The sequence below is a fragment of the Sulfidibacter corallicola genome, from assembly GCF_017498545.1.
Classification (GTDB): Bacteria; Acidobacteriota; Holophagae; order Acanthopleuribacterales; family Acanthopleuribacteraceae; genus Sulfidibacter; species Sulfidibacter corallicola.
The window spans coordinates 634,387-692,057 of sequence record NZ_CP071793.1; the positions used below are offsets into that span (position 1 = coordinate 634,387).

The 57,671-nt window shown below is 60.4% G+C and carries 9 protein-coding genes (1 of these 9 running past the window's edge); 1 reads left to right on the forward strand and 8 read right to left on the reverse strand.

Going from position 1 to position 57,671, the window contains the following annotated elements; genetic code table 11:
• From J3U87_RS01920 to J3U87_RS01945, 6 genes are all read right to left on the reverse strand, one after another.
• Positions 1-31,337, reverse strand: partial view of an SDR family NAD(P)-dependent oxidoreductase gene (locus tag J3U87_RS01920; RefSeq protein WP_237381333.1) — the 5' portion only. It extends 4,030 nt beyond the left edge of the window; only the first 31,337 of its 35,367 coding nucleotides appear in the window; its start codon is at positions 31,335-31,337; its stop codon lies beyond the left edge, outside the window.
• Entirely contained in the window at positions 31,334-41,764 is a 10,431-nt protein-coding gene (locus J3U87_RS01925) for an SDR family NAD(P)-dependent oxidoreductase (protein WP_237381334.1), read from the reverse strand. The genes J3U87_RS01920 and J3U87_RS01925 overlap by 4 nt, the downstream gene beginning before the upstream one ends.
• A gap of 585 nt (positions 41,765-42,349) precedes the next feature.
• The gene (locus tag J3U87_RS01930; RefSeq protein WP_237381335.1) at positions 42,350-43,168 is read right to left on the reverse strand and encodes a class I SAM-dependent methyltransferase; all 819 of its coding nucleotides are present in this window, start codon (positions 43,166-43,168) and stop codon (positions 42,350-42,352) included.
• 318 nt (positions 43,169-43,486) lie between these two features.
• A complete protein-coding gene (locus J3U87_RS01935) occupies positions 43,487-45,142 on the reverse strand; it encodes a carboxylesterase/lipase family protein (protein ID WP_237381336.1) in 1,656 nt (551 codons plus the stop codon).
• A gap of 583 nt (positions 45,143-45,725) precedes the next feature.
• Entirely contained in the window at positions 45,726-46,295 is a 570-nt protein-coding gene (locus J3U87_RS01940) for a protein-S-isoprenylcysteine O-methyltransferase (protein WP_237381337.1), read from the reverse strand.
• Between the two features lie 935 nt (positions 46,296-47,230).
• Positions 47,231-50,428 carry an immunoglobulin domain-containing protein gene (locus J3U87_RS01945; RefSeq protein WP_237381338.1) on the reverse strand — a complete coding sequence of 1,066 codons (3,198 nt, stop codon included), beginning with the start codon at positions 50,426-50,428 and terminating at the stop codon, positions 47,231-47,233.
• 1,497 nt (positions 50,429-51,925) lie between these two features.
• Here J3U87_RS01945 and J3U87_RS01950 point away from each other — a divergent pair.
• Entirely contained in the window at positions 51,926-53,044 is a 1,119-nt protein-coding gene (locus J3U87_RS01950) for a serine/threonine-protein kinase (protein ID WP_237381339.1), read from the forward strand.
• A 147-nt stretch (positions 53,045-53,191) separates the two neighbouring features.
• Here J3U87_RS01950 and J3U87_RS01955 read toward each other — a convergent pair whose 3' ends face one another.
• Positions 53,192-54,400, reverse strand: a complete 1,209-nt coding sequence (locus J3U87_RS01955) for an alpha/beta hydrolase (RefSeq protein ID WP_237381340.1) — start codon at positions 54,398-54,400, stop codon at positions 53,192-53,194.
• A 668-nt stretch (positions 54,401-55,068) separates the two neighbouring features.
• Positions 55,069-57,231: a PA14 domain-containing protein gene (locus J3U87_RS01960; RefSeq protein WP_237381341.1), complete on the reverse strand. Its 2,163-nt coding sequence runs from the start codon at positions 57,229-57,231 to the stop codon at positions 55,069-55,071.
• Positions 57,232-57,671 lie beyond the last annotated feature (440 nt).

Sequence of the window (57,671 nt, forward strand, 5' to 3'; positions counted from 1 at the left end):
TGCTTGGCATCGGCAAGCACGGTTGTGGGTGCGGCCTGGCCGGACGCGCTCGCGGCACCGGCGACCGCGCCTAGATCGCACTTTTTTTCGGAGACCGGGACGGCCGGCGATTCGGTGTGGGCTTGTCCAGTCAACGCGCATCCCAATCGCTCCCGGAGCGCCGATGCGTGGTGTTCCAGGAAGAAAGCCGTCAGCGCGTCGATGGTGTCGTGCTCGAACAGAACATTCGCGGGTAGGCGTACGAGTTCGCGGTCGAAGGCTTTGACAATATCGAGACTGACCAAGGAATCGACGCCGTAGCGTTCCAGCGCCGTCGCATCGTCCAGATGGCGCTCGGGCACTTTGAGGACGCCGGAGATCACCTGGCGAACGCGTCGACGCAGCGCCGCTGCCAGGCCGGCCTCGGTTGCTTGCGCGGGCTCCGGACTTGGGGCGGTGCGGGTGGTCGCACTTTGAAGAGGCGGCGCCGCGGCGGCGGGCGCAGGTGCTTGGCGCATCGGATGGGACGGTGCGCTGCCGCGACGTGCAATCAAAATGCTTTGCGGCGCGGCTTCATCGGCGAGCGGACGCCAGCCCGGTCCATGGACGACACAGTCGGTGAAGCCGGCTTCCGCTAACAGGGCGCGCCATTGGCGAACGTCCAACAGGGGTGAAAACGGCAAACGCCTTGCGCCGTCTTCGTAGAGCCACCAACCGTCAGTCAGGCCGTAGGTGAGTGTGGCGAAATCGGCTTGGGCGGTCAGCTCGTTGATAAACAGCAAGCCGTCGCTTTTGAGCAATTGAGCCAAATGATCGGCGGTGGATCCCATGTTCGCCGTGGCGTGCAGGACGTTGGTCGCCAAAACCATGTCGAACGAGGCCGGTTCATAACCTTGTTCGAATGGGTTGCGGCTAATGTCCAGCTTTGAAAAGCGGACGAAACGATAATCATTACCGAAGCGCGCCGCCGCGGCCCGCGTGAAGCCGGGCGAAAGATCGCTGTAAACGTATTCGATGCGGTCGGCATGGGGTGCCAACGCCGCCAGGACAAAAACACTGGTGCCGCCGGTGCCGGCGCCTACTTCCAGAATTCGCAGCGGTCGTGGCGATCGATGGGCAACGGCGGCGGCAATGCCGCGCGCCATGGTCGCGTTGAAAAAGTCGGCCTCGCGGTTGCCTCGATAAATCGCTTCCACCAAGTGACTCGAGCCGTCCGGGAAGAGGACGTCCACTGCATCGCGTTCGCCGCGCAAAACCGCCGGATAGGCGCACAGGCATTGCCACAACAGTGCCAGATGGGGTTCGATCATCGGATGGCGTCGTTCCAGTGCTTGTTTGCGCTGTGCCTGGTGCATCAAGGGTAACGCCGGCGGCATTTCGGCCACCAGCCAACCTTCGCCGCATTGCTGCAGGGTTCCGGCCCGTTGCAACATATCGAGCAAGGCATCGCCCAGCCGTTCGAAATGGGGGATCAAGCCCAGTTCGGCAAAAATTTGGCGACGTTGCCACACCTGGCCGGATTTCAGAGTCCATCCCATTTCGGCCAAGACACTTCGCAGGCTGTCGACCGCAAATTGATTGAGGGCGTCGTTGACTGCGGTCAACTCGGACGGTGCCAGGGCCGGGGGTAAATCGGCGGCAACCGCTGCCGCAACTTGTGCCGGTTTGAGGTTGTCGCCGTCGTCTTCCGTTCCGCTGGTCAGCGGCCGCACGTGCAGCCCTTCGAAGTACACTAAGGGTTGCGCCTGGTCGTCGTGTAGGCTGACGTCAAAACAGAGCTCGCCCCGTAAACGGACCGAAGCCCAGGCGCGGGTCGGTAGCGGTTGCAGCCAGTGAACGGCGTCGATGGTATAGGGAACCAGGGTCACGGCCCGGCGGTTGCGACGTGGGGAGCGCAGGCCCATGACGGCTTGCAATGCGGCGTCGGCCAAGGCGATGAATTGGTAGGCCGTCGCGCATCGTGGGTCCTGCCCGGTTGCTTGCGTCGGGTCAAACACCAATCGCGCCAGGGCTTGTTCTTCATCGGGCCACAATTGTTGCAGTGCACTGTAAAGGGGACCGTACGCAACGCCGATGCTTGCGAAGTCGGCGCGGATCCGGTCGCCGTCGCAGGGGGGGGACGACATCGTTTCGACAGGTATCGGCGCCTTGATTGGCGGTTCCATACTGCTGTCGAGCACTGCTTGGCACAGGGGTCGTTCGGGATTGTCGGCGAAACAGAAGCTCAGGTTTTGTGTACCGTTCGCACCCGTCGAATTTCGCTGGATCAGGGTTGAACCGTGCTCGTCCACCCATGCCGGATTGAGGAAAACCACATCGCGCAAATGCAATGGACGCCAGGCTTTGGTTGTGGTGTTCACCTGCTTCGCCCAGGCGATATAGGCCACGGCGGGAAGCATCGGCCGACCACCGACGCGATGGTCGACCGCAACCGGGTCGCCGGCCGCGATAAACCATTGCGCGTCATCCGCCGTGGCAGCCGGGGATTGGGCCGCCGTACCGAAATCGACGTCAACCCAATAGTGTTGTTTGGCGAAGGGGTAGGTTGGCAGAGCGACACGGCGCAGGTCGGTTTCGTCGTGGACGGCGGACCAATCGAGTGGGTAACCCTTGACGTAGAGATCGGCCAAAACCGCCAAAGCTTTTTGGCGAAGGTCGTGTTGGTCGTTTGCCGCTTTCAGTTGGGCGAGGGTGATTTCGACCAGGGCCGCCTGCGCCGGTTCGGAACGGAACCGCGCCGGTTCATGCCGACCTTGGTATTGCTGTCCCACGCCATGAGCCAGGGCCGCTTTTAGCTCGGCCCTATCGCGTGCGCAAACCGCTAAACGGACCCCGAAATGATTGCGGCCGACTGCCAAAGTGTAGGCGACACAAGCCAATTCCAGTTGCTCGGTCGATTCGTCCAACCAAGCGGCATATTGTTGACGCAAACGTGCCAGTCCCTCGCGATCGGGGGCGGAGAAACAGAATAACCGCAGCCGCGAAGGTCGCATGTCGGTCGATTTTGATTCAGCCGCGCCGGTATTTACCGCCGCTTCACCTCGAGGTGCACGCAAAACCACGTGGGCGTTGGTTCCGCTAAAACCGAACGAGCTGACCGCCGCAAGATGGCCGCCGTGGCGGTTGGCGGGCCAAACACGGCATTCGGTGGGGACCGTGAAGGGACCCTTGTCGAAGGGAATCAAGGGGTTGAGCTCGTTGAGGTGCAGCGAAGGCACCAGGGTGCGGTGTTTCAAGCAGAGGATTGCTTTGAGGAAACCGGCGATGCCAGCCGCCGCCAAGGTATGACCGATATTGGTTTTGACCGAGCCCAGCGCGACCGATTGGGGCTGGGTGACACCGCTAAAGGCTTCGGTAAGCGCTTCAATCTCGATTGGATCTCCAAGCTTGGTACCGGTCCCGTGGGTTTCCACGAAACCGATGTCGACGGGATCGATGCCAGCTTGGCGATAGACACGACGCAGCAGCGCACTTTGGGCCGTCGCGCTTGGCGCGGTGATCCCGTTGGTTTTGCCGTCTTGGTTGACGCCGCCGGCGCAGATCACGGCATGGATCACGTTGCCGTCTCGTTGCGCCGCCTCGAGCGGCTTGAGCCACACCGCGCCGACGCCTTCACCGGGCACAAAACCATCGGCCGAAGCATCGAAGGTGCGGCAGCGGCCGTTGGGCGAGAGCATGCCGGCTTGGCTGGTTTCAACAAGGAACGAGGGGGTTGACATGACCGACACGCCGCCGGCCAGGGCCGTCTCACAGGTGCCCGACCACAAGCTTGCGCAAGCCTGGTGAATGGCCACCAGGCCGGCCGAGCAACCGGTGTTGATCGCCAAGCTTGGACCACGCAAATTGAGCCGGTAACTGATTCGCGCCGCCAGAATGGCTTCGCTGTTGCCGAGGAATCCGCCGGCGGCGAGTGGACGACCGCTGCGTTCGAGCAAACGGCGGTAGTCGGCGAAATTGAAACCGACAAATACGCCGCAGTTGGTGCCCGCCAACATGTCGGGTGCGTAGCCACCGTTTTCGAATGCGTGCCAGGCCTCTTCGAGGAACAGTCGTTGTTGCGGATCCATCAATTCCGCTTCTTTGGGCGCGATGTGGAAAAACAGGGGATCGAAACAAGCGACGTCGTCGATCAACGCCGCCCATTTGCTGTAGCTGCGATTCACCAGGGTGCGGTCGGGATGGTAATAGCTGTCTAACGGCCAGCGCCGGCAGACGCGCACCGCGTCGTGACCACTGACCAAATTGTGCCAAAACCGGTTGAGGTCCGGCGCATCGGGGAAGCGGCCGGCCATACCGATCACGGCAATGTCACGATCGGTTTTTGCCGGTGTGGGGATGGGCTCGGGGCGTGTCGTGGTGATGAGGGGCGTGGCGCCGCTCACCTGTCGTTCGGCCTTGGCAGCCCCGGCAAGGCCCTGAGGCGCCCTGGTTTGATGGGGAACGGCCTCACCAGAACGGGCGGCAGTGCTGGAACAGGTCTCATTTGCCGCTGGCGATGGCTGGCCGAATTGTGGGTGCCGGGCGAGGATATGGCGGCTCAGTTCGGCGACATCGCTGTAATTGAACAGATCCGTCGAGCTCAACGACAGTTGGAGTCGGCTGTTCAATTTGTCGATAATTTCGATCGTTAAAATCGAGTCGATACCAAAGTCGGCGAACGCGGTTGCCGTGTCCAACTCAGCGGCGGCGACTTCCAACACTTCGGCCAGTATCTGCAAAACCGCATCCTCCGTTTGATGAAGGTCGCGGGTTGCCTCTGCTTGCCGCATGGTGGCCGCCACGTGGGCGGGCGGCGTGGATTGGCTGGGCTGGGCCGGGTCCTGCACCGATCCCACGGCGGGGTTATCGCTTGTTTTTTCTGCCATCACGGGTGCGGTTTTGATCTCGTCGGCGGATGGGTTTGGTAACCACATCCAACCGTCGGAGGCCGAGATCATGACCGACTGGCGATTGGCGCCGGCCAAGTCTTCACGATGACCCAACTGCTGCATATCGCCGAAACCGGCTTCGTAGAGCAAGTCTTGCCAGCCCGAGACGTCCGTCAAGGGGCTGTTTTTGAGGCGAAGCTCGCGGTCTTTGAAGAGCCACCAGCCGTCGAACAAGCCGAACGTCAGGCTGAGGTATTCCAGCGCCGCCACCGCTTCGTTGACGATGAGCCATCCGCCGCGTTTGAGCAGCGTTTTGCAGTGGCGCAGCGTGGCGCGCAAGTCGGGGGTTGCGTGCAAAACGTTGGTGGCCGTCACCAGGTCACAGGAGCCGGGCGTGAAACCCTGTTCGGCCACCGGTTTTGAGATATCGAGCACGTCGCATGTCACAAAAGGGAAACGCGCGCTGAAGTGTCGTTGCCCGTGTCGTACGAATTTGGGCCCAATATCGGTGTAGTGGTAGCGAACGCGTTCGCCAAACGGTGCCAATGCCTCGAGAATCAATGCGCTGGTCCCGCCGGTGCCGGCCCCGATTTCAAGCAATACCAAAGGTTTGGCCGGGTTTTGCCTCTCCAGGGCGTCGGCGACGACGTTGCGAATCGACCAGGCGACCAGGCGGTTGTAAAAATGAGCCGCGTCACTGTCGCGGTAAACGCCTTCGACCAAGTGGGTCGAACCTTGGGGAAACAGGACTTCGGTAGCCTGGCGTTGTCCCGACCAGATGTCGAACAGGCCGGCAGCGGCGGCCGTCACCAAATCGAACCAGGCCGCGGCGCCGCTGTTCTTCTTTTGGGCGCGTTGCTTTTCCTCGTCGATTCGCTCGGCATGGTTCCAGATATCCAAGGTTTGCGTGTGTGGTGCGGCGCGTAAATGGTTTCCTTCGCTGTTGAGGTAACCGGCATCGCGCAAGAGCTGGATTGCAACTTCAAACGACGGACGGTGTTTGGCGGTAACCTGAAGTTGATCCGCAATCGTCGCGACGGTGCAATCCCCGTGACTCCCAGCAAAGAATCCGGCCTGGCGGAAACGCGACCACAGTAATTGCAACGAAAAATCGCGAATCAATTCGTGGGCGCGGGTGAAACGGGTCACATCGGCATCGTCGAGCCGGGGCCGGTCGAGGAACCTGTCGAGCTGGTCGGGCTGCGGGAGGACGCTCGCGATGGCCGGAAAGCCGCGATGTTGATCGCGACAGCCTAAAGTGGCCAGCAGTGCCGGCTCGGCGGCAAAGGCTATGATTTGACGCTGTGGTGTCGCCAGGGCGGCCTCGACGGCGGCTAAACCCTGCGCCGCGTTTAGCGGCCGAATGCCCCTTGCCAAGATATGTTCGTGGTAGCGGTTGTCGCGGGCCAATCCGATACCCGCCCAGTATCCCCAATTCAGCGTTTTCACGGGGAAGGGCAGCCGACTTGCCGCGGCGTCGGCGAGCGCGTCGGCGGCCACGCAGGCCGCGGCATAGTTACTGGAACCGATGCTGCCGCCAAAGGCTTGAGCCGAGGAGAAAAAAATAAGGAAATCGAGCTCGAGATCGCCGCAGGTTTCGATCAAGTGGCGCGTTCCGACCAGTTTGGGTTGCATGGCGTTTAGCCAGGGTTCAAGTTCGACCGAGGCCAGCAAACCACCGTGGAGGGCTGCCACTGAAACGAAGACACCGTTGAGCGGTCGGGCGGTCAAGGTTTGTCGCAGGGTTTCAAATTGGCCGGGGTCGGCAATATCGAGACGCTGGTAAACGGCCTCGCCGCCGAGTTCTTTCAGCTTGGTTTTGAGCTCTTGAATTTCTTCGTCTTCCGTGCGGCGGCCCACCAAGGTCAAGTGCGCGCGGTAGTGTTGTGCAAGGTGTTGTGCCACAATCGTTCCAATACCGCCGCAGCCGCCGATGAGCAGATAATGTCCACCTTGGCGCAAGCGCGACGAGCCTTGGACAGGAGTAATCGGAGCTAATTCGCGCCGATAGCGCCAGCGGCCACGCAGCGCGAGTAGGCTTTCACCCGCCGGTTCGGCCGCCGACCACAGCGTCGCTGGGTCGAGTGTCTCGGTCTGGGTTGGGTCGATATCGATGCAGCGCAATTGCCAGTTCGGGAACTCCTTGCGCAGCACATTCATCAAACCGTGAATACCGGCGGGCGAAGCGGTGCCGGGCTCACCAGGCAGTCGCAGGGCGCCGACGCTGATCGCCAGCACTTGCCACGATTGGTTTTCGCCCTGGTTTCGCGCGCGAGCGCGCAGGATGCGGGCCAGGTCGCCAAGACAGGTTTCATCGTGACAGGCCGATGGTTCATCGCTCGTCGCCAGGTAAACCAACCGCTCCGATTGGGCGATTCGTGCGTTCAACGTCGACGCGTCCAACTCGGTCGGGTTAACCACCTCGACCTGTGTTGGTCCAGCGACCCAATCGTCGAGCAATCGGTTGGCACCGCGATCACCTCGGAAGAGACAAAGCGTGCGCGGTGTCGTTGGCGTTGGCGTTGGAATCGGGACGGTTTGGCGGCGCCATTGGACGGTATAAAGGAGGTCTTCGCATGCCTGAACCTCGCTTGGCGAAGCTGCCCGGCTCGGTGGCGTGCCGGGGCGTGCCGTCACGCTGTCGCTGAACCAATAATCGTCGCCGGCGAATGGATAAAGCGGCAGTGGCACGCGGTGCGGCCGGTCGGGGTAAAGCGCGGCGGTTGGCAAATCGTAGCCGGCCACCCAGAATCGGGCTAACTTGGTCCACTCACCGGCGTCAATCCAACGGCGCACCAAATCGGCGCCGTCGAGACCTTCGAGCAACAAGGTCGTTAATGGGTCTGGTTCACCAACTTGACCGAAAATGGTGGCCACATCCTGCTCTCCCGCCAGGAAGGACCGCAGTCGATGCAACAGTTGATCCCAGCTATCGCAAACGACGGCCAATCGCATAGCCATGGGTTCGCGGCCTTGGTGGGCGGTGAATGCGGCCGCGCGAAGCGGTGGCCGTGCTGCAGGGTCAGCGAACGTACGGCACCATTCTTCGACCAGACGTCGTAGCGCCGTTCTGTCGCGTGACGACACCATCACCAAACAAGGACCCTTTGCTTCCCCATTTGCCGATCGTTGTGGTGGTTCCTCCAAAATCAGGTGGGCATTGGTGCCGCCGAAGCCGAACGAACTCACGCCGGCGCGGCGCGGCAGGCCGGCCCCAGGTGTTTGCCAGGGCGTATGTTCGGTCACAACGTAAAACGGATGATCCGTTTCCGTCAGGCCCAGATAGGGATTGGCTTGCTGGAAGTGCAGCGTCGCCGGTAGGGTGCGATGCTCGAGCGAAAGCAGGACTTTGACCACGCCGGCGACCCCGGAAGCGGCTTCGAGGTGACCGATGTAGGTTTTGACCGTGCTGAGTCCGCAATAACGTGCCCGAGGCTGATCGTCGGGCGACGACGCGGCAAAGGCGCGCTTGAGTCCGTTGACTTCGACCGGGTCGCCCAATTCGGTACCGGTACCATGGGTTTCCACATAACTCAGGCTGTGCGGTGAAATCCCGGCATCGGTGCAGGCGCGCCGAACCAGGTCGGCTTGTGCGGCAGCGTTGGGTGCCGTGAACGATTGGGCGCGTCCGCCGTGGTTGACGGCGCAGCCACGAATCACGGCGTGGATCGTATCGCCGTCGGTCATGGCCTGGTCCAACGGTTTGAGCAGTAAAAGGGCGACACCTTCGCCGCGCACATAACCGTTGGCGCGCTTATCGAAGGTTTTGCAGCGGCCGTCGGCCGACAGAATGCCCATCTGTCGGGTGGCCGTCATGCCCTGCGGCGCAAGAATCAGGGAGACACCGCCGCACAAGGCGGCCTCGCAATCACCGTTCTGGATTGCGCGCACCGCGGCGACCATCGCGACCGCGCTCGACGAGCATGCGGTGTTCATGGTTTGACTGGGTCCGTGCAGATTGAGTAAATAGGAAATGCGGTTTGCCAGAACGGCCGCGTGGTTGCCCGTACTGACTTGGGCGTTGCTGATACGGTCCTGAATCAGGCGCGAATAATCGTCCGATTCGCAGCCAATGAACACTCCGGTAGGGCTGCCGCTCAAAGCTTCAGCCCGGTAGCCGGCGTGTTCGATCGTGTGCCAGGCCGTCTCTAACAGGAGCCGTTGCTGCGGGTCCATGACTTTGACCTCACGCGGCGAGAGATTGAAAAACTTGGCATCGAAGCGGCGCGGGTTGTCGATAAAGCCGCCCCACTTAACGCCGGTTTCTTCCTGCCAGCGACCGCCGGGTACTTCGGTGATCAGGTCCTCACCGGCCATCATGCGCTGCCACAAGATTTTGGGATTGGCGGCACCGGGAAAGCGGCCATGGTAACCAACGATGGCGACGTGCCGCTTGGCTGCCGTTGCCGCCGCTGTAACCTGCGCCCCTGGCGAGGGCGTTGCACCGACTGATTGGCGTTCGGCGGGGCCGACGGGATTTTCGCTATCTCGGCTTCTGTCCGACTGGCGCGTCGCGACGGCGTTCGTGGTTGCGGCGGTCACCTGTGAATGGCTTGGAGCCGTGTGGGTTTGGAGTTGAGCGATGCCGCTTGGGTCGGGCGATGGTGGCCCTTGGTTGACGCGTTCGGCTCGTTCGGGCGGCTGCGTACCGTGAACCGCGGCGACCGACGCGTTATGAGCGGTCAGGAGATATTCGCCGAGGTCCTCGAGATTGGCATATTCAAAGAACAGCGTCGGTTCCAGCCGGAACCCGTAGGTTTGGCTGAGTGCCTGGCTGAGCTCCTTGAGGTTGATCGAATCGAAACCGAAATCGCCGAAGGGATCGCCGAGGTCGATCTGGCTCGCGTCGACCCGTGTGATTTCGGCGACGATGCGGCGCAGCGACTCGATGAGCGCGGCTTTGAGCCGGGCCTTGGCCGGATACGCCGTCGTGGGTTGTGCCCGTGACTCGGCTATCGGTGTACCGGCGACGGGGGTTGCCGGAGGCACGGTTGGTTTGGCGGGTGCGGTCTTGGATCCCAACAGTTGGGCGACGCGTTCGGCATCACCGACGGTAATCCAACGCTGGAAAGCTTGGTCGTTGGAAGGCATGCGGTTGGCCTCGCCGACGGCAGCTTCGAGGCAGACCAATCCTTGATTCGGCTCCAGGTAGTCGAGTCCGACAGCGGCCAGGTACTCGGATTCGCGGTCGTCGCCGACGTTCATGCCGCCACCGCGCCACAACGGCCAGTGCAACGCGATGGTGGCACCCTTGCAGAGACCTTGGCCACGCAACGACGCGCGGTTTTCAGCGAAGCTTTGCAGCAAGTGGTTGGCCACGGCGTAGTCGCCTTGACCGAAATCCCCCAACCACGCGGCCAACGACCCGTAGAGGACAAACTGATGGAGGTGATCGTCGCGGGTCAACTCATCGAGAATTTGGGCACCGCGAAGTTTCCCGAGCGCATGGTCGCAAAAATAGGCTGGATCTTTGTCGTCAAAGGGTTGGTCGTTGATGGTTCCGGCCAGGTGCAACACTCCGTCGAATGGCCCGAACGCCTCGCGGGCACTGGCGAGCACGGCGGCGCAGGCAGTGCGGTCGCAAACATCGACCGCGGCGTAGCGTGCATGACCCTCGCGTTGGTTGAGCGTGGTGAGGAAGCGGCGCCCCTCTTGGTCGAGCGCGCTTCTGCCCAACAGCACAACCGTCGCCCCGTAACGTTCGACCAAGTAGGTCGCGTGCAGGCGGCCGAGTGCGCCCATACCGCCGCTGATCAAATAGACGCCGCCCTTGCGGAAACCGTCGTTGGCTTGGGTATCGATGGGTTGCGCCACCAAGGTCGTTTCTGTCGGGATGGTTTGCGTCTTGTGCAAATGAAGCTGCCGGGCGGTAGGGTTTTGCGGCAACAGCTCGCGGGCAATCGCCGTCGTCGCGGCATGGCTCCTATCCCAGGTTTCGATGGCAATGTGGCTGTGTTGAAAACTCCCTCGAGCATTGTGCAGCGAGCGATACAGCGCGGCCAAGGCCGCCTGTGCGCCGTCGCTTCCCTTTCCAGGCGACCAGGCGTAAAGCGAACGCAGTGGGCGCGCCAACTTTTTCAACCAGGGTTGCAGCAGATGCGCCTGTTGTTCGAGCACCTGATGATCGTCTTCCGACGCGGCCGTTAGACCCTGGAGTTGCAGCAGATGCGTGGGTGCTTGGAGACCGGCGAGCCAGGCGATCAGGGCCTCGACCGCGACCCTGTCGTTCAGATCTACCCGAGCCTGCGCGGGGCCGAGGATTTCAAAACCGGCATGGGGCTGGATCTGGACGTTGGTCGTCGAAAGGAGGGCCGCCAACTGGCGACATGCCGCGATCACCGCCTCGGCATCGTGCGCATCGCGGTACAACACCAGCAGGTGGATGTTGCGCCGCTCGAAAACAGGGGCGGTCACCGGCGGGCTTTGTCGGCGGGCGAACCACTGCACGTTGGCCGCGCCCGCTTGCTCTGAAACTGCCATCGCTTCTGTCGTCGGGGTAACTGATGGCGGCGATGGCTGTTCCGGCTTTGGCGGCGTTGGTGGCGCGGCAATTTGGTCGGGGGATTCCAACCAAAAGGGCTGCAGGTCGAAGGGATAGGTTGGCAAGGGCACACGGCGGAACCCGCTTTCGCCGTAGAGGACGGTCCAATCGGGATTGAAGCCTTCGACATAGCGGGCGGCCAGCTCATCGAGGGCCGCGGCATAACCCTGCGCGTCGTCGCTCTCGCGGGCCAGCGTTGCAACCAACGCGCGGCCCGCGCGTTTTTCGGCAGCACTAAAGGCAACCTTGGAAATTTTTTGCTCGCCGACAAAGTCGGCGACCGCCGTGCCTTGGGATACCAAAAGTTGCAGTTTGCGCTGCAACTCCTGGTTGTTGGTGACGGTCAGCGCCAGACGCCATGCCAAATGAACGCGGCCTTCGCCCAGTACTCGGGCGATATCGCCGAGTTCCGTTTCGGGCTGTCGCTGAAGCCAACGGTTGAGGGCGGAGATTCGGTGGTTCAAGGCCTGCCTACTATTGGCGGAAATCGGGATCAGATATACAGGGCGCGTTTGACGCGGTTTGGCCGCGTTGGCCGGTGCTTGCTCCAGCACGACATGGGCATTGGTACCGCTAAATCCGAATGAGCTGACCGCGGCCCGCAAGGGAGACTGTTGGGCCGTCCAGGGTTGCGACTTGGTGTTGACGAAGAAAGGTGAGTCGTCGAACTCGATATGGCGGTTGGGGGTTTCGAAGTGGAGCGATGGGACCAAACGGCGATGGCGAAATCCCAAGAGTACCTTGATCACACCAGCGACGCCGGCTGCCGTGAGCGTGTGGCCGATATTGGTTTTGACGCTGCCCAGCGCGCAGAAGCCCCGGTCGTCGGTGAACTCGTGGAACGCGTCGGTCAAGGCAGCCACTTCGATGGGGTCGCCTAACTGGGTGCCGGTGCCGTGGGCCTCCACATAACTGATAGTGCGTGGATCAATGCCAAACTTGCGGTAGACCTCGATTTCGAGAGCGGTTTGCGAGGCGGCGCTGGGTGCGGTAATGCCGCTGCTGCGTCCATCTTGGTTGATGCCGCTGCCGCGAATGACACCGTGAATGTGATCGCCGTCGGCCTGCGCTTTTCGCAGCGGTTTAAGGATGAGCGCGCCGACACCTTCGCCGGCGACGAAGCCGGACGCGTTGTCGTCCCAAGTGCGACAGCGACCTTCCGGCGACAGCATGCCGGCGACGCCCGCCATCGTCATCAATTCGGGGGTGGCCATGATCATTACGCCGCCGGCCAAGGCCATGTCGCATGAACCTTCGCGCAGGCTCTGGCAGGCGAGGTGAAGGGCGACCAACGATGAAGAACAGGCGGTATCGACGGCCAGCGAGGGGCCTTTGAGATTGAGGTGATAGGCGATGCGGGCCGAGAGAATGGCGTTGGCGTTCCCCATGAAAGCGGCCGGTGGGGGTACCTCTCCGCGTTCGCTGCCGACGCGTGACTTGTAATCTCCGTTGGCGCAGCCGACGAAGACGCCGCAACGGCTGCCGCTGAGCCCGCTTTCGGCGTAACCCGCATCCTCGAAGGCGCGCCAGGACTCCATCAAGAACAATCGCTGTTGGGGATCGATGAACGGCATGTCGCGTGGCATGAGGTTGAAGAAGGACGGGTCGAATAGATGGGCGTTTTCGAGAAAGCCGCCCCAACGCGCAAAGTTGCGCACCTCCTCGTTGGGCAGCCGGTCCGGTATCCAGCGGTAAGGCGGTGGTTCGCCAATGAGGCTTGTGCCGCTTTCGAGGTGTTGCCAAAAGCGGTCGAGATCCGGCGCCTTGGGGAACTGTCCCGACATGCCGATAATCGCCACCGCGTCGTCGAGCGCGTGCCCGGATTCGTTGCCTGAATGGTTGGGTTTGTCACCTTGGTCGGCCGCCCCGCGCGTTTCTTTTTGCGTGTTCGCTTCGTCGGCTGCGGTGCGCGGTACTTCGAGGTTGTCGAACTCGGTCGCGGTTCGTTGCAAGAGATCGGCGGTGGTCGGTGTGCGTTTCTCGCCAAAGCGTTTGGCAATGTGTTCGCTCAATTCGGCGACGGTTGGGTAGTTATAAAGATCCGTTCCGCGCAATTTGATACCCAGCTCGCGGTTGATGCGGCCGGTGGTTTCAACGGAAAGCAACGAGTCGACCCCCACGTCTTCGAAGGATGAGGTTTCGTGCAATTGATTTGGGTCCCGATGAATCAGCTCGGCGACGATTCGAATTAACTGGTCGGTGATTTGATCGCGGTGTCGCTGGTCGTCCGCGCTGCCCTCACCTGCCGGTGGGTTCGCGTCCGCTTGAACCGCGCGTGCTTGCATGGCGATCGGCTGTGCCGCGTCTGGTATTTGTTGCGCGCTGCGATTTGAGACGGCGCGGGGGGGCGCGGGTTGGGCCGGTGATCCGATTTGGGCGCCGAGTTGGTGCAGCACGGCCTGGCTGCAGCGGATGGCCACGGTATGGGAATGATCGGCCGCGAGTAGGCGGGTCAGCAGGTCAAATCCCTCGTCGGTGTCGATGGCGAAAACGCCGTGTTTGGCGAGATAGGTTCGGTGTCGTGCATCGGCGGCGGCACCGACCTCGCCCCAGAAACCCCAATTGATCAGTTTGAGGGGCGCGCGGCAGCGGCCCGACGCGTTGCGGATCAGTGCGTCTTGCCAGGTGCTGGCGGCGGCGTAATTCGCTTGGCCCGGATTGGTGGAGTAAGATTGGGTGGATGAAAAGACCGTGATAAAGTCCAGCGGCAACCCGCCGAAATGTTCGAGCACATGCAACGTGCCGCGACCCTTGGGGGCGAGTGCGCTGGACAGGTCGTCTTCACTCATGCGGTTCAGGGCTCGGTCGCGCATGACCATGGCACAATGGAAGACGCCGTCGAGCGCGCCGAAACACGCTTGGCTGCGTTGTAGCAACTGTGCTGCTTGCTCGGCGTCGGCGATGTCGGCTTGCAAGTAGGCGCCCGAACCGCCCAGCTCGCTCAGGCTGACCTGAAGCGATGCCAACTCGCGATCCGGCGCGCGCCGGCCGGTCAACACCACTTGGGCGGCATAGGTTTTGGCCAAATGACGCGCTAAGGCTTGGCCAATGCCGCCGCTTCCGCCAATGATCAAGTAGCGACCGTTGCGGCGCAGCCCGGTGTGACTCGAGTCACCGATGGCAAGGGGCAGTAGACGGCGCTGAAAACGCTGTTGGGCACGCAGGGCAAGCGGTCGATCCACGTATTGATTGAGCGACCGTATCAGGTGTCGGCGCCAACTGGGTGAATCGATAGCGATGTCGTTGTTTGCCAAGTCGATATGACTGAATTGCCAGTGACCTACTTCGCGACAGACGGAACCGAGGAAACCGGGTAGGGCGGCGTCGGCTGCCGGCGCGAGCGATTGCGGCGACGGTGGTTGAGCGGGGATGTCCGCCCAATCGCGGCTAAGCAAAACCAGATGGCGCGGGCGGTCGGAGCATTCGGCCAACTGCTGCAGCCAGGCAAGACAATCGTAAATACGTCCTTCCTCGGTAAGCTCGCTTGGTCCGCACAACAGAATGAGGGTGGCGGGATCTCGAGCGATGAGGTTGTGCCGCCAATCCGCTTGCCCATCCTCGACCAACTGGACGGCGTGCGGAAGTTCGGCGGCAAGCGCGCGGCGCAAATCCGCGGCAGACTCGGGTCCAACCACCACCAGCGGTTCATGGAGCGGCTGATTGGCCGATGCCGCCGGTTCGGATGGAAGCCAGGTTTCCCGCAGCAGGTGAAGCGGCGGCGTCGTTTCGGTAGGGGGTGCACTACGATTTTTTCCGGTGGCGCCCTCGCGCACGCCGGTTCGCAATGGTTTGATGAATAAGTCGTGGAAGTGCAGGCAGGGTCGGCCGGCTCGATCGCTGAAGAGAATGTCGAATCGATTGGGGCGAACCTCCTCGATAGTCGCTTGACAGCGGTGCGGCAGTGGGCGGTAACGCGTCAATTCGCCCAACGAAAACGGCAGCCACAAGCTGTCCGTTTTGCCGGCCTGGCTGAGAATCATGTAACCGGCGGCTTGCAGCGCGCCGTCGAGCATTTGCGGCACCCATTGGTAACCGCGCTCTTCGTCGCCGGTGGCCTGGAGCTCGGCGGTGCCGCGATGGGTATCGAAGGCCAGTTGTTGCAGGGTGAGGAAACTCGGACCGTAATTTAATTTACCGGCGGTGAAGTGCGCGTAAAGTTCGTTTGCGCTCAGTGTTTGGTGGGTCGTCACGGATGGGTCGTGCGATGGGTCGTGTTCGGGTTCAGCGGTGTGCGCCATCGTTTGCAATTGACCGCGCGCATGGACGGCCGTCGTTTCATCGATTTGGGATGCGAAGGTGAACTGCCATTCGTCCTCGTCCGGTTGAACGGTGAGCTGCAGTTCGCCTTGTGCCCGCACCAGTTCGAAAGGCACCAGCCAGAGTACGTCGACGATCCGGAAAGGGCGACCTTCGAACAACTGGTCGGCCGCGGCACGCAGCATTTCCAAGTAACCGACGCCCGGAAAGATCAGACGACCGTTGAGGTTGTGATCGCGAATGATGGGATCGTCGACACTGAAGCGCTTGCGAAAGACGGCCGGCGCCGCCGGGGTTGTTATCTGTGCGCTGTCAATCAGCGGATGGTGGTCGCTCGATTCGTCAGACACCGGCCAATCGCAACCGTTGCTCACCTCGTCCAACCAATATCGGGTTTGGGATAGGGGCAAAGCGGGCAACGAGATGCGTTTACCACCGGTTGCCTGCGATGCCCAGTCGGTTGCTTCGCCGAGCGTCCAGCGTCGGGCCAACGCGTGCAATGGCCGATCGGATGTCGTGGCTCGCGGCGCCTCGGAGCCATTGTGGAAAAAAGCGATGTCCGTGGCGATCGGTGCGTCCTTGGCGAAGGCACGCAGTGCGTCACACAATTGGGTGTTATCGTGGCAAACGACCACCATGCGAACGGTCAGGTGCTCGCGGCCTTGTTGCAGTGTCGCGGCCACATCGGCCGGTGCCGGGCTGTATCGCTCGAGGTAATCGGCCATGGCCGTCGCGTGTCGACGCAAGCGGTTGCGGTCCGGTGCGGAAAAAGGAAAGGCAAAAGGGCCTTGATGGCGCGATTCGGGTCTCACGTCAATGTGCTCCTCGATGACTAAGTGGGCATTGGTGCCGCCGAAGCCGAATGAACTGAGACCGGCCAGACGCGGCTGCGCGTTGCCGTTGCGATCCTGGCGATGCGGCCACGGGCGGCGTTCGTTCTGCAGGACGAAAGGGGTGTCGGCCAGCTCCAGATAAGGATTGGCTTGGTGGTAGTGCAAATTTTTGGGAAGGGTTCCGTGGCGCATCGCCAACAGGATTTTGAACAAACCCGCCAAACCCGCCGCGGCCTCCAAATGCCCAATTTGGGTTTTCACCGAGCCGACGGAAATGGAGTGTTTTGCGGCCTGGGGAACCAAGTTTTTAAAGGCTTTTTTGAGGCCGGCGATTTCGATTGGATCACCCAATCGGGTACCGGTGCCGTGGGCCTCGATGTAATCGACGCGGGCGGGGTCGACCTGGGCGTGGCGCCAGGCTGCTTCGATCAGTTCGGCCTGGATATTGGGGTTGGGCGCGGTCAGCGATTTGGCATGGCCGCCGTGGTTGACACTCGCGCCGCGTAGCACGCCGTGGATCGGATCACCGTCCGCCAGTGCCTGTTGCAGCGGTTTGAGGATCAGCGCACCAGCGCCTTCACCGCGAACATAACCGTCGGCGGCGGCGTCGAACGTTTTGCAGCGCCCGTCCGCGGCCATCATTCCTGCCAGCGAAAAGGCCATAAATGGGCCGGGCGCGAAGCAAAGGTGAGCGGCACCGGCAACCGCCATGTCGCATTCACCGCTGCGCAAGAGCGACATGGCGCGATGGATGGCGACCAACGCACTGGAACAGGCGGTATCGATGGTTTCGCTCGGTCCGTGCCAGTCGAATAAATAACTGACGCGGTTGGCCAACAATGCGTGGGAGACGCCGGTCGCACTGAAGGTGCGAATCGTGCTCCGGTGGCGATGCAGCAACTCGAAGTAATCCATGCCGGACAAACCGGCCAACACGCCGACGCGGCGGCCGCGCAGTGGGGAGGGTGGCAGGCCCGCGTCTTCCAAGGCGCGCCAAACCATTTCGAGGAACAGTCGATGTTGCGGATCCATTTGCGCCGCCTCCACGGAAGACACGCCGAACTGCGCCGCATCGAAACGGTCGAATCCGTCGACAAAACCGCCCCAACGGGTGGAAATTCGGTTGGCATCCTGGTGAGGATCACCCGAAAAACGGCGCCAGTCCCAGCGCTCCGCCGGGACTTCGCGAATCAGATCATGGCCATGGTCGAGGTGCTGCCAGAATTGTTCGAGGTCGTCGCTTGCGGGCAATATGCCGGCCATACCGATAATGGCGATCGGCGCGTTGTCAGCCTGCTCGGCGTGGTTGTGTCGGTTATGCCAATGGGGATCTGCCAAATCGGCGCGGATCGAGCGCTCGGGCGTCAAGGGGTGGCCGGTACTTGGTTCCTGATTGGGGACGCCGCTGCGCTGCGAGGGCGGCAGAAGCGGACCGGCATGGGGGTCCCTTTCGGAGAAATTGACGGCTCCACTTGCAGCCCCACTGTTGGGGAGGAGTACTGCTGCCTGATCGCGGTTGGCCGCATGGCCGATGCGCTGGTCCAGCAGATCGGCCAATTCGGCGAGGGTTGTCACCTCGAAAAATGTGGCCGGCGTGATGGCGGCGTCGAAACGTTGATTGAGTAAATCGGCAAATTGGGTATAGCGGATGGAATCGAACCCATAGGCCCCCAGGTCTTCGTTTAAGTCGAGTTCCGAGACGTTGGTGTGCAACATATCGGCAAGGCAGTGAAGCAGTGCTTGGCGCTGGGCGCCGGCTGGTGCGGTGTGGTCCTCGTTCGATTCGTTCTGTGCGATGGCGGAACGGGGTGTGGGTTGGCTACTTACTTGAGTGGCGAGGTAGTCGCGCAGCTCGGCCAGGGTTTTGAATTCGAACAGCGTGGCCGGCGTGACGACAATTGCGAAATGCTGTTCCAGCCGTGCCGCGAATTGGGTGTAGTTGATGGAGTCGAAGCCATAATCGCCGAGATCAGTTTGCCACTCGATCTCCGCCTCATCGATTTGGAGCATGTCGGCTAAATTGGCCAGCAAGACGGGACCGATGCTTTCGCGCGCGGCGGTCGCCGGTTGTCGGTCTGTTTGGGCGGTCGTGCCCCGGCGTGAAGGCGGCACGGGCTGATTGAGACGCTCGCTCAGCGCACTCTGGTCGCCGACGGCGATCGTGATCCGTGGTTGGTCCAGGCGTAGCGCCGTTTCCATGGCGGCGAGGCCGTCCTTGGTGCCGAGTGGCAAGGCACCACTCATTCGAAACATGCGTTGAATCGCCGCATCGTCGAGATGCATGCCGCCGTCTTGCCAATACGGCCAATTGAGCGCACAGCTTCGACCGTTGCGGCGGCCCCGTACCACGTCGCGGCGGCGTTCGACCATGGCGTGTTCGAGCACATGATTGGCATAAGCATAATCGGTTTGACCGGGGTTGCCGGCGACTCCGGAAATCGAGGTAAAGGCGACGAAGAAATCGAGCGGTTCGGTTTCCGTGGCTCGATCGAGATTTTGGAAGCCGGTCACCTTGGCGGCAATCACCCCCGTTGCCGAGCCGACGACCTTGGTGTGCAGCAATTGGTCGGCGAGCACGCCGGCGGCATGGATGACACCGCGCAGGGGCCCAAACTGTTTGCGAGCGAGGACGACGGCGCGCATCGCTGTTTGCGGATCACTTATGTCGCCGCTCAGATAGGCGGCATCGTCGCCCCATTGTGACAAGGTAACTTGAACCTGGTGGTGCGGTCGTCGGCCGATCAGAACCACTTTGGCATCATAGCGCTCGCGCAGATATTGGGTTACCAGACGCCCCAGTCCGCCCAGTCCGCCGCTGATCAGGTACACGCCGCGCTTGCGGAAGACGACGGGTTCGGTTGCCGGCTTATCCGTTACCGGTTGCCACCAGGGTACGTAGCGGCGACCTTGCGAGAAGCGCACGGCCGCCGCCGCTGGTTGGGCGCGCAACTCGGCCAAAATCCGTTGTGGATCGATGGCTTCGTCTTCGAAGATCAGGAGGCCGGAGCGCTGGCTGGGGTGTTCCCAGGCCAAGCAGCGAGCGAAAGCGGAAAAACCGAGCAACGCCGGACCGGTGTCGCCGCCACTGCAAACCAGACGCGATTGAAATTCGGCGCGGGGATCGCGCTTGAGGACGGCTTGGTGAAGGAACATGGGCAAGGCGAGCACTTGTTGTTCGGCAAGATCGAGTGACACGGGATCGGTCACGAGGAACAGGGCAGCCTGCGGTGGGCTGTCGAGTTGTTGCACCAAGTGTTGCAACTGAGCCGGATCGCAGGGATCCAGTTGGACGTGCGCCGCATCGAACTGTTGGAAGCGCCGGCCGGATTCGATCCATAGGCAAGGTGTCGCGGCGGCAAAACGTTGCGCCAAGGCCGGCGCGTCGCAGAAGAGCAGCAATCGCGACTTGCGTGGCTCTGCTTCATCGGCATCGGTTGAAGGAAGCGGTTGCTCGCGCCGACTAGGCAGAAACAATCGGGTTGGGTGATCGGTGTCGGCGACGGCGGCCTGTGCAGTGAATCCGGTGATTGAGGCAAGTACCTGACCGTGATCGTCGAGCATTTGGAGATCGCAACGTCTCAGGTCGTTATTGCCGCCTGGATTTGCGCGACGCTCGGTCAGGACCCAAAGCTGTTTTGGCAGCGGCGCGTGGAGCTCGATCGAGGTGAGTTCGAACGGCAAAAAGGGACGGCGCTCGTCCCTGTCGGCGAAAAGAACGAAACTGGTTTGCAAAACACTGTCGAGCAGGGCTGGATCGAGACTGTCGGGCGTTGAACTGAAACGGGTTTGCGTGCTCAAGTCGACGCGGGCCAGGCTACCCTCGTCGTTGCACCACAGTTGCGCCAAACCTCGGTAACAGGGGCCGTGATCAATGCCGCGTTGCTGCATGCTTGCGTAAATACCGTCGATGTCAACGGGTCGGGAGAAGCGGGTTCGCAATTGCTCCAGGTCGAGCGGCGCCGGCCGCTTGCGCTGATCGAACCCGATCAAACCCGCAACTTTGGTGCGGTGTGACGCCGTCGGGTTGTGGTCCGAACGGTTGTGGCCGGAATCCTCGCTGGACGAACCACTCGGGTCAAATTCGCCTTCCTCGGCGCAGGTCAAACCGAAATGCAGTTGGTCGCCCTTACGAGAAAAGCGGATTTCCACCTGAGTACGTTCGATTACGGCGATGGGCGCTTGCCAAACGATGCGCTCCAGGCGGGTGACCCTGCGTTGCGCCGCGAAGGCGGCGGCGAAACGCGCCATTTCCAGCCCGGCGGTTGCCGGCAACAAAGGCCGACCGTTAATGCGATGTTGCGCCACCAATGGGAGACGGCTATCGAGCAAGCCGGCGAATCGAAGCGCATGCAATGTGCTCAAGTTTTCATGAACCAAAGGATGGTTCAGCCAGGAGTCCGTGGTAGGTAGCGGCTCGACGGGTCGTTTTTCCATCGTCGGCCAGTGGGCTACCGCTTCGAACGCATAGGTGGGCAAGGGAATACGTCGTGGCTGATAGGTAGTGTCGCCTTGTGGCCAAACGATGTCGGCGCCTTGACACCAGCGCCGAATGTTTTCGCAGGTGCGCGGATTCAGGGCGGCACCCAGTTCGCCGCTCGGGATCTCGTTGGTGTCGTTTGCCGTGATCCAACGAGGCTGGTGCTGTTCGCCGTTCGCTTCGGTCGCAAGGTAATCGGACAGGGCCGTTTGCAATTGGTTGAGATTGGTAGCGGGAAAAACGACGCGTTGGGCCATGGCCTCGCGTCCTTGTTGCAGGGTGAAGGCCACATCGGCGAGCTCGAGGGCGTCGTCCGCGTCCCGGTTAAGGAACTGTCGCAGGCGATCTACATTGCCACGAAGGCTCGATGGGTTGCGGGCTGAAAGGGGAACCCAATGGGGTTCCTGTTCGCCCGTTGCGCCGGGATGAACCTTGTCACGCGGTGTAGCTCCTGGCCGGGCCGGGTATTCTTCCACGATCAAGTGAACACAGGCGCCACCGATTGCGAACGAATTGATGCCCGCGCGGCGAGGCCGTTCATCCTTGCCGGTCCGGCGTCGGTGCCACGGGTTCGCCGCCGCCGAGATCGCCAGTGGCCCGCCGCTTAAATTGAGATCGGGATGCGGCTCCTGGAAATCGCGGTTATGGGGAAAGACGCCGTTGTGCATGCCCAGTAGGACGTGAAACAGTGCTGCGATGCCGGCGGCCGGTTCCAAGTTGCCCACGTGGGTTTTGACTGATGCCAGCGGCAGCGTCGCGGTTCGGTTTTCGGGTGTAAACGCCAGGCTGAGAGCGGTCAGCTCGACACTGTCGCCGACCGGTGTGCCGGTACCGTGCGCTTCGATGTAATCGAGGTCGTCGGCTGTCAGGTCCGCTTGGGCGAGAGCCGTTTCGATCAGCTTGGCGTTGGCGCGTCCGTTGGGCGCGGTCAGCGATTGGCTGCGACCACCGTGGCCGACGGCGGCGGCGCGAATCACGCCGTGAATGCTATCGCCATCGGCAATAGCGCGTTGGAGCGGTTTAAGCAGCACCAGCCCAACCCCTTCGCCGCGCACGAAACCGTCGGCGCGGGCATCGAAAGCACGGCAGGTCCCGCCGGCGCTGACGACACCCAAATCGGCCGCGGCCGCCATCGACCAGGGCGCGATGAGGGTATTGACACCACCGGCGAGGGCGGCTTCGACTTCGCCGCGCGCCACCCCACGGCAAGCCTGCACCAACGCCAACGTCGCCGAAATGCAATTGGCATCGACGACCGAACTTGGTCCCTTGAGGTCGAAGTAGAATGAGAGACGATTGGCCAAAAGCGCATTTTGGTTGCCGAGCCCGGTTTGGATGTCCCGAACGCCGCAATGACGCAGCAGCTCGCGATACTCACCTTGAATGGCGCCGATGTAAACGCCGGTTTGACTGCCTGCAAAAGCACCGGGTCGGTAGCCGGCATTTTCAAAGGTGGACCAGGCCGTTTGCAGCAGGAGCCGTTGGCGCGGATCCATCGCGCGCGCGTCCAGTGGCGAGAGGCGGAAGAGACGGTGGTCGAAATGCTCGATGTTGTCGAGGAACGCACCCAAATGCGCACCGGCGCGGCGGATGGGCGCATCGAGAATGGCCTCCAGATTGCCGGGAAACCGTTTGGCGGGGAACGGTTGCACGCGCTGAACCTGCTCCCGGCCGAACACTTGTCGTGCCAAGGTGCTTAGGTCGGGCGCACCCGCAAAGCCGCCACTCATGCCGACGATGGCGACATCGTAGCGGTCCGGGCGCTTAGGCTCCCTTGGTTGGGCGTGGACACCCGATGCGACTGCCGTTGGACGGGTGCGCGGCTGTTCGCTGGTTGGCGGGCCGTTGGGTTGCGATGCGTTTGGTCTTTCCGTCAGTGCGGCGCGAATGGCGGCACCGTGACGGTGCATCAGCTCTTGCCGCAGGCCCTTCAGCCCGGCTTCGCCGTAAAAGATGCCTTTGGCGAGCGGAACGCCCAACCGCTCACTCATTTTGCCGGCCCACTCGCCGAGAACGAGTGAGTCGACGCCGTAAGTGTCGAGCATGTCGTCCGCGCTGATTTCGTCAGGGTCCATTTTGAGTAACTCGGCGAGGCCGGCGCGCATGACCCGGTCCAACCGGGTTTGGATCAGTTCGTCTTCATCCGTGTCGTGCTTGTGGTCTGGCAGGAGAGTGGCGTCGCTGGATGGCGCGGATTGCGTCGTCGTGCTTTGACCCGTCGCCTCGCACCAATAGCGTTCGTTGGCGAATGGATAGGTTGGCAGCGGCACACGCCGTGCGGCTTCATGGTTGAACAGCGTGCACCAGTCGCCTTCCATACCGGCTACGTAATCTTGCGCGAGCGCTTCTAAGGCGGCGACAGTGAGATGTCGACCCTCGGTCAAAAGGTTTGCCGCCGCTGCCAGGCGCTGCTCGGCGGCTTCGATTTGCTGCGCGGTCGGTTCGCTGTTTTTGTCGCGGTTAAAGTAAAGCGCGGTGTTGGGTTGTCCCTTGCTGAAGTCGGTCAAACCGATGCGCAGGCTGTCGCAATCGGCCGCAACCGTTGCAAGGTGGTAGGCGAAGCGACTGCGGCCGATGAGGCAGGTCATGGCCACATCGTCGAGACGTGCCTGAGGTTGTTGTTCCAACCAGTGCGCCAAATCGCGGGCGCGGTCGCGTAACTGGCTGGGCGTGCGGGCCGAGAGCCCAATCAAATAGTGCGGTTGCCGCGGTTGCTCGCGCTCGGCGGCGGTGAAGGCGCGGACCACGGCGTGGGCGTTGGTGCCGCTAAAGCCAAAGGCGCTGGCGGCACCGATGCGTGGTCGGCCTTCGGGCCAAGGTCGGCTTTTGGTGGGAATGTAAAACGGGGTGCCCGACCAATCGACAAGCGGGTTGGCCTGGTCGAAACCGGCCATCGCGGGAATGCGCCCCCGTTCCACGGACAAAACGAGTTTGATAAAACCGGCAATGCCGGCAGCGGCCAAGGTGTGGCCGATGTTGCTTTTGACCGAACCGATGGCGCAGTATTGCCGCTGTTGGGTGAACTGCGACCAGGCTTCACTCAAGCCTTCGATTTCAATTGGATCGCCGATTCGGGTGCCGGTCCCATGAGCTTCGACCAAGCCGATTTGGTTCGGATCAATCGCCCGTTTGCGATAAAGATCGCTGATCAATTGGGCTTGGGCCGTGGCGCTGGGTGCCGTCATACCGTGCGTTTTTCCGTCTTGGTTGAGGGCCGTGCCCAGTACGACGGCGTGAATATGGTCGCGATCACGCAGCGCATCGGTCAGTCGTTTCAAAACCACGACGCCGACGCCTTCGCCGAGAACAATGCCGTCCGCCTTGTGGTCGAAGGCGCGGCACGCGCCGCTGGGTGAAAGCACGCCGGCACGGCCCAAAAGAATCAAGAACCGCGGTGTGTTCATGAGGGCGACGCCCCCGGCCAGTGCGGTGTCGCAGGTCCCGTCGCGTAGCGATTGGCACGCCAGATGGACCGCGACCAAGGAGGAAGAACAAGCGGTATTGACGGTCATGGTCGGCCCTTTCAAGTTGAGGTAGTAGCTCAAACGCGAGGGCAACATGGCCTCATAATTACCGGTCAGCCGCGCATGCTCGGCAACCAAGCCGTTGCGGTCGACGAGATCGGCGTAATCGGCGGCATTGAACCCGGCGAAGATGCCGGTTTTACTGCCGCGCATCGCGGGACCAGCGTGACCGGCGCGTTCCAAGGCACGCCAACACTCCTGCAAAAACATGCGCTGCTGCGGATCCATCAGTTCGGCGTCGTGCGGTGATATGTGGAAAAAGCGTGGATCGAAGCGGTCGAGGTCTTTTAGGAAAGCGGCCGATTTGACGGAGACGCGATCGCGCACCTCGGCATCGCTGTGGTAAAAATCGGACCGGGGCCAGCGGCTGATCTCGCCGACCGCACTTTTTTCGGCCAGCAGGTTTTGCCAGAACTGATCGAGGTTGGGTGCATCGGGGAAGCGGGCCGACATGCCGACGACGGCGATGGCGTGTTCGTCGTCGGCTGGTGTGGGGTGACCCTGATCGCTGCCGCATGGGTCGGCCTCGCGTATCCGTACGTGCCCTGTTTCGCGGGGGTCCCTCTTCGCCTGTGCCACCGTTGGTGTGCTCGATTGGATCGCGGCCGGTACCGACTCGCGTGCTGGTGTCGGCAAGGTGTCGGCGTGGTGATGGGCGATGTGTTCGGCCAAGGCTTCGATCGTGCCGAAATTGTAGAGGTCGGTGGCGCGCAGTTGAATCGCGAGGCGGTGGTTGAGTTGTTCGATGACCTCGAGGCTCAGAATCGAATCGACCCCCAACTCGCCATAAGTCGCATCGGCGCTGAGCGCCTCGCCTGGCATGGCCAGGACCTCGGCCAACACGCTGCGAATGACGTGGCGCACTTGTGCTTTTGCCACATGGCCGTTCGCCACGGCTTCGCTTCCCTGTTTTTGGGGTTTGGCCGTCGTTACAGTGGCCACGGCGGTTTGTTGGGGGGCGGTTGTTTGGCTGTCGTTGTCGCTTGCCGCATGTGTCGCCGCCGCGCGACACACAAACACGCTCTGCTCGCCGCTGACGGGATGGGCGCTGTCGAGGCCCAACGTGGTCAAATCGCTAAAACCGGAGGCGGCAAGGACCTCGGCCCATCCGCTGCGATTGGCCAGCGGACTGTGTTCGAGCCTCAGTTGCGCATCATTGAAGCACCACCAACCTTCCAATAGCCCGAACGTCAGTGTGGCGCAATCCTCGAGGCTGGTGCATTCGTTGATGATCAACCAGCCGCCCTCGCCCAACAGCGCGCGAACGTGAGCGAGGGTGGTTTGGAGCGACGCGGTTGCGTGGAGCACGTTGGTTGCCAAAATCAAATCGTAGGCGCCGCGGGCGAAGCCCTGTTCCATCGGCGAGTGTTCAATGTCCAGTACCGAGAAATGCAACCAGGGTCGACCTTGAGCAGCGAAGTTCTTGCGACCGTGGTGCAGAAAGCCGCGAGAAAGGTCCGTGTAATCGTAGTGAATGCGCGCCGCGTGCGGTTCGAGTATGTCCAGCAACAACCGGGTCGTACCACCGGTTCCGGCGCCGATCTCCAAGATTCGCAGCGGACGGCCGAGATGTTGGCTGGTCTCCAAGAGTCGGGCCACGCTCCAAACCACCAGGCGATTGGCGTGATCGGCTTTAGGGTTGCCGCGGTAAATTTTCTCGATCAGGGCGGACGAGGCTTTGGGGAACATGATCTCCGTGGCGGCCATCTCACCCCGCAAAACCTCGTCGAAGGCTGACAAACAGGTTTCGACCAGGTCGAAATAGGCGACTAAATGCGGGTGCTGTCGCCGTGCGGTGGAAAAGCGCTGCCGCCATTCGTCCGGATGATTCTCGGCACGGAATTGGGTAAGCCGTTCTGTACCGCGAAGTTTCGTGTCGCCCTCGGGAACGAGAAGTTTGGCGCGGACCAACATATTCAGCAAAGCATGGAGTAAGCGTTCGTGTTGCGGATCGAGGTCGATGTGTTGGCGAACTTCATCGAGCGTGAGTTGCTCATCCCTGTTGTTGAGCAAGCCATTGCGGTTGAAAAAGGCCAACAAGCCGGTGATACAACAATCCTGCAACGCACTAAAAGCGGCAATCAGTTGATCACGCGTTTGTGCTTGCAGCCGGGGCGCATCGATTTCCAACCAGGCGCCCGGTGGGCGAAGTTCGGCCGAGGCCACGGCCCTGGGGTTGGGGTCCTGTGCCAGGCCCAATTGGGCAAGCAGATGTGGTTCGGCCGGTAGAATTAAGGTTTGCACGGCTTGATTCACAATCAGCCGTTCCGTGAGATCCAAGCCGAGCGTCACCTTCAGCGGTCGAAATCCGACCGCCGCTACCGTTCGTTTACGTTGCGCGTCCCAGTCGGACACCTCCAGTTCCCATAGCCCCCAATTTAGCGTGTGAATCGGTGTGTGACTGGGCCAAGCATGTGCCACCGCGTCCTGAAAGCGACAGGCGGCACTGTAGTTAGCCATACCTGCTTGGCCCAATTGGGCCTGGCAAGACGAAAAGAAAAGGACAAAATCGATTGGGCGCGCGGCGAGCTGAGCCCAGAGATGACGGGTCCCGTCGTATTTGGCATCCAAGCCCTCGCGAAAACGCTCCAGGCTAATCCGACCGATACGTCCATTGCGGTCGACCATGGCGGCATGGATCACGCCGTGAAGTGCGCCAAAGCGCGCCGTAACCTTTTGGAGCAGTGTCTCCGATTGTTCGACGTCGCCGATATCAGCCTGAAAATAGGCAACTTCAGCGCCTTGATCGCGCAATTCCCGCAACCAGGCGCGATTGGCCGTGGTTGCTTCACGCCGGCCGCAGAGTGCCAATCGGGCGCCATAACGCTGCGCCAGGTGTTGCGCCAATTTTCGGCCGATTCGGCCCATACCACCCAAAATCAGGTAGGTGGCGTCATGACGCCAACCGCGATTTCCCGGGCTTGCGGCTTCAGACACGGGATCGGCCAAGGGAACGAAAAACTGTTCGTAACGTTGTTCACCGCGATGAGCGCGTTCTTGGATGGGTGCCGTTTGCGCGGGTTCGGCGAGGAAGCGAACGACCCTTTCATCGAGCGCTTGACCTTGAAGATCGAGGTCGACACAGTTAAACCTTTGCCGCGGATACTCGCGCGCCATCGTTTTGACCATGCCCCACAGTTCGGCACCGGCCGGATTGACCCGATCCTCGGCGGTGACCTTGACCGTATTGACGAGCAGGATGTCCCATTGGCAATTCGGATGTAAATGGTGGTCGCGTTCGAAGCGTTGCACGAGGTGATAAAGCGCTTCGATGCCTTGTTGGCGATGGTGATGCCAAGCCGCGTGGTCGTCGGCCGGTAAGCGACGAAGCCGTGCGGCACTGAGGAAACATACGCGATCGAAGGGGATGTGCCGGGGCCAATCGGCGTCATTGACGGCCGCGCCGCTATCGCTTTGAGGCAATACCAAATGGGTCACCTGAGCCTGGCGAAAATGGGCTGAGACCGCATGGCGAAGCGGCTGTTGATCGTCGCGGCTGACGATCAGAACCTGTCGGTGCACCGCATGAGCGGCTGCCGTCGGGTTTGGAGAAGCCGAGTTAGGGTCCGTGTCGGCCGGGGTTCCGGTTTCTTTCTCGGTCTTCAAAAGTCGCCAACTGGGTTGGTAGCAGCATTCGAGTGGGGCTTCCTTGGCTGTCCCGACGCGCTCGAGTTCCTCGGCCCAGTAGCGTTGTTTGGCGAAGGGATAGGTGGGTAGCGGGATTCGGCGCGGTAGTTCACGACCGAACATTTGGGTCGGCGCTACGGCGTCGCCCTTCAACCACGCTTGGGCCTGGTCGACGATATGTCGTGGGCGGTTCCGCCATGGGTGTAGCGCAACGGACTGCGTTTGCGGGTCGGCCAAAACCAAGCTGGTGGATGTGCCGTCCCTGAGCCAGCTTTGAAGCGCGGTAGCCAATAGTTTTGGATCTTCGCCGATCCAGGCCAGGCGGTAGGCAAACTGTTCGCGGCCAATCAGGAGGCTGTAACAGATCGCTTCGAGATCTTCGTTGCAGTCGGCGAGGTAGCGAGCAAATTGGGCCGCGTGGACTTGCAACTGTTGCAGACTTTTGGCGCTCAGGGTGAACAACTGGTCGCCGCCGCCTTGCGGCCGAACCGCCGGCGGGGGTGCCTCGGCGAGCACCGCATGCGCGTAGCTGCCGGCGAGGCCGAAGGCACTGACGCCGGCCAGACGCGGGCCCTGTTCTGGCTGCGGCCAATCCCAAGCCTGTGTTTCGATGGCGAAGGGCGAATCGGCCAGGGGAATGTAGGGATTCAAATTTTTGAAGGTCGGCATGGGTGGAATGTGACCGTTTTGCAGGCAGAGCACGGTTTTGATGACGCCGGCCAAACCGGCCGCCGAACCCAAGTGACCGATGTTGGCTTTGATCGAGCCCAGCCGACAAAAGTTACGGCGCTCGCCGTGGGTTTGCATTGCATTGGTCAGAGCTTGGAATTCGATTGGATCGCCGAGACGGGTGCCGGTGCAGTGTGCTTCGATGTAGCCGAGATCGGCCGGATTGATCGCCGCATCGCGCCAGGCTTGCAACAGTAACGCCGATTGCAGTTCGGGGCGCGGTGACGTTGGATTGTTGGCTCGGCCACCGTGATTGATGGCGCTGCCGCGAATGACGGCGTGGATGTGATCACCCGCTGCCAGTGCTTCGGACAGCGGTTTCAGCAGGAGCGCGGCGACACCTTCGCCCGGCACGTAACCGTCGGCATCGGCATCGAAAGTGTGGCATTTGCCGCTGGGCGAGAAGGCTTGCATCGCCGATACATATATATAGTGTAGGGGACTGATGAGAATGCCGACCCCGGCGGCCAGGGCCATGCTGCAGGAGCCGTCACGCAGTGCCTGGCAGGCCAGATGCAACGCGGTTAGAGATGATGAGCAAGCCGTATCGACAGGCAGGCTGGGGCCTTGCAAATCCAACGTGTACGAGATGCGACCCGAAAGCGATGATAGCAGCGCGCTGGATGCGTGGTGTCCGTGCAGCGGAACCCGACGGCGTAAAATTTCGTCCCAGTATTCCTTCAGGCTGGCGCCCACAAAGAGCCCGGTATCGCTGCCACGCAGGTCGGGGGCGCGCCCGGCATCTTCAGCGGCGGCGTACACGGTTTCCAGTAACAAGCGCAATTGGGGATCGAGCCAAACTGCTTCACGCGGAGGAATGTTGAAAAAGAGTGGATCGAAGCGGTCGACCTCGATGAAGGAACCCCACCGACTGTAGCTGTGATCGGCGCGACCCGCTTGCGCGTCGTACCAACGATCCACATCCCAGCGCGAGGTGGGAATCGGGCCGACCGTGTCGCGCCCGGCGCGCAAGTTAGACCAAAGTTGCTGGTAGGTTTCAGCTCCGGCAAAGCGCGATGCCATGCCGATGATCGCGATGTCCCGATCGCGAACCGGATGGTGATCCGGGGCCTCGAGTTCGCGTGTGGTCGCCGAGCGGGCGGCATTCAGGGCTGTCTTCTCGATGTCGCCGTTTCGGTCTAATCGTTTTTGCCCGTCCGCCGAGCTTGTCAAGGGTACGGAAACGGCGTCGGTTGGAGCGGCTTCGACCGTTTGCGCCAAAGCGCCGACGCGCTCGAGCGCGTCGTGGTGGTGTTCGAGAAAATAGCGACCCAACTCGTTGAGGTTCTGGTATTCGAAAAACAGGGTTGGGTAGAGTTCGACGCCCAACGCCGTTTCAATGTTGCCACCGATCGCGATGAGTTGATGGGATTCCAGGCCCTGTTCCATAAAGTGACGGTCGCGATGAAATTCCGTGGCGCCGCCGTTGTCGGCTTGAATCAAGTCCGCAATGTGGCGATGTAGGAAGGCGATTGTTCGGTCCAAGTCGGTGTCGTTGTTGGGTGGTGCCTTGGATGTGACGCTGGCTCCGGCCGGTGGGACGGTCGCGGGTCGCTCGGCAGCGGGTTGCTCGTTCGCCTGTGTGGTGGACGAGTGCAAATGCAGAAACGAATCGCGCCCAACCAAACGGTGAACAAAACCATCGATCGAGACGCAGATCCGCCCTTGGTCGTCGACGATGCGGAAATCAAGGGTGAGTTCCTGGTCTTGGCGGTTCGTGATGGTGGCGTAGCACCAGCACCGGGAGGCGGGCGGCGCAAAAAAAACGATGCGGCCGATGGCGAAGGGAACCCACATCAGATCGTCGCGTTGGTCGAGACTGGTTTGCGGCGATTGAGCGGCCATCGCGGTGATAAATCCTGCGTTCAGCAAGGCCGGCAGCACCTGGAAGGCATAACTGGCCTCTGTCACAGGGTGATCGCACGTGAGCAGTGCCGTCGCACCCTCTTTTTTGGCATAAACGCATTGAACGACATCGAGGGCGGGGGCGCAGTCGAGCAGGCGGCGACCGCGCAGTTCGGCGCGCTCGATGAAGCGGGCATTCCTTTGCGCGGCCTTTAAGTCGAACGGATCAGGCGTGGCGACCAGAGGGGTTTCAACCCATTCGCAACGTGCCGCAACCTGCAGTTGCGCAGCATCTTCGCTGGAGAAGGTACTTTCGAGAATTTTCTTTTCGCCATGGTGCTGCAGGCGGCCGACCAGCGTGACACCTTGACGCTCGTGCAACCAAATCGGCTTGAGAAACACCCAATTCCGCGTCGTGATCGGCATCGTGCCGTGGAAACGCAGCCGCGCCAAGTCGAGCAACAGCGAACAGTGCGTGACACCGAGTAAGACGGGCTTCCCAAAGACCTGGTGTGCGCGAGTGAAGGGTTCGTCGGCAAGAAAGGAGCGCCGCAACTGGTCGCCTCGGGTCTTTGTTTCGATGGCGGTGTAGGCTTCTAACGGGGTGATTTGTTTGGCTTTGAGTTTACTGAGTATGGCATCGAATGAATCGGTCATGGGTCCTTCCTGTTAGCAGTCACGTGGGTTTCGCGTTTTGGGCGGACAGTGGCGGCGTCGGCTTGGTCTTCGGGCCGGAGTAGGGCGGTACCCGCTAGGTCTTCGAGCCAGCGGCGCAGGGCGACCCCGTCGTGCAATAAATCGTCGAGGTCGCTGTCGGTTGGCGCGAAAAGGTCGTGATTGCGGCGCTGGAAAGCAGGGGCCGGCAAAGGCTGGCGGGCGTTTGCCGTTGGCAAAACCTGCTCCAAAATGAGGTGGCAATTGGTGCCGCCGAAACCGAAAGAGGAAATCGCGGCGCGGCGGGGTTGGGAACGTTCCGGCCAGGGGGTCGCTTCCAGCACCGGGTAAAACGGCGAGTCCTGGAAGCGGAAGCGTGGGTGGGGTTGAAGACAGTGAAGGGTTGCCGGAATCAAATCCTGTTGAAGGATCAGCACGTTTTTGATCAAGCTTGCGATGCCGGCGGCGCGCAACAAGTGGCCGATATTCGATTTGAGCGAACCAATCGCGCACGTTGCCCTGGCCGCGGTGCGACCGTAGGCATGGGTTGCGGCACGGACCTCGATCGGATCGCCCAACGAGGTACCGGTACCATGAGCTTCGAGATAATGGATGTCGGCCGGGTCGACGCCGCTGTCGGCCAGCGCGGCGCGAATCACCTTGGTCTGCGCTTCGCCGTTGGGAACGGTCAAACCCATGGTGTGGCCGTCGTTGTTGACCGCCGAACCGCGGATCAGCGCCAGAATGCGGTCGCCGTCGGCGCGTGCGCGGTCGGCCCGTTTGAGCATTACCATGCCCGCCCCTTCGCCCAACACGAAACCGTCGGCGTCGCGATCGAAGACACGGGTTTGGGGCGAGGCGGCCAAGACGCCGGCTGCCGCAAATTTGAGGTGGCTGTAGGGCCCGATGTGGAGCTCCACGCCGCCTGCCAATGCCGCGTCGCATTCGCCTTGGCGCAGTGCTGAAACCGCTTGGTGTACCGCAACCAAGGACGATGAGCAGGCGGTGTCGATGACCTGGGCCGCGCCTTGCAAATCGTAAAAATCGGCGATACGGGCCGCCATCATGTTGGGAATGCTGTTGACCACCAGGCGTTTGTGAGCCCAGTCCGGCAATTCGTGCCAGCGATGCCGCAGGTAATCGCTTTCACCACCGGCGATGTAAACCGCGGTGCGCGTCTTGGCGATCTCGATTTTGTCGTATCCGGCATGACACAAGGTGGCGGCGGCGATCTCGAGAATGAGGCGGTGATGCGGGTCAAGCACCGCTGCTTCACGGTGATCGATGGCGAAGTACTCGGCATCGAAGCCGTAGATGTCGTCGAGCAACGCGGCCCATTTTGCGTATGTGCGGCCCGGTTGGTTCTTTTGAGGCGCATAGTACTCTGCAATCGACCAGCGATCGGCTGGAACTTCGGTGACGGCACTTTTGCCGGCTTGCAGAAGTTCGATGAATCGTTCGGCATTGTTCGCCCCTGGCAGGCGGCAGGCCAAACCAATCACCGCGATGTCGCGCGCCTCGCGGGGCGCGTTGTACCGTGCCACCGGGTTGTGGCCGGTAGGTTGGTGAGAATCGCTCGATGGGTCCTGGTCGATGCTTTCGGGGGCGGTGTTCAAGAGTTCCGAAAATTTTGACGATGGGGTTGACCTTTGGTCGTCCTCGAGGTTTGTCGGTGGTGGATCCGGTGGCGGGGTCCGATCCTTTTCCGGTACCTCGGACTGCTGTGTCGATGGGACTGGGTTTGACGCAATCAGGTTTGGCACAGAGTCGTACAGGTGATCGGCCAAGGAAGATAAAGTGGAGAGTTCGACGAATAACGAGGGTTCCAGCACTAATCCCCAGCGTTCTTCGATGCGGTTGAGCAGGGTCATCATCATGATCGAATCGAGGCCGTACTGTTCCAGCGATTCTTCCGTGTCGATATCTTCGGCATCGACCTTGAGGACGGCCATGCAAAGCTCGGTCAAGTCGGCCAGTAATTGAAGTCGGTCAAGCTTGTCTGCGATTCTGCCGCCGGGAGGTGAGCCATGGGATGTTTCGCCCTGGCGTTCAGCGGGTTCCGGCAACGGTGCCAAACCGGATCGGCTGGCCTGGGCAGATGGATCGCCAGCGCCGGCAAGAACGGAACGTCCTTGGTGTTGCGATGGGTGATTGGGGTTGGCGTTGGCCTCGTCGGGACCGAGCGGTTGGTCCGTCCCTTCCTGGTGATTGGTGGCTCTTGCTGACAGTTGATCGCAGTGGATGTCGTAAATCCGGCACAACTGTTCGCGCTCACCGCAGATGACGCCGGTGAGCGGCGCTTGGCTTGCCAACAAGGCATCAAAGACAAGCAAGCCGTTGGTGCTGTCGAGTGAACGCAGTCCGAACTTCTTCTCGAGCCACGCTTCGGTTTCAGCGTCAATGCCCATGCCGCCCTCGGCCCAAAGAGGCCAGGCGATGGATTGTGTGACACCAAAGCGCCTACCCGCGGCGCTTTCGCGATTTCGCCAGGCGGCAAAGTGGTCGAGGAAACGATTGGCGTAAGCGTAGTCGCTCTGGCCGATATTGCCGAGTAAGCCGGCGATCGAAGAGAACAGGATAAAGTGTTTCAGGTGACGGTTGCCGAGCGCCGCATCCAAATTCAGCACGCCTTCGACTTTGGGCGCATAGACGTGACGCCATTGCGCGAGGGTTTTGTCGGCCAGCCGGCTGTCGTGCGTCACACCGGCCGCGTGGATCACACCTTCGATTGGCCCCTGGCGACGGAAGATTTCAGCCAGAACCGTTTGTACCTGGCTGCGATCCCTCAGATCACAGCGGTAGTAGTGCGTTTCACCGCCGAGCTGACCCAAGCGCTGCTCGGTGTGTTCGATTTCCGTGCCGCGAGGACTGCGGCCCAAAAGCGCCAAGCGGGCACCCTGGGCGGCGAGCCGGTGCGAAAATAATTGACCCAGGCCGCCCATTCCGCCGCTAATCAACCACAAAGTGCCTGGCTCAGCCTGCCACGTGCGCGTTTCAAGCGGACGCCGACGGTATTGTTTAATCTCACGAACGCCGCCGCGATAACGAATTTCGGTCGCATCGTCATCGGTTGCGCTAACTTCGCCCCACTGTAAATCGGGTCGGTTGCGGTCAACGGCCGTCAGGCTGGTTTTGAGACGCGGTATTTCACGGTGAACCGACTGCAAAAATCCGCTTAGCGCGGCACAGGCAAGTCCCGATTTGGTTTGGCCGTCGTAAAACACGCGCCAATCGATGCGCCGGTCGAGCCGAATCTTGGCCAGCGCCGCCGCAAACGCAAAGCAGGCGCTCACGGCGCGGGGTGGCGCCGTGCCGATTTCTTCGTGCCACCGCAGCGGCCAAGCGTGAATGAATCGGTGTGGCAACCGATCGGATTGAATCAAGTGTCGGAGCAGCTCGCCGTAGTCTTCGATGGAGGTTGGGTCCAGTTCGAAACGCTGTGCGTCCAGTTGGCGGAAACACGCGCCGGGTTGGACCAGCAGCGCATTGGGCCATTGTTGGCACTGCTTCCACAAGGGGCCGGCCTCGTCGAAGAGCAGAATGGCCGGTTGAAAACGGTCGGCAACGGTCGGGTGCGCGGGAAGCCAGGCCTCATCGAAGAGGGTGACCTCCGCGCCGAGCGGCGATTGTGGCGCAGTACTGGGGCGAATTGACGGTGTGAGGCGGCGTGCGCTGAACTGAACGAATTCAGCGACGACCCGGCCTTCGTCGTCAGCCAGGATCAGGTCGAACGTGAGCATGCCGCGGCCGACAGCGGTGCGTCTCGAATAAACCCACAACGCGCCTTGCAGCTTCCGATGGATCCGTAATTCGCCCAGGGAAAAGGGAATGTAGGGCGCGGGATCGCCGTTTTGAACGGGCGCGAGGCAGGCTGTTACCTGTAACGCGCCGTCGAGCAAGGTCGGTTCCAGGAAGTCGCCCCCAGGGTCGGTGACGGTACCCGGCAGTGCGTCGGCGCGCGTAATCCGGGCCAAAGCCTCGTCTTCACTGTGACCCAGTTCCTGGATGGTTTGAAAACTGGGGCCGTAGTTGAGCCCCTGCGCGGCGAACGCGGTGTACACCCTTGCCGCGCTTTGACGGTGCGGCAAACGCGCAGCGATGCCCTTGAGGTGGAGCGGCGCGATGGTTTGCGGCCGATCCCGGTGAAGGCGCCCTTGTACATGGCTGATTTCTTCACCCGCGCTGTCGGCGGTGACGATGGTAAACGACAAGCTGCCGTTGTGCGGTTCTAGGCGTGTCCAAATCTCGCTGCTAGGTAGGCGCGGTTGCAAAGGCTGTGTCCAGAAAACGCGACTGAAACGCCGAATCGGTTGGCGGGTGGCAATCGCGCCGGCGGCACGAGCGAGTTCGAGGTAAGCCACGCCCGGTAGCGTGATCCGGCCCTGCACGAGGTGATCGGCCAATAGGCTTGCATCAAGCGGGCAGTTGCACAGGCATTCGAAGCGTTCGAATGTCGCGCGGTTGTGTTGCGAGAGCGGGTGCAACCGGTTCGTGGGTTGGGTCGCTTTGGCCGGTGGGGCGATCGGTGCCATCGGCTCAGCCATTGGCATCGCTTTGCCGGCGAAGGGGTAGGTCGGCAGGACGATCCGGCGCGGTGTGTGGTTGTGGTGGAGTAAGTGCCAGTCGACATCGGCGCCCAGAACCCAGATCTGTGCGAGTTGCGGCAAGTCGCCTTCTTCAGCCAACGCCTGAACATAGAGTGCGCCGGGGCGGCCCTTGAGCTGGAAACCTTGGGCGGGGCCTGTGCGGCTGTCATCACACCACAACCCGTCCGCGTTGTCGGGGTTCTCGGCAAAGCGACGCAGTATCGCGGTGGTTTGGTTGAGGCCGTTGGCAACCAAAGCCAGGCGGTGGCGATGATGGACGCGACCGATTTGTAGGGTGAAGGCGACATCGGCCAAACAGGGGCGATCGTCGTCGGGTGCCTGACTGCTTTTGTCTAGAAAGGTCGCCAGTTGTATTGCGAGCTCGGTGAGTTGTTGTGGCCGCGTTGCAGAAAGCACGATCACTTGCGGTCCAAACGCCTGGTCGGCAGGGTTGGCGCGATCGGGCGCCTGGTAGCTTTCGAGAATCAAATGGGCGTTGACACCGCCCGCGCCAAACGAACTGACGGCAGCGCGATAGGGGAGCGGTTGGCCTTGCTCATTTTGTTGACGCGACCAGGCTTGGCTTTTTTGTTGTACGCGGAACGGCGTGTGCTCAAAGGCAATATTGGGGTTGGCTTGGGTTGCGTTGAGCGATGGAACCAGGCGGCGATGACGAAATTGCAGCAGAATTTTGGTGACGCCGGCGATCCCGGCGGCAGCTTCCAGATGGCCGATGTTGGCCTTGACGCTGCCGATGGGACAGGGTTTGCGCTCGGCGCTGGGGCTGCCGTAAACGCGGCTCAGTGCTTCGATTTCAATCGGATCGCCAAGCGCGGTGCCGGTGCCGTGCGCTTCCACATAGCCGATTTGGGTTGGATCCAGCGCGGCCTGATGCAGGCAGGTGCGGACCAATGCGGCTTGGGCGTTGGGGTTGGGGACCATGTACCCATTGGTGTTGCCGCCATGGTTGATGGCGCCGGCAAGGATGACACCATGGATTGGGTCGCCGTCCCGTTGTGCGTCCGCCAGCGGTTTGAGTAACACCACGCCCACACCTTCGCCGGGAACGAAACCGTCGGCGCCCGCACCAAAGGGACGGCAAACGCCGGAAGGCGACAGCATGCGCTTTTGGCACATCCACAGGTACTTGGTCGGGTGGAGGAAAAGGTTGACGCCTCCCGCCAGGGCGGTATCACATTCCCCCTGTTGTAAACTGCGACAGGCCATTTGAATCGCCGTCAGCGATGAGGAGCAGGCCGTGTCGACCGGCAGGCTTGGACCCTGGAACCCAAAGACATAAGAGATGCGGTTGGCCAACGACCAGGGCAGTGAAATCGGGATGGTGCTTTTGCCCGATTGCCAATGAGCCGGACCTTGCAATGCAAACCCGTAGTTGGTTACGCCGGCGAATACACCGACGCGGTTGGGGCGGTCTTTGGCGGCCCCTTTGAGCTGGGCGGGTGTGGTCGCAGCGTCTTCGATCGCCGCCCAGCAAGTTTCCAGAAAAAGCCGTTCTTGGGGATCCATGGTTTCGGCCTCACTGGGGGCGATGTTGAAAAAAAGTGGGTCGAAACGTGTGATTTGGTCGAGGTACCCGCCCCAGCGGCAGTAAATTTTTCCTTCTCGGGCGCGTTCGGGATCGGCGTCGAACCACGCCTCGGCGTCCCAGCGATCACGCGGAACTTCGTCGATGCAGGTCTCGCCGTTTTCGAGCCGGCTCCATAAGCTATCGAGGTCGGGGCTTTTGGGATACCTACCGGCCAGGCCGATGATCGCAATCGGTTGTGTCGGGGTGCCGTCGCTGTCTCTGCTTGCACGGATCGGGCCTGTTGGCGGCGGCAGCGGTTCCCTTGGCGTGCCGGAATCGTCGCCGGCTTGGTCGATTGCAGCGGGTCGGTGCGCGCCGGCATTTGTTCCGGTCTCGGGTAACTGAAGCCGATTGCCGTAGCGTTGCGTGAGATGATCGGTCAAAAGGTCGAGCGTTTCGAAGCGGTAGAGCAACGTCCGCGAAAAGTCCTCGGGCAAGTAGCGGCTGACGGCCTCGTTGAAGCGATTGACCAAGATCGAATCGATACCGTAATCCTTGAACGGGATGTCGGTCTCGATGCGGTTGCGCGGTAATTTCAATAACTTTGAAAACAGGCTGATCAACATCTCGGCGACCGCTGCGCGCGTTGTGGCGCCTTCATTGGCCGAGGGATGGGCCGCCTCTTGCGCTTCTGGGGTCGGTGACTCGAGTCGTTCGGCAAGCGCCAAATGAGCTGTAAAACGCTGCTGGTCCCCATGGTTGATGATCCAATGAGCGGCTGAGCGGGTGTCGCCCTGGAGCAGGCGGTCGAGCAGTGCACAGCCTGATTCGGTGCCCATTGGTTCCATGCCGCTGGACGCGAAGCGTGAGGCAAAGGTTTGCGGATCCAGTTGCATGCCGCCGTCCTGCCAATAGGGCCAGGCTAGTGATAGCGATAGACCACAGCGCCCCAGCCGGCGGCGCTGTTGGGCAAAACCATCGAGGTAGCCGTTGGCGAAGGCATAATCTGCCTGACCTTGGTTGCCGAGAACGGCCGATACCGAGCTCATACAAACAAAGGCTTTGAGCTCCTGATCCTCGCAGGCTTCGTCCAGATGATGGGCGGCTGCGATTTTGGCGCGCAGTACACGAGCTGCACGCTCGCGTTCGAATTGGACCAAATAGCGGTCGTCGATGGTTCCGGCGGCATGAAGCACGACATCGATGCCGCCGAAGTCGCGTTTGACCGCGTGCACCGCCTGTCGCGTGGCATGGGCGTCGCCGAGATCGACGCTGTAATAACGAGCGATGGCGCCGAGAGCCTGCAAACGGTCGAGCTGGTCCTGTTGGCGCGGACCAAGCGGGCTGTGGCCCAATAGCGCCAGTTGGACCTTGCCCTGGCGGCTCAAGTGCTGCGAGATTCCGGAGCCCAAGGCGCCGCACCCGCCACTGACCAACCACACCGGCGGCCTTGCGGCTCCCGGCATGGGAGCGGCGCTCGGCAATTCGGCTGGCGCGAAGGTCGCGTGGTAAAGCTGTCCTCGTTCAAAACGCAGTGTGAGCGCCTGCCGCTGTTCCAGGGTGGCTGAGAGTGCTGCCGTAATGTCGCGAGGGTCGTTTGCGCAAAGTTCGAGGCTGCTCAACGCCAGGTTGGGTTCTTCACGATGCACGACACGGCTCAGCGCTGCAACCGATTGAGCGAACGGTGAGCCCGACTGTTCGGACTGTGTCACCAGTAGGATGCGATGGATGATGTGCCGGGGTGCCGTGAGGAGCCGGCGTAAATCGGCCATCAGGTCGAGCGCCGCGTCAATGGCCGCGTTCGCGGGTTCGGTTCCCTCGATCTTGGGTGTCACGAACCATATTAGCTGTTGGGAATAGGGGCATTGCATCACTTCTTCAAGGTTGTGATAGGGGCGAAGGGTGGTCGCTGCGGTCAAGTCGGTCAGGCTTTGATCCCTCACGCCGAGCAGGGCGCAACCCGTTGGCAGGCATGTCTGTTCGTTCGACGTGGGAAACGGGCGCCACTTGGTTTGGAACAGACCGATCTGTGCCATGGGGTTTTTTTCGCCGGCGATGGGTCGGTGGTGTTCGTTCGTTGCCCCGATCGAATCTTCGCGACGGGCGATCGGTGGTGTTGGCGCGCCGCCCGTTTCAGGGTTGGCCTGCAAACGCAAGGTCGCCAAGGGATCGAAGCCTTCGATCCAGTAGCGCTCGCGGGCGAATGCATAGCCAGGTAGCGAGATGCGCCGCCCCTTCCAACCGGCCGCATAGCGCGACCAGTCGAGTTGTGCACCTTGGCGGTACCATTCGGCCAGGCGTTTCAAGTCGTTTCGCAGCGCGGTTAGGCTGCGCTTTTCACCATGGGCGGCACACAGTTCTGCGAATGCTTGCGGGTCATGGGTCCCATCGCGTCGTATTTTGCAAATATCGCTTTGTTTGGCTTGCATTAGGTGGTGTTTGAGTTCCGTCAAATCTTTGGCAATTATCGTCAAACGCTGGTTGAAGTGGTCGCGGCCACACAACAACGTGGTGGCGACGTCGGCGGGATGAAGGTCGCCGTTGGTTGGCGCGGCGAGCCAGTCCGCCAAACCTTGTACTTGGGCCAGGACCGCTTCTGGTGTTTTGGCGCTGAAGACAAACAGGTACGCAGCTTGTTCGCGCGGTTGCGCGCGTGGATCGGTCGGCGCTTCCTGTAATACCGCGTGGGCGTTGGTACCGCTGAATCCAAATGAGCTGATACCTGCCAGACGCGGACCACCGCCTTCCGGGAACCATCGACGACATCCGTTGCTGATCAGAAAGGGACTGCCGGCCAGGTTGAGGTGCGGGTTTGGGTTTTGGTAACCCGCACTGGGCGGTATGGTGCGGTGTTCCATCATCAACAGGACTTTGATCATGCCGGCGATCCCGGCGGTCATGATCGTATGGCCGATGTTTGCTTTGTGCGAGCCGAGGAAGCAAAAGTGTTTGCGGTCGGTTTGGTTGCGGAACGCGTCGCACAGGGCCTTGAACTCAATCGGATCGCCTAGTTTGGTACCGGTGCCGTGCGCTTCCAGATAGGTTAGGTCTTCCGGAAAGATACCCGCCCGCGACCATGCATCGAGGAGTAATGCGCGCTGGGCGGGACCGCTGGGCGCGGTAATGCCCGTCGTATGGCCGTCGCCGTTGATGGCGGTGGCACGAATCAAGCCGCGGATCGGATCGCCGTCGGCAAGGGCGGCCGAAAGCGGTTTCAAAACCAATGCGGCCACCCCTTCGCCAACGGCAATGCCGTCGGCTGCTCGGTCAAAACTGTGACACCTTCCGCTGGGCGACAGCATTTCAGTTTTGGCGGCCATCACCAGGAACTCGGGCGACGGCATTAAAAAGACCCCGCCCGCGAGTGCCATTTCGGCTTCGCCGTTTTGCAGTGCCGTGAGCGCTTGGTGGACCGCCACCAGGGAAGCAGAACAAGCGGTGTCCACCGCCATGCTGGGACCGCGAAAGTCGAAACAATAGGAGAGGCGGCCGGCGAGAATCGCATTATCGGTACCGAGAAAGGTTTTCGATTCGATTTCTCGAGCCAACAGCGTTTTGTCGCGGTAATCGGAAGTGCGGGCGCCGATGTAGACACCGATCCGTTTCCCTGCAAGTTGGTTGACGGCGAGGCCGGCGTCCTCGAAGGCGTGGTAGCTTTCTTCGAGCATCAGTCGCTGTTGGGGATCCATGCGTTCGGCTTCTTGAGGCGAGATATTGAAGAATAACGGATCGAAGTGATCGATTTGGTCCAGCAACCCGGCGGACGCACTATAGCTACAATTGATTCGGCTGCGATCGGTGTCGTGCCACTTGTCCTTCGACCAGCCGTGGCGGTCGACGGTTTTGATCGACGATTTGCCCGCGGCCAAGTTATCCCAGAAGCGATGGATATCGGGCGCGTCAGCGAATCGCGCGGCCATCCCGATCACGGCGATTGGCTGATTGGATAGGGTTGGCCGATTGGCCGGGGGACCCTGTGGTGCTTCGCGACCCTCGCCCCCGGCCGACACCACTGCCACGGGTTCTGTCTCCGTCTCGAATTCATGCGCGTTGGAGACCGCCAAATGTTCTGCGAGCTGTTTGGGTCCGCGAAAATCGAACACGATTTCGGGCCCTAACGTCAATGACCAGCGTTGATTTAGCTGCTCGGCGAAACTGACGCTCTGAACCGAACTCAAGTTGATCTTGCTGAAATCGCAGTCGGCCTCGATTTCAGCCACTTGCTGGATGTCGGCGATGGTGCGCAAAATCGACTGCAAAACTTCGTCGAACGAGCGATGAGTTGGCGCGTCTTCGGGTGAGAGCGATGTGCTCATGGGCGGATCTCCTCAATCGAACCCCGCCAGTCTCGACGGGAAAAGGTTGAACGTGCCGGCAGCGCTAGGCCTGGACCGCGTTGCCAATGCATTGGCCGCTGAGCGGGTCAACCTCGGGCTGTGTCGGGTTTCGGATCAATGAATTCAGGTAAAACGAGAAACGTATGAACGAAATAGGCATCGTTGGGAAGAGAAAGTAATCGACGTAGGTGTCTGGGGCTGTTTGGCTTCTTGCCGATCGCACAAAGTTCCCGCAAGGTTGGGAAGGCGGTGCTGCACGGCTTTCCATGAAAAATTTTGGTCTAAGTCTCATCGATTGAGATACTTCGTGCGGTTTTAAGTGTGCCGGGGTTGTGGCCACCCTTGGCAACGATGCGTTGCCGCCGCCCTTTCTCCGATGGATGAGTCGGTGCACGACGGGCCGGCGATCTGTTGGACGCGTGGGTCCCTGCGTCGTCGAACAGCGCGTGCGAAGGGATTCGGTCATGGTTGCGAGGTCGAGAAAGAGGGCGGGTTTCGTGAACGTCTGCTCCGTGGTGCGCGATCCTGTAAGGCGTTCGAGCGACCGTTGGTGAACGCAGCCGGTTATTCGGGTTTTCGTCCCGAAGCAATGCACAATTTGCGCATGATGGTGTGGGGACGGCTTTGTAACATGTCGCGCCATTTACGAGAAATCGTGGCCAGCGTTTTACTGCATAAATAGCCTTCTTCCACGAGTTTGGCCGGAATGCCGACGCCTTCCGAGGCCAGGAAGATGTCATCACCGGTTAGCGCGTTATGCGCGACCACGATGTCGAAATGAATATCGACGAAGCCCGCTTCTTCCAGCAAGTTAGGTAACCGGCGTCCGATTCGCGGCGATCCTCCCTGAGAGCGCCGCGAAGCGCAATATGCTTCGAAGAGCTCCGCCAACTCCGGGATTTCCGGGTAGGTTAAGGTATGCAGCGAAAAATCGTTGTCGATGACAATTGCTAACCCGTTCGGTTTAAGGATGCGCTGCATTTCCTGCAAGCCCTCTAACGGATCTGCCAGGTGCTCGATCAGCAAGCGGGCCAAGCTGGCGTCGTAGCTTAGATCCGGTAGACGGTTCGCGGTGATTGAGTCGGTACGGACCTGGACCTGGTTGAAGCCGCATTGGGCCAACATGGCCTCGGCGTGGTCGGTAAGTACTTTGTCGATTTCAATGCAGGTCAGGTTTAGATCGGGAAATCGTTCCATGAGCCGGGCCGAATAGTAACCGGGTCCGCTGCCGAATTCGACCAAACTGAGCGCTTCATCGAGTCCGGCCTTGGTGTGAAAGGCAGCTTCCTGTTCCCAAAACAGATCGACCTGCGCGGCCAGCCGATCGATTTCCGCATTCAATTCACGGGCGACTGTGCTGATCACATAAGAATCTTCTCGCATGGGGGTACTCCTAAACCATTACCTGCCACAGCGTCACAACCTGGTGCTAAATCATCGTCGCTATAACAAAAACCCTTGTAAGGAAACAGCTTGGGTGATGACCTGGCGCGTCGCGGCATCCGCGAAGACCGAGTCCTGTTCTGTGTTCGCTGTGTGCTGACCTGATTTTCTTGTAGGGCTGCAGGGCGGGCGATGACCGCTGTTGCGGCATGTGGCTTTTCTTCAAGCCGAGCGAATGCCCGGGTCGACGCCGATCGCAATCGGTGGGTCATTCGCGACCCTAAAGCGGCACGCAAGTGAGGTGCTCCGAATGAGGCCTCACCAGGGTGTCCTGGGTATGGATGTTTTGAGTGGCAGTGAGGGGTAGTGATTGATGTCGTAACCGATACCATCCCAAAATTGGCACGTGTCGGTGAACGGTGCTTGGAGAATGGCCCGTGGTGTTTCGAGTTGGAGCCAGGTTTGACCGTCGAGAAACGGTAACCATAACGGCAGCACCGGATCGTCGACGATGCCGCCGGGCGTTCCGTTTGCCGCGAATTGGGCCCAATAGGTTTGCATTGCTTGGGAGACCGCTTTTTGGGCCTCACTAAAGGGCACGCCCAGGTTGGCGGCGGTTTGGAAAGTGAACGGCAGGTCGTCGCCGTGGCAAGCGAGGTCGAAGCATTCGGGTCCCCCGAACACGAAAAAGGAAGAGGGCTCGCCGAATACATAGGTATAGGTTTCTTCCAATGTGCCGGCCAGCGCGCGTGCGCTGCAGCGAAACAGGTAATCCGTATGAATTTGGGCGAGGGCGGCCGTGTTGTCGCCGAGTGGATCGCCCGGGTATTGATGCAGCACGGCGCGTGCTTTCCTGCCAAAAAAGTGGAAGAGCAAGGTGACATAAGTGGGATAGTTGATTTGACCTTGCGCGTCGCCGTAAGCGAAAACATAAGGCGTCACCAGGTTGGCACCCTCATCGCGGGTGAAACCGAGGATCAAGGGGACGGGACTGCCGTCTTCATGGAGTGCCGACCACGGCTCCCGAGTCACCAGGTCATCGTCGACCAAAGGCGACCAAATGAACTGGCTGGCGAAACCGTCGAACTGCAACGGGCGACCGAGGGCGGGGTTGGATTGGGCCGCGATGATCGCTTCCATCGGCATTTGGCGCGCGCAATCGAGATCGGAACAGTTCAGCGAATACAGGAAGAGGCGCGTAATCCAGCGCGCTTGAAACGTCGATTGCGGCTGAATGGGAAAGGGGTTGCTTTGTAGAATGGCGCGATCAAATAGCGCCTGGCTCGATGGCGCCCCGGCGAGATGCATCGCCACCATACCCGCACCCGCGCTTTCACCGAAAAGGGTGATGTTGTGGGGATCGCCGCCAAAAGCGGCGATATTGTCGCGCACCCATTGGAGGGCCGCTTGTTGGTCCATCAGGCCGTAATTTCCGGCGGCTCCTGAGCCGTATAAGAACCCGAAGGAACCGAGCCGGTAGTTGGGCACGACCACGATCACATCCTGGCTGCCGGCGAGGTTGGCACCGTCATAGACGGCTTGCCGGTTGGAGCCGATGACGTATGCGCCGCCGTGGAGAAACACCATGACCGGCAGGTCCTGATTCTCGCCCTGGGCCGGTCTCCAGATGTTGAGGCTCAGGCAATCTTCGCTAATGGGAAATTCGGCGCCGGGAATTGGCGGCACGAATTGAGGGCAGGCCGGACCGTATGACGACGCCTGGAAGGTTTCGCTCCAGGGTGATTTCGGGGTGGGCGCCGCCCATCGTTCGGCATCGGCGTAGGGAATGCCGAGGAAGGCTTCGACGGAATGGTTCTCGGCCGTTGTGAGATGGATGCCGCAAACCTCTCCACTGCCGGTGACAACGGTTTCGGTAGCGCCGTTTTGCTTGTGATCGGTTGTACCGGGACCTTGGAAGGCAAAAAGCGATGAAAGGGTTAAACCTATGGGGATGAGGAGTTTGGTAGGAAGCATAAACGTTCTCCAGAAGGGATATACATTGAAACAGGAATGAGATAGACGGCTGCGCTAGGCGTATCCAATTTGGGCTCCATTATCGGAATTTGGGGGAAGGACCTATCTGAACGCGCAGTAATGGGCGCCGCCTGATGGGTTCTTTCCAACACACGGCGCGTAACACAAGAGGACTATGGCAATAGGATCGGTAACATCGAGGTCCTGAGATTCGAGAAAGAGGCCCCGTGTCCAGGGCGGTGGGGTTGAAATGCAATTCTGTGTAACCATCTGAACCATATGGTGTTTCGAAAAGATCCGGATGAACCTTTGGGATGGCCGTTCTTTTTGAAGCGATATTGAATCTAGCGATTGACCATACCTCTCTGTCGACCGTCGCCCAGTCAGGCTCAGGCCTATATCCGGCTAAAATCGTTGAACGCCGCCGGCATGGGGAGCTGTGAAGGTCCTGCATTCGATCGGAAAAGGGAAAGGGCAAGGACTTGGTTCGAGAGATTCTGAAGGTCGAATTCGTTGTAATTTTTCTTGGTTTTGGGAGTTGTTATTTTTTTGATTCTGTGTGTTTCGTGGAATTCCCTGGGAATTAATGTGCTTTAAATTTAGGAAGGATGCTGCCTGTTTGCGAAATGTAGTTTTTGTATTGAGTGCCAAAGTGTCCAAGGAGGATTTGTTCTTCTTTTTTAACTCGCACGAAGTAAAAGGGAATAAACAAGATAAACATGCTCCATCCGGCGAACCAATTGCCGAGAAGAAGCCCTTGCGCCAAGGCCCAGAGCCAATGGGCTGCATACATCGGGTGCCGGGTGCGGCGGTAGACGCCTTCGGTAACCAAGTGTGAGGATTGCGCCACTTCCGTATCGATGTGCCAGTTTTGCCCGAGATCGGCATGGGAACGATAGAGCAACCAAATGGCCCAGGCAAAAATTGGTAGTCCGAGCGCTTGCAGCCAAATCGGCAAGGTGTAGTCGGCAAAGGCAAACCAGGGTGTAAGCAAATAGGTCAATGGGATCAGAACCATTCCGAGGGTCGGCAGGACCAGTAACGGGTCTTTTTTGGGTGGCGACTGCGAACGACGACCGGTGGTAAAGCGAGCGCGAACAGCCGAGCCGATAACGAAACCCGCAAGGTAGGACCATTCGAAAAAGGAAATCACGGGACCTCCCTGGCCTTTAATTGGGCCTGTATGAAGGTAAGGGTGTCGGTAGAGAAACGCTGTGAACTGATGCGACAGGGCAATCGTAATCGTAACTTGAGGTTAATGCGAAGATATTGCTAATAGTCGTTTGTGGGTTAGAGCTAAGGTCTAGGTTATTTTAACATACTGCGTAAAAAACAAGAAAGATTGCTCGTGCTATATGTTACAAAAACATGATTGATCACGATATTTCTAATGAATGCAGGCGTTTAAGATGGGTGATTGAATGGTGGAGGATTCATGCCTGGCGGTACGGAATTCCTCGAGGCGGCTCCTTTTGCTTGATATTTGTGTGGGACAGGCATAATTGGGAGCCTTGGCGGTAGGGTGAGTCCGATGGGTAGCTGGTTCAATATTTATTTTATTTAAGTTATTTATTATTTCATTTAATTTTTATTTTTTACAAATTTACGCAATATACGTTTCTTTGTGTATAGACCGCCGCGAAGTAAAAGACTGGACTCGTGAAGGGTTCCCGGTTCGAAGTTGGGTATTTCCTGGCAATACCGCCGAAATCGCTCGGCAACCAGAAACCCTCCGAGGTGTACCACGCCACCGAAGCTTAAGTTTGGCACCTTTTGGTCTAGACAATGGGGTCCACTATAGTGTTCGAGAGAATGGGCACTTGGCATTGCCTTCACGGGGGAAGCCATGGCTTCGCTCTTTGTCCCAAAAATTCGACGAAGCAGACTTCGCTTCGATTGGTGGAGCAAGCTGCTCCACCTGCTGCAGCTCCGCCCCTCGGGGAATGCGAGTACGCCATGCGTGGATCACTTCGAGAAGTTCCTTGGGCGGGTTTATCGCCCCGTAAGCATGAGTCCAAACAAAAAAAGGCGCCCGCCGAGGGCGAGCGCCGTTAGATTGCCGAAGAAGTGCGGGTATCGATTCCGGAATCATTCCCCGGTGTGGATATACATCAGGTCGGTGACGGACACCGTGCGATCTCCGTCCGCGTCCAAGGTGGGATCGACCTGTCCCCATTGGGCCGCGGCGAAGTGGAGGTCGGCCATGCTGTTGCTGCCGTCGCCGTTGGGATCGCGGGTCTCGGGATGGACCAGCACCACGAAGTTCACGCTCTCCTCGTCGCCGTTGTGGGTGGCGCGAATGCGGAAGACGGTGGTTTCGGTCAAAACCTCACCCAGTTGGAGACTCGAGCCGTTGCCCACCAACAGGTTGTCGCGGTACCACTCCAGGGTGCCGCCGCAATTGGATTCCGCGGTGAGTCGCAGCGGTGCCAACCCTTGAACCGTGTGGCGTGAGGTGTGGCGAATGCCCAGTTGGGAAACCTGGACGGCGATCGCGTTGGAAGTAACCGATCCGCAGTCGTTACTGACCTGGCAGGTATAGTTGGCCTGATCCAAGCTGTCCAAGCCGTCCAGAACCAACTGATTCGCCGTGGCGCCGCTCAGGGCGACATCGTTTTTGAGCCATTGGTAACGGAGGTCCGCGCCGCTTGCTCCTACCTGGAGCGTGGTGCCGTCGCCGACACAGAAAGCGCCGCCTCCGGTGGCCGTTTCGATGCTCAACGTCCCATCCATGACCGAGAGTGTATGGGTTGCGGAGGTTGCGGCGCTGCAGCCGTTCGAGACCACGCAGTCGAATGTGCCCGAATCGGCCACCGCGAGATTGCCGAGAACGTAGGTGGCACCGGTGGCGCTGGGGATCGGCTGGCCGTTCTTGCGCCATTGGTAACCGAGGCTGGAGCCGGTCGCGTTCACCTGGAAGATGTAGCTGCCGCCGGAACAGCGCTCGATGCTGGTGGGCTGACCGCTGATGGCGACAGCATTGAAGACGGTCACCGCGACCTGGTTGGAAGTGACGGAACCGCAATCGTTGGCGACGACGCAATGGTAGGTTCCCGAGCTGGCCACCGAGGTGTTGGTCAGGTTCAGGTCCGCCGCGGTCGCGCCCTGAATGGCGGCGCCGTTGCGATACCACTGGTACGTGGGCGCGCTGCCGCCGGCGCTGACCGACAGGGTGGTCGCGTCGCCGCTGCACAGCACTTCGCCGACGGGTTGAATGTCGATACTGACCGTTTGGGCGATGTTCAACTGCGCGGTCTCACTCAGGACTTCCTGGAAGTCGTTGTACACCCGGCAGTGATAGCTCCCCAGATCTCCCTGGCCGGGATTGGTGAGCACCAGCGTTTCGGAGGTCGCGCCGCTGATTGGCGACCCGTTGCGATACCATTGGTATTGGCGGTCGGTGCCGATGGCGACCACACTGAAGGTCGCGTTCTGACCCGGACACAGGGATTGAGGGGCGGGCTGTTGCTGAATCGCCAAGTCCAACACCGGCCGTTCGCAATCTTCCCAGTCGCACGGGTTGTTGTCGATGAAGTCGATCAACGCGTTGAACTTCGGCGAATCCTGCTGGGTTTGATGGAACTTGGAACCGAAACTGCCGAACTGTCCCTGGGGTTCCACGTAACTGAAGTGACAAATCACCTTACCGCCGCGGGCGAACCATTCGCGGAAATAGGGCCCGTAGAGGTCACCCATGCGCGGGTCGCGGTTGGCGCGGTGGAACAAATCGCGAATACCCAGGTGGGAAAAGACCGGACCCACGCCCACCAGGTGCTGACCCGATTCGTAACCGATCATGTCGATGTTGCGTTGCTGGCACACGGCGGAAAGGGTGCTCATGTGTTCGTAGGCGCTGGCCAGGGCGCCGTGTTCGGGGGCCCGTGCCCATTCGGGGAAGTGGGTCGGATCGTAGAGCGGGCCGCCTTCGGTGAATTCGCGGAACAGGGTGTTCAAGCCGCCGTCCGCCTCGTTCAACCAGGTTTCCACGCGGCTTTGGTGGCCTTCGACGCCAAGGTATCCGCCGATGTACGGTGCGATGGCCAGAGCGTCGATATTCTCGTGGCAGGGTGTGCCGCCGTTCATCTCCGCCCACAGGGGACAGTCCAGAATGATTTCGCTGACGGTGACCGCCTCGTGGAAACCGCCGGCGACCGCGACGACGCGGTCCCGTTGGGTGCCCCACTCGTCTTTCCAGATGGCGGCGACCTCGCTGGTCCGTTTGCCGTGCCAGTTCAAGCGCTTCGAAAAACCGTCGGCATTGCTGTTGGAGAACAGGGCTTCGCCTTGGGCCTGCACCCAGTTGCCCTGGAGGAAGGCGCCGTTCCACACCTCGTTGGAGTATTCCACGTAGATTTTCAGGTCGTCGCGCAGGTTGGCGCGCGCCAGGGCCGCGAATTGGCGGATGTAGTCGTCGTCGGCCTGGTGGGGCATGTTGACCCAGGGATCGGCGCCCAACATGTTGGCCAATTCGATCGTCAGCTCCGGGGGCGGACCCATTTCCCACGAACTCCAGCGCACGTCTTCGAGTTCGGTGCGATCGGCCCAGGTTTTGACGTCGTTGTTGTTCATTTGCATGAAGATCATGAAACGCAGCACGCGGAACTTGCGCAGGTCCTGCAGGAAGACCGGATGGAAGCGCTGGCTCTCGTAGATGTCTTCGAACGGGGTGAAGGTGCCGTCACAGGTGGAAGCGGTCGCGTGGAAGGCGAAGGGGTCGCCATTGCAGATGCCGCCCGGCACGATGACGCGGATGTTGCGCATGTAATTGCCGTTGCCGTTGGGGTCCGTGGCGGTAATGCGCATGATGAACCCGCCATCGCTGGGGGTGACGTCGATGATGTCCCGGCCAGGGCTGGACAACGCCTGGTTCTTGATCGCATCGCCTTGAAATTCCAACGTGCCCTCGCCGTCGTAGAGCACCACGTAGCGCCCGCCCGGATAGGTGCCGCCCTGGTTGGCTTGGAACAGGGCACCCACCCAGCGGTAACGCACGCTGTTGTCGTTGTCGGCCGGCAGCGACCGCGGCCAGCCGTGCGGATCCAAATCCAGGTGCGCTTGTTCCCCGGTATCCCAATCGGACCAGGTCTGGGTGAACCAGCCGCCGGAGGTTTTCATCACGTCGATCAAGGTCCACTCGTGGGACCAGTAAGTCAGATAATTGAGATTGATGCCGAGCGGGGAGCGAACGTTGTCCAAGTTCGCATCCGTCTGGGCCGAGAGGAAGAGACCACTCGTCCACATGAAAAGCGAGAGGGAACTCATGCGCAGAAAACCTTGAAAACCCATGAAAGCAAATCCTTTCCTTATGTCCATCCAGAAGCGACGATGTCTCCCTTGATCCACCCGAACGGGCCGGTGGCGAAGGCCACATCGATCGGGGCCTCGGGTGGCCGATCCCGATACTATGAATGCACGCGATGATTCGAGAATCGGGTGGCGCCGTTTCGGTCGACAAGCGCATTGGTCGCGGGTGGCTTACGAGGGGCGCCGGGAGATGGGGATCGTCGGTCAGCGGTTGGGAAGCTGAGCACGCAGCCTCGGTCGTATTTCGCGAGACCCTGCACACTATGAAGGAGTGCAAAAGCTGGGAAGATGAGGGCCATCACATGAAAGTTCTATTCACCAAGTCTTTTCGAACATGTGACATTGGCACGCACAGCGGGGCCCGGCGCGCAATGGCCGAATGAGCGGAAAAACCCGGAGCGTTCGGAACTCACGAGGAACGAATCGCGGTATGGGCATTCTGGAAAAGGTGTCCTCGAGTGCGAATGGGTTATCGCGGGAGGGCTTCTACCTTTTCCTCTTCTGTGAGGATCTTTCCATATTCCCGGTGGCGATCAGGAACGCGCACCGACGATTTGAGGGTCGGACGGGCGGGGAGCCCAAGTGAAAAGAGGTTTGGAATTGGAAGTGACGTGCATCGAGGAATTCGCTTGTCTTGATCCACTTGCAAAGTTACCCCTGGTCGGTTTTTTTGACAACGAGTTTTTTCGCTTGACAGGCGTTTTGTGATCTAGATCAGCAGACCCGAACGTTTGTCCTTTTTCTAATCGATCTCGCCGTGAATCAGTGGGTTACAGGGGACGTGCCGACGTACGGTCGGCCTTACCGAGCCGCGGGACCGCACCGTCAATCCGCGTTTGACTCGGTGACTTGGCCTTCATGCCTACCGCGTCCTTCTTCGTTCGAAAAACCTCCCCCAGCCAAAGCAGGCGCCATGGCCCATACCACCCGTGCATTCTAGTATCTGAGAAAAGTATCTAGGATTCCGGGGGAACGACCCCGTCCGGCACATTTGGCCGGTTTTGGGGCGACCTGGCAAACAGCGTGGTAAACGGTGGCCTCACCTCGCGATCCAAAGGATGCTGAGGATGTGTAAATGTTGCAACGAAGGATGTTATCGGACATCGAGGGATGTTGCCCGCGGAAGTGACGATTTGTTGCCATTGCAGGTGACGATCGTGCCTTGTTCGATCTCTTTCTCGTGGGCTTGCCGATACCGTCGAAGTGGCATTTTGATTGCAGCTCGAGCGCTCGTCAAAATGACAGCGAATGATTTGTTTCATGTGATATTTAATCGTTTCTTAGCTGGGTTTTATAGGTTGACAGAATGTATGGAAGTATTCATTGGTTCGCGGAATTTTTCTCAATAGTGGGAATTTTCATGAACAAGATCGTGAATCATTCCATTTTTCTTCAGATTTGCTTGATGAAAAATAGTCATCTTTGCGCCTTTAAGAATATAGCCGCCCACTTGCGGCAACTTTCCTTCAGGAACCCAATGTGAGTGCCATCATGTCCTTGACCACGGAAATCGAAAACACCTTCATCTCCCCACCGATTGTCACGCGTCGGCTGCCGGCAGAGCTCGGCTGCGATGCCCATTCGACCTCGAACAACATTGGACCCTACCGTGTGGTTTCCGTTTTGGGCCGCGGCGGCATGGGGTCGGTCTTCAAGGTGCGCCGCGTTTCCGAGGACGGTGCAACGCCGCGACACTACGCACTGAAGGTCATTCGCGGCAACAGCAACGCGCGGTTGCTCTTCCGGCGCTTCGAGCGTGAAGCGAAGGCGCTCGCCCGGCTGTCTCACCCCAACATCGCCGGCTTCACGGAAGTGGGGTACAGCGCCGATTGGGAGCCCTACCTGGTGATGGAGTTGGTCGATGGCGTGCCCTTGTTGGAGTACGCCCGCGAAGAACGGCTCGGCCTGGAAGGGCGCCTCCGGCTGTTCGCCCAGGTCGCCGAAGCCGTGGCCCATGCTCACGCCGCCAAGGTGCTTCACCGTGACATCAAACCCTCGAACATCTTGGTGTGCGAAACCGACTTGGGCCCGCAGGCCAAGCTGATCGACTTCGGCGTCACCAAACTGATCGACGAACTCGAAGAGGACGGTTTGACCCAGGACGGCGGGATCGTAGGCACGCCGGGATACGCCAGTCCGGAACAAGTCGGTTTCGTCGATCGCCCCATGGATGGGCGGGCCGATGTCTTTTCCCTGGGCCTGGTCCTCTACGAATTGCTGGTCGGTGCCTTGCCCTACGATACAGAACGCCTGGCGCGACTGCCGCTGTATCGTCGAATTCGCGAAATGTTCATGCGTCCCATCTGCCCACCCGCGCGACGTCTCCAACGGATGACTCATGCCGAGTTGGCCTTGATAGCGTTCGAACGAGGGCTCGATGCCGCTCGTTTTCAACGGATTATGGGTGGTCGATTAGGACAGGCGAACATGCGGGCCCTGGTCATCGATCCCAATCACCGCATGTCCTCCGCCGCAGAGATGGCGCACGAGGTGCGATCGCTGTCCGATGGAAAGTTGGCCGGTGCGCAGGGTTTCGCAGCGGTCGTGGCGTGGTTGAATCGGGTGGTGCTCCACCGCGATCGACTCGTGCAGTGGTAGAGACCCCGTCCTCGCGGGGAGGGGTCTGCTACCTAAAAAATGACAATAAATGGCACCTTGTGACAAATGTTGCGCGGTGTCACGCTTTTCGGTCGCTTAACTGTGGGCCGAAACGAACCCGGGTCCTCTCACGAGGCTCGGGTTTTTTTATGTTTGTTTTTCCGGTGGAAAGAATTCCGCCAACATTTGGGGCAGGTAGAGATTCCAGGCTTCCATGAAATGGCCGCTGGGATAATCTCGATAGATGAAGTCGTATTTCTTGGCCTTCAGGGTGTCGCGCATTTCCAGTGCGTCGGGGTACCACCGGAGATCGTAGAGCCCGCCGAGCATGAAGATCTTCACCCTGCGGGTCGGCGTCTTGGCGTATTTCTCGATCAGGTTCGTGGGTGTCAGCGCCGGAGCGAAAGCGCCGCAGAAACCGAACTCTCGAGGGTGGTGGAGGGCCATGTCCAACGCCCTGAGCCCGCCCCGCGATCCGCCGAAAATGGCGCGATATTCACCGCGAAGCTTGACGCGATAGGTGTAGTTCACATAGCGAAGCAATTCCTTGGTGACGAAGGCCCGGTAGGCGGGATCGCCGCGGTATTCCTTGCGGCGATCGCCGGGGTCGGTGAAGACGCCGATCACCGGTTGGCAGAGGTCGTTGGTGATGGCGTAGTCCAAGATCTCCTTGGCCCTGCCCATTTCCAGGTAACCCGAACCGTCTCCGAAATAAATGCTGGGGTATTTGGTATCGAAGTCCTCGTCGTAACCCGGTGGTAGGTAGATCTGCACCTTGCGCGTTTCGCCCATGTGCTTGCTCGCCACTTCGCCGCTGACCATTTTCCCGCCAGGTCCCTTGATGCCCGTCTTCAGGTCGAGTGGGGAAGGCGCGTCGGGCATGGCGATGGCCGAATAAGGTTTGCCGAATCCCTGCAGGGTGCGCTTCCCGTGGGGATCGTTGAAGACGCGGTCGCCGATGGCGAATTGGTAGCGAACCCAGGCGTCCTTTTCCAGCTTCTGGTGACGGAAGAACCAGCCGCTCTCGCCGATGCGGGTCATGGCACCGATGGCGGGATCCATGCCTTTTTCGGTGCGGCCAAAGCCGTTGAAATCGCCGAGCAGGCGCGGTGCGGGGCCCTTGCGCGACTCGGCGAGGAAGAAGGCCGTATCGCCTTCGACGATGGGGTTGCCGCCCTGGCGGCGCAGGTATTTGCGGATGAGTTTGCGCGCTTTGCGGGGTTTCATGTCCTTGGTTTGCACCAGGAGTTGGCTGAACTTTTCAGGCACCTTTTTTCCGGCCCGACTTTCCGCGACCGGGATGAAAAACAACAGGGCGAGCAAGCCCAGCGAGATGAGAGATCGATGATGACCCATGCGTGTGCTCCCGAGAATAGGGTTTCGGGATCAGCGCCCGCGGCCGTCGATTCCATCGAGGCCGGCCAGAGAAGCCGTGCGTTGCGGTCGGAGCGGGCCGTCGGAGACCGCTCGGGTCGCGCCCATGGCGAGAGGCGGGGACTGATCGCGAACCAAACGTTAAAGATCGCATCCTACCATGTTTTTTACGGATGGTCCCGGCGCCCACCTCACCGTTTTTGCTGGGAACGCCAACCCCTGTGGGGTGCCGCGCCGGACGCGTTCCCGGAAGCCCGTTTGCACGGCCGAAGCAGCGTGGACCGGGACCTCGATCCGGTGTGGCGATCACCGAGATTCGAGGCCGAGTGTGGCGAAAAAGAAGGGAACCGGGGTGCTCACCTATAAGTGATGAGTCGAGACCCCGGTTCCACCGGAGTTTGGGACACCTTTGTGTTTTCTGGGTGGTGTCCCCGTCCGTCCCTTTCGAACCCTGTCCGCCAAGTCAGGGTGTTGGTATGTGAGGGACGGGCGAAAAGCGAGGTAAAGCAGGGTGCCTCATGTGGGCGATAGGGCGTCTCCCCGCTTGATGCCAATGACGATGGATATCGTGCATGCGGAAGGGGAGGGGGACTCGGCTCCCGATACCTCCGCGGGCGGGGAGTCCGAGTCTTGGCGATCGTGCCGGGTGATCACTTCACGCCGGAACGTTCGTAGTTGACCACGACGTCCCACGCGATTTGCTGAAGGACCCGTGCGGTTTCGGGTGGGATGTCGATCCAGTCACGCTCACCCCAGATGCCGTCCATGCGGCTGGTCAAGCCGACCGGGCAGCTCTGGTAGATGGTGGCGTAGTGAACCAGGGCGACGAAGTAGTTACCCCAACCGTTCATGTGAATGTTGTCGACCATCATGTTGGCCTTGAGATTGGAGACGCCCGGTACCTGGCCGGCATCGATCCGCCGGCGCAATTCCGCCACCGCCAGACCGGCGGGCACGAGGTGAACCGGTCCCTGATGGGGACGCGCCGCCTGCACGTCATCGGCGATACCTTCCCAGACGAGCAGCTTCTGGTTGACCGCGTTGTACCAATCGCCAGTCGTCATTTCCGGCCAGGTTTGATAGATGTACAGCGTGGCGCTGGGATCGCCCTTGAGGATTTCGCCGTAGAAGCGGCTGCAATAGACGTCGGTTTCGTTCCATTGGACGTGGGTTTCGATCGGGAGGGCTTCGGTGAGCACCAGCGTGTCGTATTTCCCGGAGGGAAGCTCGGTGGCGTAGTTGGTGCCGCCCCCGCCGCCAGGATGGCTCCAGTTCCATTTGAGGGGGGAGCCGTTGATGTACTGGTAGCTGCCATCGTGGTTGTGACCGGCGTCCTTGGCGAGTTTGTCGAGAATGAACGGCATGTGGTCGTTCACCAGGCTGTGGCCGATGTGGTAGATGCCGCGGACCTGGCCGGCGGTCTCGATGCAGGCGCCGCCGTCGGAGCCGTCGCCGCCGTCACCACCGTCGGAACCGTCGCCGCCGTCGGAACCGTCGTCACTGCCGTCGGAGCCATCGCCGCCGTCGGAACCGTCGTCACTGCCGTCGGAACCGTCGCCGCCGTCGGAACCGTCGTCACTGCCGTCGGAGCCATCGCCGCCGTCACCACCGTCGGAACCATCGCCGCCGTCGGAACCGTCGTCACTGCCATCGGAACCGTCGCCACCGTCGGAGCCATCGCCGCCGTCACCGCCGTCGGAACCGTCGTCACTGCCATCGGAACCGTCGCCACCGTCGGAGCCATCGCCGCCGTCGGAACCGTCGTCACTGCCGTCGGAACCATCGCCGCCATCGGAGCCATCGCCGCCGTCACCGCCGTCGGAACCGTCGTCACTGCCATCGGAACCGTCGCCGCCATCGCCACCGTCGGAGCCATCGCTCCCATCACCGGTGCGAATCCAGTCCACTTGAAGCACGGCATCCCAACCGTTCTCGAAATACTCGACCGTCACCGTTTCCAAAGCGCCGGGAATGTCGATGTCGGCTTCGTAGGTCGTGGCGGCCTGGTCGCGCCAGGCGTCGATGACCAAATTGCCGCCGACCCAGACGCGGACACCGTCGTCGGCGGTGGCCGTGAAGGTGTGCACGCCCGGTTCGAATACGAACTGGCCCTGCCAGCGGGCGGAGTAACGATCTTTGCCGATACCCGCGCCAGGAGAGGTATCGCCCCAGAAATAGTCGATCTTTTCGGTGGTCGTATTCAGAACCGCCGGTTCCTTGAGTTCCATGTTGGGGAAAAATTCACCGCAGAACAGGCCTTTGGGGCATTCGGAGCCGCTGCCGACCCGTTCCCAGCGGAACGTCAGGGTGGCGTCTCCCCAATATTCGTAGTACTCGATCTCGATCCGGTGGTACCCGGGAGTGAGCTCCAATTGTGCGCGGTACTCGGTAGGAGGTTGGTTCTTCCAACCGTCGATGATCAACTGATCGTCGACCCAAACCCTGACGCCATCGTCGGCAACGGCGACAAATTCGAAGATGCCGGATTCAAAAAAGAAACGCCCGTCGTAGGCGGCCGAAAAACCGTCGTTGGGGATGTTCGATGCGGGGCTGAGTGCACCCCAGTGGTGATCGATGATACCTTCTTCGCGGACGAGCCGGGGTTGACCGGCCAGGAAGCGGTTGCCGTAATAGGTTGCGCAAAACTTATCCTGAATGTCGCCGCAGCCTTGTGCAAACACAGGTGTGGAAAGGATCATGGAGAGAAGGAGAAAGCAACCCATGTAGAAGAAATGGAAATGACGGCCGGCGGAAAAAACCGCGGCCTCTCGAGTCCCTGGCACCTGCAATGATGCACGATCAAACAAGGACATGTTTGAACTCCTATTGAAATAGGCGAGAATTTCGCCGAGTGATATGGTCGTTTTCACGCGCCCGATTCGCGTTCCAACAGAGGATCGAACCTCACAATTGTTGGAGGACGACCAAGTAAGTCTGAATCTTAATAAAAAGTATTTGTGCGTGTGTGAGAAGAAGATAAAGATCACATTGTGTAGTTTTGTGTTTATATGGTTATTTTTATCAATATGATTAAGTGAGTTAGTCGAATGGTGATCGAGGTCATTTTTACCTGGTCGTCGACCTCTGCGGCTTCAGGGGTTATGGGTTTGCGCGCACTTCAACCGAATCCCCCTCCATGTGAAGCGGAGTTCGTGACGCGAGGTGCGAATTTTAACTCATCTACCTGCAGGGTTTTGTGCTGAATTCTACGCGATGTCACGAGTTGTGACATGGATGACGAATTCTAAAAAAC

Excerpts from the sequence above, each read along its gene's own strand:
- J3U87_RS01925 (WP_237381334.1), bottom strand. The coding sequence starts at position 41,764 with ATGAGCACATCGCTCTCACCCGAAGACGCGCCAACTCATCGCTCGTTC.
- J3U87_RS01930 (WP_237381335.1), bottom strand. The coding sequence starts at position 43,168 with ATGCGAGAAGATTCTTATGTGATCAGCACAGTCGCCCGTGAATTGAAT.
- J3U87_RS01935 (WP_237381336.1), bottom strand. The coding sequence starts at position 45,142 with ATGCTTCCTACCAAACTCCTCATCCCCATAGGTTTAACCCTTTCATCG.
- J3U87_RS01945 (WP_237381338.1), bottom strand. The coding sequence starts at position 50,428 with ATGGGTTTTCAAGGTTTTCTGCGCATGAGTTCCCTCTCGCTTTTCATG.
- J3U87_RS01955 (WP_237381340.1), bottom strand. The coding sequence starts at position 54,400 with ATGGGTCATCATCGATCTCTCATCTCGCTGGGCTTGCTCGCCCTGTTG.
- J3U87_RS01960 (WP_237381341.1), bottom strand. The coding sequence starts at position 57,231 with ATGTCCTTGTTTGATCGTGCATCATTGCAGGTGCCAGGGACTCGAGAG.